The following is a 56,638-nucleotide window of genomic DNA, read 5'->3' on the forward strand; positions in this document are numbered from 1 at the left end:
AGAGGAAATGCTGTATGAGGTAGATGGAGATGTTCCGACTGGCGGCATCCATCCGGACAAGGCAGCCAAAAAGGTCCTGCCGAAGACTGGAGAAGAGAGCCACCTCCCGCTTCAGTTGGCGGGAGCCGGCCTCATTGTTCTTGGAGCGTGGCTCTACAGAAGAACCCGTTCCATGCGCAACATGTAACGGAATTACGCACATTCAAACGGACATCAATAAACCATAAGCCTGCTTGGGGCTGTCTCGCAAGTAGTTGTACTGCTGGCGGGGCAGCCTCTTTTTATTTGCGGGAATGCTACGGCTTGAAGCATATGGATATGGAATCGCGCGGCCAATGCAATAAACAGGGCGACAAAGGAAAACCTATCCTCATGAAGGGGGATGGAATGATGGATGTAACAGAAAAGCTCTGGGCAGAGCTCGAAGAAGTGATCGATCCGGAAGTAGGTGTGAACATTGTCGATCTGGGCCTGGTATACGACATTGCGGTCGATGAGGAAAACAATGTGACTGTCACTATGACGTTGACCATTCCCGAATGCCCGCTTCGCGATATGATCGTCAGCAATGTGGAAGCCAAAGCCAAAAGCATTCCAGGGGTAGGGAACGTTCATGTCAACCTCGTTTTTGAGCCAAGATGGAGTCCGGCCCGAATGAATGACCGTGCGAGGGAAGAGATCAGAAATCGAAGGGCCCATGTGTAAGCGGCCGGGAAAAGTCTGAACAACAAGCTCCAAACAGCATGACAAAAAGCTCAAGCCTGACATACTTGAGCTTTTTGCCGCTTCACCAAAACGGGCGGTCCGATCAGGAGCCAACAGCAGCAGCGGATCAGTGAAACCCTGAAGATTTCTACACGCACCCTTTTTTGCACAGTGATATGCAAGATTGCTGGCCCGCGGAAGCAGCATAGAAAATAAATCGGGAATTCAAAGGAAAGAATAGACTTGTTCTTTCCCGTAAGTTACTCTATAACTTGAGTGCGCCCCGAAAAAACTGCACTCATGTAGAACGATGTTGCTAACCGATAGATGTACATCCTTTATGAATTCCCATTAGGGAGGACCCGATTTTATGTGTTGCATCGCATTCATGCGTACAAGGTAATGTAAGGTACAGAACATGTATAACCTGTCCATTTTTTTAGAAATGGTCCAGGTTTATTTGTGCTGTGCCTTTTTCATTCCCTACTACGAATGAATGAGGTGCTTTTTATGCCCAAAAATAGACGGACATCCAGGGGAAAATCCCGGATCTCCTCAAACTTCTCTGCACAACATTTGTTGATTAATAAACAATTGAGCAAAGACATGATCGACATGGCGAAGATAACGCCGAATGATACGGTAATAGACATCGGCGCCGGCAAAGGGGCGATAACATTCCCGTTGGCAAAAAGAGCGGCAAGAGTCATCGCTGTGGAGAACGATCCGGTTTTTGCCGAGAAGCTGCTCGATAAGATGCAAGGAGTAGCGAATATTCGGATGAACAGGCAAGATTTTTTACAGTTCAACCTTCCCAAAAGTCCGTTCAGTGTCGTGGCCAATATTCCATTCTCCATCACCACGCCGATACTCGGGAAGCTTCTGGACGACCCTGCTGTTCCGTTGCAGAGAGCCGTGCTCATCATGGAAAAAGGGGCGGCCAAACGGTTTACCAGTGTGCGGATTACGAATCCACGAATCCTGAAATGGCGGATGTGGTTTGATCTCAGGCTCGTCCGGACGGTATCGCCAGACCATTTCTCACCGCCCCCAAAGGTCGAGTCAGCAATAGTAACGATCTTCAGAAAGCAAAGTCCATTGGTTCCACTGCAAGCTCATGCAAGGTTTATGGCGTTGGCCACTTATATCCTCCAGCAGCCGCAAGCGCCTGTCTTTGCGGCCTTACAGGGAGTTTTTACCCCTTCCCAAATCAAGCATGTGGTAAAAGCGTTGAGACTGGAGCGGAATCAAGCGGTGTCTTCTCTAAATGAGCAACAGTGGGGGCAGCTCTTTCACTCGATGCTCCGGTATGTTGACCCAAGCCGATGGCCAAAGGTGCCAAAGAAGAAGATGCCGAAGATTCCGAGGGCGAAGGCGCCAAAGATGCCAAAGCCAAAAATGCCAAAGATATCAAAGCCAAGGATGCTAAAAAACCCAAAACAAAAGAAATAATCTTTAAAACAAAGCAAGAAAAACAAGAAAAGCGATAGAGATGAAAAAGGAGAAAACGCGAAAGTCTTTGGGACACCTACCTAGGCGAAATGGAAAAAGCGGAACACTCTTTTAAGAGTCCAACCTTTGAAAAGCACCGGGAACCGGCTGCTTTTGGACGCGGTTCCGCTTTTGGAATGCAGCCGGCCAGTACAACCCTCGAGCAGGTGTCCCACCGTACTTTAAGCGGTTTTCTCCTTTTTCATCTCTCCACCCAAGCTCGAACAAAGTTTTCCTTACAAAACCGAAAGCAAAATGTAAGGTAGATCAATAGCTACTTGTCTGGAAACTGGTTACAGTTAATACAACGAGAAGCAAACCGACTGCCATTTGAGTTTCGGGAATAAGCTTGGGAGGAATAAATGTGAAAGCATCTGTACTTGAAGTCAGAGACGTTCAAAAAATATACGGAAATCGAGGAGAAAGTCAGTCGCATGCGTTGAAAGGAGTATCGCTGACTATCCAGGAAGGCGAATTTGTCGGAATCATGGGTCCTTCCGGCTCCGGAAAAACGACGCTGCTGAATGTCATTTCCACACTGGATCGCCCCACGGACGGATTCATTCAGATCGCCGGAACGGACATCACCCAGATGAAACAGAATCAGCTTGCGGACTTCCGTTCGCAAAAGCTGGGCTTCATTTTTCAGGACTTCAACCTGCTGGAAAACTTGACGGTGTATGAAAATATCGCCCTGCCCCTGTCGCTGCAAGGCGTCTCTTCGAGCGAGATTGCCCCCAAGGTGCACAAGGTGGCGCAAACGCTGGGGATTCAGGAGATATTGCAGAAGTACCCGGTCCAGATTTCCGGCGGGCAGAAGCAGCGGGCTGCGGCCGCACGTGCGCTGGTGCATGATCCGGCCATTCTGCTGGCTGATGAGCCGACCGGTTCGCTTGACTCCAAAAACGCGAAAAGCTTGCTGGAGACGATGACCGATCTGAACGAGAACCACGGCGTGTCGATCATGATGGTCACGCACGACGCTTTCAGTGCAAGCTATTGCAGGCGCATTCTCTTTATTCAGGACGGAAAATTGTATACGGAAATTCACCGGACACAAGACCGTCAGCAATTCTTCAAGCAAATCCTGGATGTACTTGCCGAGCTGGGTGCATCGCATGATGTGCGCTAGGAGGGAATGCACATGCTGTTGAAGCTTTCGCTTTCAAGTATGCGAAAAATGATGAAGGACTATCTGGTTCTCCTGATCGGTCTGGTCATCTCGATTACGATCTTTTACATGTTCCAGACGCTGGCGCTGAATGGTGACTTTACGAAACAAAATTCGGTGATCAGCTCGATCCAGCTCGTTTTTAATGTAGGCTCTGTTTTGCTGGCGTTCATTACCTTCTTCTATATCTTTTACGCCAACTCGTTCTTGCTGTCGCTCAGACGCAAAGAACTCGGGATGTATATGATATTGGGCGCGAAGAAGAGGAAGATCAGCCAAATCCTGTTTTTGGAAACGCTTGTGCTCGGGATCATTTCCCTGGTCATCGGCACCATCGCGGGAGCAGGGCTGGCGAGCGGGGTAGGGAGCCTGCTGATGAAGCAGCTCGATATCTCGCTTGAAGGCTACCAGCCCTTCTATCTCCCTTCCATCATGATGACGTGCGGGTTCTTTTTGGTGCTCTTTCTGCTGACGTCATCGGTCAATGCAATCAAGCTGGCCCGTGCGACAGAGCTGGACCTCATCCGGGCCGAACAGCAAAATGACAGGGTACAGCGAAAGGGCTTCGCTACGGTTCTGCTTGCACTGATCGGCCTTGCCGGACTCGCAGCAGGTTATTATGCGCTTGTCCATATGGAAGAGCTCAGGGAAATCGGACTCTTCATCGCGGCATCAGCTACCACCATTGGAACCTATTTGATTTTCATCACCCTGCTGCCGGTGTTTGTAAATGCGTTGAAAAAGAATCGGGTGTGGAATGAGCGTAAACTAAATGCTTTCACATTCGCGCAGCTTCGCTTTCGCGTAAACAACCTGACAAAGGTGCTCGGAACGGTAGCGATGCTGATCGCGCTCGGCGTTGGGGCAATGGCTGGGGGCATGGCTTTTCAGAAAAACGTGAGCCTGATGGCGGAAATGGGAAAAGTCTATGACGTCATTATTCACAAGCCTGTGCCTGCAGACTATGAAGCCTTGAAAGCAATGACGGTCGAGGAACAAAACACGTACCGATACAAGGTGGATGATGCGGGGATTTACTACCTGAAGGACGATTTGCTGGCGGATCCGCCGCTAATCAACACGATCGGATTGGAGGACTACGATCCGGACAACCGGGTCAAGCGCGTGTCAACGTCTCTCCCGTCCAAGGTGTACAGCGTGTATGATCATCCTGAGGAAAACCTGGGGCCGGACATCGAGTCGATGCCCCCTGACTGGCAGGAAGCGGTCACGGGCGAATTTATCAACAGCTACGAGATGATCAACGGCAAGGCAGTCCGCATCGTCGATCAAACGACGTATAGCGGTATCCAGGGAGAAGAGCGCTCGGTCGTGCTCGCCAGGGTGGATGACTTTTTAAAGTACAAGCAGGAGCTGAAAGAAATCGATGAGCGGCAAACCCGGTTGTATGCTGATGAGACTGGAGCCGAGGGTCCCCAGCTTTATTCGAAATACACCACATATGCCAGCCTCTATGCCTTTACGAGCGGGACGATGTTCATGGGCTTCTTCCTCGGAATTGCCTTTTTGGCGATGATGGCTAGCTGCCTGATGTTTAAAATCCTGTCCGGGGCTACCCGGGACAAAGACCGCTACAGCATGCTTCGCAAAATCGGAGTTCGCCAGGAATGGCTTGTCGGTTCGATTTACAAGGAGCTGTTCGTCGTCTTCGTGTTTCCTGCCCTGATCGGTCTGGTTCACGTTCTCGTAGGGATGAACATGTTCTCGTTTATCCTGGAAGAACCGTATGTGGGCATTTGGGTACCGATCAGCATTTTCCTGGTCATCTACACATTTTACTATTGGATTACGGTACAGCTTTACAAAGGAATTGTCCTGCCGAAAGAAGCATAAGCGAAAATCCCCCGATTTCCCGGGGGTTTTTTTATGGAGGGAAGCGGCCTACTGCCAAAGGCTCATTCCCTCCAACTCCCCGGTTTTATAAGCAATTTCCCTGATCTTTTCGACATCTGCAATGCGAATCGCACCGCGGTTGGAAAGCTCGATCAGCCCTTGCTGCCGCCATTTTTGCAAAATCTTGTTTACGGTAATGCGGGAGGTGTCGATGTAGCGGGCAAATGACGTTTGATCGATCGGGACGTTTTCATTTTCATGAACGGTGTATAGTCTGATCAAATAATGGGCCATCTGCTGTTCGACCGGACAGTCCTGGAATGCGATGATTTCAGCCAGCAGCCGAACCTTGTATATTTGCGAATTGGTAAAAAGGACGGCGGCCTGGGGGTGATCTTTGCATATATTGGACAGCGCTTCATCGGAGAAGAAGTACAAAACGGAGGGGGAGGTGGTGATGGCGGAAGTCACGTAGGGCCCTTTAAAGGCCCCGTGCTCGCCAGACAATCCGCCGGTTGGCACGTAGTCGATGGTGCGCTCGTGTCCGTTCGCGGATAAGAGGATGATTTTTAAACCGCCGCGATCCAGGTAGTAAAAACCGTTTCCCTGTTCGCCCTGGCGATAGACGGTGGCGTTCTTTTTATACTCCAGCTTTTGGCCATACATCAAAAACGGGGCCCATTTGTAGCGCAGATTGGTCATGGCGATCTCCTTTTCTCGTGATCTGCCTTGGACAGCGGAAGCTAGACAGTCAACGCCGTCTGGGTGTATCGATACGGATAGCGGAGCAATTCCGGTTTCTGGATGACAAAGGTCCGGTTTTTGATCTCGATAATTCTGCTTTCTTTCCACTGCTTCAGAATCTTATAGACGGTGATCCGCGTCAGACCGGCACAGTCGGCCAGGTCTTGCTGGGTGAGCGGAACCTCGTAGTTCTTAAAATCGTCGCAAAGATTCAAAAGAAGGGAGGCAATCTGCCCTTCTGAAGTAAGCGCTTTCATGTTGATGGCAAAAAGGAGAATACGCAGTTTCTGGCTGACAGTTTGTGTGAACAGCGAGAGCAATTCAGGTTGAGCCTTGAGCATTTCTTGAAATTGGGCACAGGAGAAGTGGTAGACGACCGAGTTCTTTACGGCAACGGCTGTGGTGAAGTGCGTATGACGATCCATGGATTGGACGCCCATGATCTGGCCGGGAACGACGATGTTTAACAGACGGTCATTCCCTTTTGCCGTTGTGGAAATGATTTTTACGAGACCTTTATGGAGGTAGTAAAAACCTTCTCCCATCGTGCCTTGCTTGTATATGATCGTTTTTCCTTTACAAAATTGCCGGGTCCCGTACTTCAGGAACGATTCCCATTTCACATCGGTTTCAAACGGAGATACCATATCGAACACTCCTTACAATTGGAATTGTGGATGCTCGAAAAACGGGCTCGGTTGGCGGTTTCGACTACCCGGTCGGGGAGCTTGAGTGAATTTTTGACATCTGCTGGAGCAGGGTGGCTTCCTGGTTTACTTCCTGTATGGCCGAAGCCAGCTCTCTTATGCCTTCTGTCTGTCCCTGGGTCAGATTCTTCGAGTCCAGGACCATTTCCGAGATCGAGGCCATTTCTGCTTGGAGTGAAGAGAGGTTCTGAGAAATCTCTTTGGCAAAATCTCCGGACATCGTTGCCAAACGGCGCATTTCTCCGGCGACGATGTTGAAGCCTCTGCCGTGTTCGCCAGCCCGTGCGGCCTCAATCGAGGCATTCAGGCTGAGAATTTCGGACTGCTTGGCAATCTGCGAGATCGATTTCAATACGGTAAAAGTCGTTTTCAACTGCTCCAGCATCCCGGTCGTGACGGTATGCAGTTTTTCGCTGTGCAAGGATAAGACTTCAGAGCCTTTCTGCATTTCGATGGATTGTGCAGAAACCTCTTCGACGATCGACGACAAATGCCCGGCGATCTGTGTCAGCGTATTTTGTCGATCCAGGCCGACTCCAAAGACAAGGACACCGGCAATGATTCCATTTTCCTTGATGGGAAGTCCGCCGGCCAGATAGGCAATCCCGTATACGGAGGAATCCATGACTTTGCTGACGGGCATCCCTTGCTCCAGGATGTGCTTGGCAAGACTGCCCTCCTTGATCGGAGCGTGAGGAGACAAGCCAAACTGCAGGGTTTTTCCAGGAATATAGGTTAAAAATTTTTCCCGATCCGTTACTCCCAGCGTAAAGTCTTCTTCAAAGCATAAGACCATTTTATGCATGAGAGAAGAAACGCGGACGACATTTTCCAACAGGCTCATTGCCTTCAAACCCCTTCACCAAAAACGTTTTCCGTATCGTTTTGCCACACCAATTCTAAATTTTCAGAACCTTCCACGAATATTATAGATGAAGAAAAAGAGTATTTTCAATCTATGGAGCATGGACAAAACAAAAAAACAGAAATCATGTTAAATGGTTTACATTCAGATGCGATATCAAGCCGTTTTTTGTCAAAAAATGTGGTTGAAACGTTAAGCGCTTTACAATACTCCAGCTTCCCATTTAGTAAAATCATAGCACCGTCCTTTTTGCCTGAAACGGAAAGCGGGCACAAAATTATCGAAAGATTCCGATAGTGGTTGGGGGGTAAGGGAACAATCCGGCGAAACGATCCGGCAGGTTAGACGAAAGCAGCTTGTTCAATGATTCATGAAGGGGTCGTACATGAAAAAATGGAGGGGTAGTCAATGAAAAAGGTAAAAAAATGGGGGGCATCCCTTTTGACGGCTTGTCTGATGATTGTCATGACTGCAGGCTGCGGCGGAAATGCGGCGCCAAGCGGTACTTCCAATCAGCCTGCGGCAGCAGGCGGCGACTCCAAGCCGAGCTACAACTTCAAGCTGGCCCATATTACGCCGCCTACACACATGGCATTTGGCGGCGGAAAAGTTTAAAGAAGAGTTGGACAAGCGTTCCGGAGGCCGGATGAAGCTGGAGATATATCCGTCCAGCCAGTTGGGAACGGAAGCTGACATGGTTCAGCAAATCGGTGCCGGTTCGGTCGATTTCGGCTTGATTACAGCGGCCTATCTCAGCTCCAGGTCTCCTTCATTTTCTGCCTGGTTTACGCCTTATGCATTTCCTGATCTGAAGGCGGCAAATGAAGCCAGGCATACGGACGTAGCCAAAAAAATTCTCGCGACACTGGAGCAGCAGGGATTGGTGGGCCTTGATTATTTATTCGCCGGGCAGCGCGTGATGCTGTTTAAAGACAAAGAGGTACTGAAGCCGGAAGACATGGCGGGACTGAAGCTGCGGGTCACCCCGAGCCCTCCGCTGCAGGATTTTTACAAGTTTGCAGGCGCATCGACGGAAGGACTGCCGCTGCCCGAGGTGTATTCGGCCGTTCAAACCGGCGTGATCGACGGAATGGATATGGACCTCGATGCGACCATCACCAACAAATACTACGAAGTCGTGAAGTACGGGGCTGTGACCAATCATATGGTGTGGCCTGCGGTCGCGATGGTCAGCAAAGGGACGTTCGACAAGATGCCGGATGAGGACAAGCAGATTGTTCGCGACGCCATTGCCGCGGCGGCTGATTTTTCCGCAACGACCAGAGCGGGGCAGGAAGAAGAGTTCAAAAAAACGCTCAGTGACAAAGGAATGAAAATCTATGAGATCGATCCGGCTCTGTTTGGTCCCATCATGAAGGAGTTTGACCAAAAATACGGACCGACCAACCCGCTCATCCAAGAGTTTATCGATACATTCCGCAAATAGGCAGCCAAAGGGGAACAGACCATGAAAGCATTGAGCGACCTCATTTCTACGGTGGAAAAGTATTTAGCCATTGTCCTCATGTTTGCGATGGCTGTCATTGTTGCACTCGCAGTCGTGTTTCGCTACGTGCTGAATGCCCCCCTGTCATGGGCGGGGGAGGTGTCGATCTTTTTATTGATCTGGAGCAGTTTTATCGGCGGCAGCCTGGGACTGAAGTACAAGTCTCAGGCCGCCGTTACCATTGTCCTTGAGTACGCGACGGCGAAGGTAAAGAAAATGGCAGGCATTGCCGGGCATATCCTGATGCTCGTATTTCTCGCGGTGATGCTCTATTACAGCTATACATGGGTGCTGTCGCCAGGCGTTGCTTTTCAAAAGTCGACAGCCATCCTCCTCCCGATGTGGATTCCGTTCAGCGCGGTGCCGGTCGGCTTGACGTTTTCCGCCATCCATCTGTTGTCCAATCTGATCGATCTGATCCGAGAGGAGGAATTCCGTTGACCACATTGGTAATCCTGCTGTTTCTGCTCTTTTTATTGATGGGCATCCCGATTTCCCTTGTCCTGGGCATGATCACGATCGTCTATTTCTTACTCATGGGGAACACAACACTGCTCACATCTACACCGATGCGGCTTTACTCCGGTCTGGAGAATTTCGGCTTGCTGGCGATCCCGCTGTTTATGCTTGCCGGGGAGCTGATGAACGGAGGCGGCATCACGACCAGGCTGGTCCAGTTCGCGAAGGTGTTCGTGGGGCATGTTCGCGGCGGGCTGGCTTATGTGACGGTGGTGTCGAACATGTTTCTGGCTTCGATTCTCGGATCGGCCAATGCGCAGGCTGCGATGATGAGCAAGGTGATGGTTCCGGAAATGGAAAAGGAGGGCTATGACCGGGAATTCTCCTCGGCCTTGACGCTGGCGTCGTCCATCGTCGCGCCGATTATCCCGCCGAGCATGATCTTTATTATTTACGGGACGCTGTCAGGGACCTCGATTGGCGGGCTGTTTATGGCGGGGATTGTTCCCGGCATTATTTACGGGATTGGCTTCACGGCTCTGATCGCTTATTTGGGGTATAAGAACAATTTTCCGAAGAGCAAACGCGCCTCGGGAAAAGAGATGCTGAGAAGAACGGTTCAAGTTTTGCCAGCGCTGCTGGTGCCCTTTATCATCATTTTCGGGATTTTGAGCGGGGCGTTCACGGCGACTGAATCGGCGGCGATTGCCTGTGTCGTCGCATTCCTTGTCGGCACGTTTTTGTACAAGGAGCTGCACGTAAAAAAGCTGCCGCAAATTTTGATCAATACCGTCATCAGCACGGCTACGGTCACCTTTTTGATCGCGATGGCCAACATTTTTGGCTGGATGATCGCTTTTGAGCAAATCCCTCAATTGATCGCGGGTACGATGCTTTCCGTGTCCGACAGTCCGTTTGTGTTTCTGCTGCTGGTCAATCTGCTGCTGCTCTTGCTCGGGATGATCCTGGACGGCATTGCCGCGCTGATTATTTTGGTGCCGGTGCTGATGCCGCTCGTCACTGCATTTCAGATCGATCCGATCCATTTTGGCGTGATCATCTGCATCAACCTGACGATCGGTCTGTTGACACCGCCGGTGGGTACGGGACTCTTTATCGTCTCCTCCATTGCGGAGGTCAAATTTGAGCGGCTTGTAAAAGCGACAATGCCGTTTTTGGTGATGGCGATTGCCATTTTGTTTGTGATCACCTATTGGGAAGATGCCGTCCTGTTCGTGCCGAAAATATTGGGCTTGTCCCAATAACCCCCCCTTTGTCAGGCTGATGCCAAGATTTTCATCTGCCCGCCAAAAAACGGTGAAAAACGTTAAATGCGCTACAATATTCGAAAAAATTCGATATTATAATCCGTTTCAAGGTGAAAAAACAACATTGCCAGGGGAGGATTGTTTATGGGAATTCGTTCAGGTGCTGAATACATCAAAGGTTTGCAATCCCGGCAGCCGGAGATTTGGCTGCAGGGGCGCAGAGTGACAAGTGTGTACGATGAGGCGGTTTTCAAGCAGCCTATACTCGAAATCGCCAAGCTGTACGACATGCAGCATGACCCGGAGTATCAGGACAAGATCACGCACATTTGCGAGGAAACCGGTGAGAGAGTAAACAACGCCTTCCTCCCGGTAAAAAGCGCGGAGGATCTGGAAGCAAGGAGAAATCTGTATGAGGCGTACGCCAAGGCAACGTTCGGCCTGATGGGGAGAACGCCGGATTTTCTCAATATCGTTCTGACTTCCTTGTACAGCAATGCTTCGTTTCTGGAAAAGTACAACCCACAATGGGCGGAAAATGTAAAGAGCTACTACCGGTACATTCGCGACAATGACCTGTTCCTTACACATGCGATCATCAACCCGCAAAATGACCGGAGCAAGACCTCGCATGAACAGCAGGACATGTTTACGCATTTGGGTGCAGTCAGAGAGACACCGGAAGGGCTGATCGTCAGAGGGGCGAAAATGCTGGCCACGCTGGCGCCGATCACGGATGAAGTGATCATCTACTCGTTCCCCGGCTTCAAGCCTGGCGACGAGCGTTACGCGCTTGCGTTTGCCATCCCGATCGATACGCCGGGACTGCGCATCCTGTGCCGCGAGCCGATGCAGGACGGAAAGCGCTCCGTCTACGATCATCCGCTGGCGTCGCGGTTCGAGGAAAGCGATGCGGTGCTCGTCTTCCACGATGTGCTGGTTCCATGGGATCGCGTCTTTTTGTACAACAACGTGGAAGCGGCGAACGGGCTCTATCCGAAAACGGGAATCGCCCAGCAGCCGGCGCACCAGACCGGAGTGAGAGGGCTGATCAAGCTGCAGTTTGCCACGGAGGTGGCGGTCCGCCTGGCTGACTCCATCGGGGTAGACGTGTATCTGAACGTCCAAAATGACCTGGGAGAGCTGATTCAGTCCGTCGAGTGCATCCGGGCGCTGCTGCGGACAGCCGAGCGGGAGTGCGATGTGCTGCCTTCGGGTGAAATGATGCCAGGCTGGGTGCCGCTCGAGACGATTCGCGGACTGCTCCCGAAAATGTACCCGCGGGCGATCGAAGTGCTGCAAATCATCGGCGCAGGCGGATTGCTCATGTCTCCGACGGATGCCGATATGGTTCACCCGGAACTGGCCGAGGACATGGAGAAGTACTACGCCGGACGGGCGGGCATCTCCGGATCGGAGCGCGTCCGACTGTTCAAGCTGGCCTGGGATTTGTGCGGCGAAGCGTTCGGGCAGCGGCTGCTCCAGTACGAGCGCTATTACACGGGCGACCCGATCCGAAAAAGGGCGATTTTCTACAACAACTACAAACGCGAACGTTCTTTTTCCCTTGTGGATGACGCTCTCAGTGTGTTTGAGGGGAAAAAGACAGCGGAGTCGGTGCTTCCGGTCAAGCGGGCAAGCGGAGCTGACTAAGCGGCGAAAGCGGTAAAAGCGGTAAAAGCGGCAAAAGCCGCAAAAGCCGCAAAAGCCGCAAAAGCCGCAAAAGCCGCAAAAGCCGCAAACGTAGTGTAAGTCTACCGAAAGAATCTGCCTGAAGGGAGGGTTTCCGGTGAAAGTGCTGGGTATATCCGGAACCATTATCGGAGCAAAGACGAGCATCCTCGTGCATAAAGTCTTGGAAGAAGTGAAAAAGGAAGCCCCTGAGCTTGAGACAGAGCTGCTGGACCTGAGGGACTTCAAAATGTCGCTGTGTGATGGGCGAGATCCGTCCACCTATCCCGATGACACGAAAAAGGTAATTGATCTCGTAACGTCGGCTGATTGCTACATCATTGGAACGCCGATTTTCCAAGGGTCGCTGACCGGCGCCCTGAAAAACTTGTTTGACCACATTCCGCCGCAGGCGCTGCGCAACAAGGTGATGGGATTTGTCGCCAATGGCGGGACGTACCAGCATTACCTGGTGGTGGAGAACCAACTGAAGCCTATCGCAGGATATTTCCGGGCCTATGTGGCCCCGGGCTTCGTCTACGCCCACCCGGACCATTTCAATCAGCAAAACGAGATTGTGGACGAGGATGTTCTGAGCCGCATCAGCCATCTGGCAAAAGAAGTCGTACTGCTGCAAAAAGCGCTGAAGGGCGCGGCCGATCTGTCAGCGCAGCGGTAATCCGCTGAAAAGCAACCATCAAAAGCGAACGGGAGTGATTTGCATGAGCATCCTGGCACCGATAAATTTGGCGAAGTTCATTGAGGAGAACAAAGACCAGCTCAAGCCGCCGGTCAACAACAAGGTGATCTGGAAAGACGCCGAGCTGATGGTCATGCTGCTCGGCGGCCCCAACAAACGGCGCGACTTCCACGTGGACCCCTCGGAGGAGATTTTCTATCAGATCAAGGGCGACTGCTATGTGGAGATCATCAACTACGAGGGAAAACGCGAAGTAATTACGGTCAAGGAGGGAGAGATGTTCCTGCTTCCTCCCAACGTTCCGCATTCGCCGCACCGGGTAGCCGATACGATCGGGCTGGTCATCGAGCGAAACCGGGCGGAAGGAGAGCTGGAGGACTTCGTCTGGTTCTGCGACGAGTGCGACAGCGAAATGCATCGCGCCACCGTGCAGCTGACCAATATCGAGGTTCAGGTGAAAGAAGCGATTCACGGCTTCAACAGCAATCTGGAGCTGCGGACATGCAAAAATTGCGGGCACGTCATGCCTCCGGAAGCGAGTGAGTGGAAATGCGAGTAGACTTCCACACGCACATCATTCCGGAAGACCTCCCCAATCTGGCTGAGAAATTTCAAGGCGAGCGCTGGCCCGTCCTGCAGCGGACCTGCGCGTGCGGCGCCAACATCATGGTCGCGGGCAAAGTGTTCCGGGAAGTGACCGATCAGGTGTGGGACCCTGCCAAGCGGATTTCTGACATGGAGCGGGAAAAGGTCGACATGCAGGTCATCTCGCCGATTCCGGTCACGTTCTCCTACTGGGCCCCTGCTGAAGAAGCGGAGCTGATGGCCCGCATCCAAAACGATTTTATCGCGGACACGGTCAGGCAGCATCCCGAGCGCTTTCTCGGGCTTGGGACCGTGCCCCTGCAAAATGCGGAGGTTGCGATTCGTGAAATGGACCGCTGCATGCATGAGCTCGGCCTCAAGGGGATCGAGATCGGTACGAATGTGAATGGCAACAACCTGGACGATCCGTCTCTGATTCCCTTCTTTGAAATGTGCGAGAAGTGGGAGGTGCCGCTGTTTGTCCACCCGTGGGAGACACTCGGCCGAGAGCGGATGCCCCGGCACAACCTGATGTATACGGTGGGGATGCCGAGCGAGACGGCCTTGGCTGCTGCCAGCCTGATTCTCGGCGGCGTGATGGAAAAATTCCCTCGGCTGAAGATTTGCTTTGCCCACGGCGGAGGGTCATTTCCTTACATTCTTCCCCGCCTGGACCAGGGCTGGAAGGTATGGCCGCATCTGAGGCTGACCGAGCAGCCGCCAAGCCACTACGCCAAGAGCTTTTATTTCGATTCGCTGAACTACGATCCGCTGAACATTCAATACATGGTGGACCGCTTTGGCGCCGACCGCATTTTGATGGGGTCGGACTACCCGTTCTTGCTGCGGGAAATTCCTCCGGGCGAGGTCATAGACAATGCGCTTTCGCTCACCGAGGAGCAGAAGCGGGCGATGCTGGGCGAAAACGCGCTGCGCTTCCTGAATATGAGCGAGGGCAGGTGAGAGGGAGATGACTACACATGCGGCTACACCGGAACAAAGATTGCAGGAATTGGGGCTATCGCTTCCGGCCCCACGGCAGGCAGCAGGAAACTACGTAGGCTGTGTCCGCGCAGGCAGCCTGTTGTTTACCGCCGGACAAGGGACAGATGAATACCGCGGCAAGCTCGGCGATGATGTGTCGGTGGAAACAGGCTACATGGCAGCCAGGCAATGCATGCTCAACCTGCTGGCTGTCGTCAAGGCGGAGATCGGCGAGCTGAGCCGCGTAAAGCGGGTGGTGAAAATCCTCGGGTTTGTCAACAGCGCCCCCGATTTTACGGATCAGCCCAAGGTCATGAACGGAGCGTCCGATCTGCTGGTGCAGATTTTCGGGGAGAAGGGGAGGCACGGGCGTTCCGCCGTCGGGATGGCCCAGCTTCCGCACAATAATGCGGTGGAAGTCGAAATGATTCTGGAAATCGAAGAGTAGGAGGCTTTCACATGAGTCAGACTACACAGGCAAATCAGCGAAAGTTGAAGGACGCAAAGCTGTTTATCGACGGAGCATACGTGGACGCGATCTCCGGGGAGACATTTGACACGCTCGATCCCGCGACCAATCTCAAGCTGGCCTCGGTGGCAAATGCGGGCGAAGAGGATGTGAGAAAGGCGATCGAGGTAGCCCAGCGCACGTTTGAAAGCGGCGTCTGGAGCAGGATGCCCGTCGAAGAAAGAGCGAAGATTCTCTGCAAAATGTCCGATCTCGTCATGGAGCGGGTGGAGGAATTGGCGCTGGTGGAGACGCTTGACGTCGGCAAGCCGATCAAGGAGAGCCGCGGCTTTGACATCCCCAGAGCCGCCTGGAATTTGCGCTTTTTCGCCGAAATGGCCAAGTATCTCGTACATGAACATTACGAAATGAACGGCTTCATGTCCTACGCCAAATACGCTCCCGCAGGCGTGACCAGCCTGATCATTCCGTGGAATCTGCCGTTTATGCAGATGACGTGGAAAGCGTCGGCTGCACTGGCGGCGGGCAATACGGTCATCGTCAAGCCCGCCTCCTATACGCCGCTGAGCGCGGTCATGATGGGCGAAATCGCCAACGAGGCAGGCTTGCCGCCGGGCGTTTTGAACATCCTGACGGGGCCGGGCGGAACAGTCGGCACCGCGATGACCACACACCCGCATGTCCGCCGGATATCGTTCGTCGGGGAGACCACGACAGGCAAAACCGTAATGCGGAACGCTGCTAGCCAGCTCATTCCCGTTTCGCTCGAATTGGGCGGAAAATCAGCCAACATCGTCTTTGCGGACGCAGATCTGGATGAGGCGGTGAAAGGGTCGATCGAGGCGATTTTCCGCAACCAGGGCGAAATTTGCCTGGCCGGATCGCGCCTCTTGGTCCAAAAGAGCATCTACGATCAATTCCTGGACAAATTTGTGCAGGCGGTGAAAAAAATCAAGGTTGGCAATCCGCTCGACCCGGATACCGACATGGGGGCGCTTGTCTCCCGCAGCCACCTGGCCACGGTGGATGAATACGTCCGGATCGGACTGTCAGAGGGAGCCAAGCTCGCTTTTGGCGGCAAGCGCATCACCAGTCTGGGGGACGGCAATTTTTACGAGCCGACCGTGCTCTACGATGTGGACAACAAAATGAGGGTAGCCCAAGAGGAGATTTTCGGTCCGGTCATCGTCATCATTCCGTTTGAAACAGAAGAAGAAGCCATCCAGATCGCCAATGACTCCATCTACGGGCTGGCCGGCGTCGTCTGGACGAACGACCTCAGACGCGCTCACCGCGTGGCGGATCAGGTGCAGTCCGGGCTGCTGTGGATCAACTGCTGGTATGTGCGCGATTTGCGAACGCCTTTTGGTGGAGCAAAAGCGAGCGGAATCGGCCGGGAAGGCGGACGGCACAGCTTCGAATTTTATACGGAAGCCAAGACGATCACGATGAAAAGATAGCGGTCGGAAACAACGTGCGGGAGGGATACGGCAATGGACGAGGAAAAAATCAAGCGGCTCGCCGACCATCTGGCGGAGGCGGAGAGAAGCGGCCTGGCTGTCGAGCCGATTACGAAAATAGAGCCGGAGATTTCGGTCGAAGACGCGTATCGCGTGCAGCTTTTGACCGTCGGGCGGAAAGTGAATGCGGGCGATGTGATTACGGGTAAAAAAATCGGTCTAACCTCGCTGGCGATGCAAACCCTGCTCGGGGTAGACCAGCCGGACTACGGTCATCTGCTTGACAGCATGGCTGTGGAAAATCACGGTCACATCTCCTGCAAAAAAGTGCTGCAGCCGAAGGTAGAGGCGGAAATCGCCTTCTTTCTGAAGCGCGACTTGAAAGGCCCGCGCGTGACGGCTCTCGATGTCATGCTGGCGACCGAATATGTGGTCCCAGCACTCGAAGTCGTGGACAGCCGCATCGCCGACTGGAAGATCAAGCTGGAGGACACCGTTGCGGACAATGCGTCCTCCGGCTTCTACGTATTGGGCGGGCGTCCGGTGAAGCCAGACCAGATCGACCTCGTCATGGCCGGCATGGTGCTGTACAAAAACGGCGAGGTTATGAATACGGGTGTGGGCGCGGCGGCATTGGGCAATCCGGCTGTATGCGTCGCCTGGCTCGCCAACAAACTGGCCGAATTCGATATTCCGCTCAAAGCGGGGGAAGTGATTCTATCCGGTGCTTTGTCTGCGGCCATCGCGGCGGAGCCGGGCGATTCGTTCCGCGCCAGGATTGCCCATCTGGGCGAAGTCGGTGTCCGGTTTACAAGCTAAGTGTCAAGGGAGGGAGAGCCATGTCCAGGAAAAAGGTTGCGATCCTCGGATCGGGAAACATCGGCACGGACTTGCTGATGAAGCTGGAGCGTTCCAAATATTTGGAGGTCACGGCGATGATCGGGATCGATCCCGACTCAGACGGGCTGTTGCGGGCGAAAAAAGCGGGGTACGAGGTGTTTGACGGAGGGCTGAAGCAGTTTTTGGACAATGCCCCGGAGCTTGCCGACATCGTTTTTGACGCGACCTCAGCGAAAGCGCATATCCGTCACGCCAAGGCGCTCAGGGAGGCCGGAAAGCTTGCCATCGACCTGACTCCGGCAGCAATCGGCCCGTATGTCGTTCCCAGCGTCAACCTGGGAGAGCATTTGCATGAATGCAACATCAATCTGATCACCTGCGGGGGGCAGGCCACGATCCCGATCGTCCATGCGGTTCACCGGGTTTGCCCTGTCAGCTATGCGGAGATCGTAGCGGCCATCTCCAGCAAAAGCGCAGGTCCGGGCACCCGTGCCAATATCGACGAATTTACCGAAACGACCGCCCGCGGTCTGGAAGTGATTGGCGGGGCCAAGCAGGGCAAGGCGATCATCATTCTCAATCCGGCCGAGCCGCCGATCATGATGCGGGACACGGTGTACGCGCTGGTGGAGGGCGAGGTGGACGAACAGGCAATAACCGCTTCCATCGAGCAGACCGTTGCCTTTATTCAGTCATACGTGCCCGGCTATCGCCTCCGTACAGAGCCGCTGTTTGACGGCAACCGCGTAACGGTGGTGCTGGAGCTGGAAGGTGCAGGTGATTACCTGCCCAAATACGCCGGGAATCTGGACATCATGACTGCGACTGCGGTCAAAGTGGCGGAGGAATTCGCCAAGCCTCACGTCGGGGCGGCGTCCGTCTGAAAAGGGAGGGAAAGAAATGACTGATAAACGGGAGATTCTCGTCACCGAAGTAGCGCTTCGCGACGGAAGTCACGCGATCAAGCACCAGTTTACCGTCGAGCAGGTCGTCCGTGTGGCCCGCGCCCTCGACGAAGCAAACGTGCCCTTTATCGAGGTCTCTCACGGAGACGGGCTGGCCGGTTCTTCTCTGCAATACGGCTTGTCGCGTACAAATGAGATGGAATTGATCGAAGCGGCCGTCTCCGTCTGCAAGCAGGCGACCATCGGCGTTTTGCTGCTGCCGGGGATCGGCACGATCAAGGATTTGAATGCCGCCGCGAAGCTTGGTGTAGGCATGGCACGGATTGCCACCCATTCCACCGAAGCGGACATTTCGGCACAGCACATCGCCCGTTCCAAGGAGCTGGGGCTTTTAACGGTCGGCTTTCTGATGATGGCCCATATGGCCCCGCCCGCCAAGCTGGCGGAACAGGCAAAATTGATGGAAAGCTACGGAGCAGATGTCGTCTATATCGTCGATTCCGCAGGAGCGCTGCTCCCCGACCAGGTCGCGGAGCGAGTCCGGGCGCTCAAGGAAAGCCTGGAAGTCCCGGTCGGCTTTCACGCGCACAACAACCTGTCTCTGGCGATGGCCAATACGCTGGCCGCGATCAAGGAAGGCGCTACCCGCATCGACGGCAGTGTCCGCTGCCTCGGGGCCGGGGCAGGCAACACGCAGACAGAGGTGTTCGTTGCCGTGATGGAGCGGATGGGCATCCATACCGGAATCGATCTGTACAAAATGATGGACCTGGCGGAAGACATCGTGGCGCCTCTGATCCAGGTGCCCCAGGAGATTACGAGAAACTCGCTCGTGCTCGGCTATGCCGGCGTCTACTCCAGCTTCCGCCTGCATGCGGAACGGGCGGCAAAGCGCTTCGGGATCGATTCCCGCGACATTTTGATCGAGCTTGGAGCGCGAAAGGCTGTCGGCGGGCAGGAAGACATGATCATCGATGTCGCCGCCGAGATCGCGAAGCGACAGGCAGCGGTTGAAAGCAGATAGGAGGGAAGCGGCATGCTCGCGGAACAAGTATGCAGAGCGCTCGCGCAAAAGCTGGTCGACGCCGAGCTTGGCAAGCAGGAGATCGTGAAATTGACGGCAGAGTATCCCGAGCTGTCCGTTGAGGACGGCTACCTGATTCAGGAAGAGCTGATCAAGCTCAAGAACGAGCAGGGACACAGTGTACTGGCGCTGAAAATGGGCCTGACCAGCCAGGCCAAAATGAAGCAGATGAACGTGCATGAGCCGATCTGCGGCGTCATTTTCGATTATATGGCGATCGACAACGGCATTCTCCCATTGGGCGAGCTGATTCATCCAAAGGTGGAGGCGGAAATCGCGTTTGTTCTGGGCAAAGACATCGCGGGACCGGGCGTCACCGGAGCGCAGGTGCTGGCCGCGACGGAGTATGTGCTGCCGGCGCTGGAGATCATCGACAGCCGGTACAAAAACTTCGAGTTCACGCTTCCCGATGTCATCGCTGACAACACGTCGTCATCCCGGGTCTTTTTTGGCTCCCGCCTGAAAAGGCCGGACGAACTGGAGCTGGACCTCGTCGGAGTGACTCTCTCGATTAATGGACAGATGAAGGACTTGGGGGCGGGAGCCGCTGTACTTGGGCACCCGGCCCACTCTGTCGCGATGCTGGCCAATATGCTGGCAAGAAAAGGGGAGAAGCTCCGGGCGGGGCAGGTCATTTTATCCGGCGGCATTACAGGCGCACATCAGCTGTTTGCAGGTAACGTCGTATCCGCACACTGGGACGGACTGGGCGGTATTGATTTTGTGGTGAAAGAGTAAGCGCTTTGCCTGCTGCGGCGAAGCGGAATGGACACGAGTTTGCGCTGGTTTGGGCGGGCTCGTGTTTTTTGTTTTTTTCTGCGACTAGCCAGTGGCCCGTTCCGGCTCATCTGTATTTTCGTCTGCTTCTTTGCTGTCATTTATACTATAATAAAATGAAATTAGGAATAATGTACTAGGAGAGACAGATCGTGGCTTATATGGTACCGGAAACAATCCCAAGGGGAGCGACGGCTGGAGAGAGAATGTTATTTGAGTGCCTGAAAAACCATTTACCAAGTGATTATATCGTTTACTACGAACCGGAGATACGGGGAAGAAGGCCGGATTTTGTCATAATAGGGCCTGACCTTGGTCTTGTAGTTTTAGAAGTGAAAGATTACAAGAGCAACACCATCTATCAAATAAATCACGATGACTGGATACTGCACAAAGAGGGCGGTGGGATGGTCACAACGAAAAGTCCCTTAAAGCAAGCGAGGGACAATGCCCGTTTGCTTACTGATCACTTGAAAAAAGATCGGAATTTGCTACAGGACAACAGCTCATATTTAAAATTTTCCTACGGCTATGGTACGGTTTTTACCCGCTTAAAACAGGAGTATTTTTTGAAGCATAATCTTTATCATGTGATTGAACCACAGTTTGTTCTTTGCCAAGACGAGGTTGACCCTGATGAGGACGGATTTTCTCCTGAAATACTATTGGAGAAAATACGCGGGATGTTCACTGTTCGCAACACGAAGAGATATATATTGACCAATGAAGACATTCAGGCAATTCGTTTCCACCTGTTTCCCGAGGTTCGAATTGGTGCCGAGTTTACATCACCGGTTCGCCATCAGGACCAACTGCTTTTATCTCTGCACAATATCAAAACAATGGATTTGCATCAAGAGAACCTAGCAAAGCAGTTGGGAGATAAGCATCGTTTAATCCGCGGGGTCGCTGGCAGCGGCAAGACACTTGTCTTGGCTAGTCGAGCCAGGCTGCTTGCGAAAGCACATCCTGATTGGCGAATTCTCGTTCTCTGCTACGGGATTACATTGTCAAAAAGTTTAAAGCAAATGATTGAAAAAATGCTGAATGAACCGGAAGATCTGTATGAGATGATGAATGCCCCAGGAACTCCTTCCGCTGCCAATATAGAGGTTTACAATTTTCATGAATGGCTCACCCAGCATCTGAAGATGAGCGACACTGATATTCCCATCCTTTTGGAAAAGGCGCAGCGTAAAGAAGCGGTCCTTCCGATGTACGACGCAATATTAATCGACGAGGGGCAAGATTTTGAGCCTGATTGGCTGAAATTGTTGTGCCAATGTTTGAACCCGACCACACAGTCTTTGTTGCTGGTAGAGGATCGCGCCCAATCTATTTTCAGGAGAAAAACGAGTTTGGCTCAAGATGTTGGCCTTGATTTTCGTGGGCGGTCAAAAATACTGACGATTAATTATCGAAATACGGCTCAAATCGTGCAATTTGCTTGGAACTTCTTTCAGGCACACTCTCATCTTCAAAATAAAGTCAAAAGCGGGACGACAGAAGGTGTGGAGATCATTCCTCCGCAGTCAACCAAAAGGAAAGGTCCCGAACCGATCATCCAACGATTTCAAAACATTCAAGAAGAGATGAACTTTGTTTCCAAGTCCATTAACTTTCTAACACGAGAGAAAAAAATACCGTATAGTGAAATTGCTATATTATACCGTGTAAAAAATACCCATCGAGTCTCCTATATAGATGAGATCAAAAACAGTTTAGAACAACACGGGCTGCCGTACACATGGGTTACAGAAAATGCCGAAACGAAAAGAAACTTCTCGCGTGAAGAAAACAAAGTGAAAATATCTACAATAGATAGTGCAAAAGGTCTCGATTTCCGAGCGGTTTTTATCGTGGCAGTCGAAAATATGCCATTCCCGCTGGAAGAAATAGAAGAACGAGAGGTTTCGCTGCTTTATATAGCCATGACCCGAGCTTTGGAATGGTTATTTTTAACATACAGTGGTCATTCAACCTTTACGCAATTTTTGGATGAAGTGGCGGCGAAAAAGAAGCTGTCAAACCCGAAGGTAAAAGAGCTAGGATAACGAAATGACTAGCCTCGGAGGTTCCTTTAATGAAAACGATCAAATCAACCAAACGAGCGGTCCGGCGTTTTCTGCTGGAGACGCAAATGCTGCTCGGCAGCCCGGAAGCGGAGAAGGGCACCTCATTTGACTCGGCACAAGTCCTGCAAGACCGCGTGCGAGACGCAATCCGGCGGCTCGAATGCGTGCAGATCGATCCGGTGAATGCCGTCCGCCCCAATCAACATCTGGTCTTGGCAGCGCGGATTCCCGGCTACCAACCAGAGGTCCTGGATGAGCTGCTTCGGGCCGGAGCTTTTTTCGAGTACCTGGCGAATGCCGCCTGCATCATTCCGATGGAGGATTACCCGATCTTTGAACCGACTCGCCAGCGGCTGCGCGAGCGCGTGCAGCCTCAGCTCGACCAGTTCAAAGCGATTGCGGACGGCGTCCTGCAAAAGCTGGGCGAGGAAGGCCCGCTGCCGTCCAAAGCATTTGAATCCGATCAGCGAGTTCATGGCTATTGGGACAATGTCAGCGCCAAAACAAAGGCGACGTCCCATGTCCTGAATCTGCTTTTGGATGCGGCGCATATAGCGGTCGTGGGGAGAGAAGGGAACCAGCGCCTGTTTGATCTGTCCAGCCGGATCGTTCCTGGCGAGCTTCAGGGCCGGAAGATGGAAAAAGGAGAGGCCCTAAGCGCGCTCCTGGACAAGTATTTCCGGGCGTACCGGGTATTCGAACCGAGCGATCCGCGGCTGGGCTGGCAGCGGCTGAGTGCAAGCGAACGGCGGGAGGCGATTGATCGGCGTATTCATGCGGGTGACGTGGTGCGAGTAGAGGTGGAGGGACTTGCCAAGCCGTATTTTATCCTCGCGTCTGACAGCAACCGCCTCTGTTCTCACATCGAAGCAGAGCGGGACGGGATTTCCGATAATGAGAAGGACATTCCTGTTTACTTTCTGCCGCCACTGGACAATTTGTTATGGAGCCGCAAGCGGCTGGAAGACCTGTTTGCATTTGAGTATCGCTGGGAAATTTATACGCCGGCCGCAAAGCGCAAGTACGGTTATTACGCGATGCCGATACTGGCGGGAGACAGGCTGATCGGCCGCATGGACCCCCGGCTGGATAAAAAAAGCCGCCATTTGACGGTTCAATTGCTGCAAATCGAACCTCATGTAAAATTCACCGGACCACTGAAAAAACAGGTATTGAACGCTTTGCAGACTTTCGCCGTCAGCCATGGCGCAGATACCTTCTCCATTGAACAGACAAGGCTGAAATAGACAAGCGTCTCTTCGTCATGCATGCTTTCTCGCTCAAAAATAAAAAGGAACGGCTCTGCTCAAAACCGCAAACCAGCAATTAATTCCACAACAGGAAATAAAATCTGAAAAACCATGACAAATGTCATATCCTCAAGTTGACGTTTATGACTACAGTGAACAGGATGCGCTTTCTATAATGAAAGTAAGAAAAATTTGCGCCCTACGTTCCTGAACGTTTTCTAAGCGTCAAATCGAGGAGGCAATACGCAATGCACGAATCCAACATAGCTACTCTGAAAAAGAATGTCGCCCCCTATGAGAAGAACGATACGAAGTCGAGTATCAGACAGCTTTTCAACACCCTGGTTCCTTTTTTGTTGTTATGGTTCGCAGCGTATCAAAGCCTGGCCGTTTCGTATTGGCTGACGCTTCCTCTTTTGATTATCGCTGCCGGATTTGTAATTCGGACGTTCATTATCTTTCATGACTGTTGTCACCAGTCGTTCTTCAAGAATCGCCTGGCGAACGATATACTTGGCACCATTACAGGTGTGATCACGCTCTGTCCGTATGAGCAGTGGAAGCATAGTCATTCGATCCACCATGCGACGAGCAGCAACCTCGACAAACGGGGTGTCGGCGACATCTGGATTCTCACCGTCGAAGAATACCTGTCGTCCCCGCTGTGGCTCCGGATCGCTTATCGGATCTACCGCAATCCGTTTGTCATGTTTGGGCTCGGTCCGATCTACGTCTTCGTGCTCCAGTACCGTTTTAACCGCAAAGGAGCGAGAGCCAAGGAACGGATGAACACGTATTTGACCAATGTTGCCATCATCGCTTTGTATGCACTGATGATTTGGGCGGTGGGCTGGCAAGCGTTTCTGCTCATCCAAGGCCCGATCTTCTTCATCTCCGGCCTGCTCGGCATCTGGCTGTTTTACGTGCAGCATCAATTCGAGGATTCCTACTTTGAAAACGAGGAAGAGTGGAGCTACGTGAAAGCGGCCGTGGAGGGGAGCTCCTATTACAAGCTGCCCAAGCCATTGCAATGGATCACGGGAAACATCGGGTTTCACCACGTCCATCATTTAAGTCCGAAAGTTCCGAACTACAATCTGGAGAAGGCGCATAATGCCACGCCTCCGCTGCAAAAGGCCACAACGATTACACTTGCCACCAGCTTGAAATCGCTTCAGTTCCGGCTGTGGGATGAGCGCAACAAGGCGTTTGTCAGCTTTAAGGAGATCAAGGACTTGCTGGATAAAACAGGATCTGCTCCAGAGCCGTTGCCAAGAAGAAGTCCCAGTCTGGAAGGAAAATAAACCTGCGAAAACCTTTCTCTTCATATACACTTAATGTAGACAGTGTAGTGGAAAAGGTGGGCGATCATGCAGAAGTGGTATCAAATTCTTCACAAAAACACCGGTCTTAGCCCTTATGTGTGGGTCGTCTTTTATATCCTTCCGTTCTATTTCATCTTCCGCTCCTCCTCTACACTTGAGGTTGTGAGCGGAATTGTGATGATTCTCGTGTTCTTTGTCTGCTACGTGTTTTCGTTTCTCTCCAAGGGATGGCTGATCTACTTCTGGACGAGTGTGCAAATCATCATTTCCATCACGATGACGCTGCTGTTCGGCTATGTATATTTCTCGCTGTTCCTGGCGTTTTTTATCGGGAATATTCAGAACAAGGTCGGTTTTTATACGCTGTACTCGATTCATCTCGTCAGTACCGTGGTCACGATCAATCTCGGGTTTATCATGAAAAACGCGCAGATGATCAACCAGCTGCCGTTTGTGCTTGTCAGCATGATCGCCGTGATCCTCCTTCCCGTCACCACCTACAACCGGAACAAGCGGGAAAAGCTGGAGGGACAGCTGGAGGACGCCAATAAGCGGATATCGGAGCTGGTCAAGCTGGAGGAACGCCGGAGGATCGCACGCGATCTGCACGATACGCTTGGACAGAAGCTCTCTTTGATCGGGTTGAAATGCGATCTGGCGGGCAAGCTGATCAGCAAGGACCCGGACCGGGCGAAAGTTGAAATCAATGAAGTTCGCCAGACGGCGCGGATCGCATTGAAGGAAGTCAGGGAAATGGTAACCCAGATGCGCGGTACGCGGCTTGAGGAAGAGATGTTTCGCATCAAGCAGATTCTCGAAGCGGCCCAAATTGATTTTCAGCTAGAGGGCGACCCCAACTTGACGAAAACCTCCCTGATGACCGAGACGGTGCTCTCGATGTGCATAAAGGAGGCAGCGACGAATGTGGTAAAGCACAGCAGTGCGTCAGCCTGTTCGGTCGTAATCGAGCCATCGCGGACCGATCTGGTGGTCAAAGTGAAGGACGACGGGATCGGCATCGCCGACGAGTCGGCTTGCTACCGCGGAAACGGTCTGCGGGGCATGCGGGAGCGGCTCGAATTCGTAAACGGGAGCATGGAAATTGTTTCAGACGGCGGGACGACGATCGTCCTGCGTGTGCCAAACGTCTTCAAACAACCGGAAAAGGAGGCGGGGATATGATACGGATCGTCATTGCCGAGGACCAGCGGATGCTGTTGGGTGCTCTTGCGTCCCTGCTCGATTTGGAAGAGGATATGAAGGTCGTTGGCAGAGCCAGCAATGGCGAGGACGCTGTGAAGCTCGTCCATCAGCATCAGCCGGATATTTGCATCATGGATATTGAGATGCCGGTGAAGAGCGGGCTGGATGCGGCGGAGGAGCTGAAGACATCCGGCTGCAAGGTCATGATCCTCACCACGTTTGCCAGAGCCGGATATTTTGAGCGTGCATTAAAAGCGGGAGCGGACGGCTATCTGCTGAAAGACAGTCCCAGCGAGGAGCTGGCCAGCTCGATCCGCAGCATCATGGCGGGCAGACGCATCTACGCGCCGGAGCTGATGGATGAGGCGTACGGTCAGGAAAATCCGTTGACCGAGCGTGAAAAGGAAGTCCTGCTGCTGATCGCCGACGGCAAAAATACGAAGCAAATCGCGAGCCAGTTGTACCTGACAACAGGGACGGTCCGCAATTACATCTCCGTCATCCTGGATAAGCTGGGGGTCAGCAACCGGATCGAAGCGATTATGCATTTCAAGGAGAAGGGCTGGTTTAAATAACCGGCCAAAGCGGATATTTCATGAATACGGTATGGACCAGACACCGGAGCGGGAGCCGGTGTCTTCTTTTTTTGGCAAGGCGTCCATTGACAAAGAAAAAACGGTGGTTTACTATATCGTTAATGGATATATCCTGAATGGATGCATTGAAAATGGATATACGATAGGAGGTGCTTTCTTGTCGCGGAATAATACGTTTGCCACAGAGCAGCTTACCGACTCTGCTTACTATATCCTGTTGTCCCTGCTCACTCCCAGGCATGGTTACGGCATTATGAAATACGTGGAGGAGCTGACAGAGGGAGAGGTTACGATCGGACCGGCGACCCTGTATACGCTGATAAAAAAAATGCAGGAAGCAGGCTACATCGTTCTCGGCGAAGGCGAGGACGAACGGCGAAAAACCTACACTGCCACAGAAAAGGGAAGGACCATCATCGAAGGCGAGATCAACCGGCGTTCCAGGATGGTGGATCACGGGAAAGCAGCATGGAAATCAGCGACGGAGGGGATCAATCATGAATAGGACAGGCAAAACGCGCTACATGAGTTCGATGGGCCTCGCATTTGCCGAGGAAAAGGAAATGAAAAAGCTTGGCGAAATGGCTGAGCAGGGGTGGCTGCTTGAATCATTTGCCTTCTTGGGGTACAGGCTCCGGAAGGGTGAAGCGCAAAAACTGCAATACAGCCTGGACGTCCATGAACTCAAGCCGTCAGAACAGAACGAGTACTTTGAGCTGTTCGAAGCGGGCGGCTGGTCCCACGTTTGCACGCAAGGGAAACTTCATATCTTTTCAGCGCCTCCCGGAACAGTGCCGATTTACTCGGATAAAAACACGATGTATGAAAAGTACAATCGGGTAATCGGTGTCTGGAGGATGCTCGCTGCGGTTTTCGTCATTTTCAGTATCGTTTTCCACCTGATCTACCGTCAGATTGTCGAAGCGCAGGGGATTACACTGTTGTCAAATGTGTTTCTCGTTCTGGCGACACTGTGCTTTGCTTTGGCTGTCCCTTCCCTGATGACATTTACGGCGTTTCTTGTCAGGCGCAGGAGATTCCGATAAAGCAGGCATTAAAGACACCAGACCGGTACGGTTTTTCTCCATACATGCTGATCGTGGTATTTTCATGGTAAGGCGGGGTATCCTACCAAATAATGTGTTTTTTCGGCAGACAGCAATGGCCACAATCTGGACGGAATATCAACCGCAGCCATCAGATCAGTCAAAGGAGCAAAAACATGAATCTGACACCTGAGCAGCGCGTTACTTTGCATGGCTTCAACAATCTCACCAAGTCGTTGAGCTTCAACATGTACGATATTTGCTATACAGAAACGAAAGAAGAGCGCGAAGCCTATCTGGCGTATATCGATGAGCAGTACAATGCCGACCGGCTAACGACGATTTTGAACAACGTAGCAGAGATTATCGGGGCCCACGTTTTGAATATCGCAAAACAGGATTATGTTCCCCAGGGAGCGAGTGTGACTTTTCTTGTATCGGAAGGCCCTGTCGTAGAAGTCCCTGAGGAGTCATTCGAGGAATCGCCGGGCCCCCTCCCTGAATCTGTCGTCATGTCGCTGGACAAGAGCCATATTACCGTTCATACGTACCCGGAGTACCACCCGGATGAGGGGATCAGCACATTTCGCGCCGATATTGACGTATCTACCTGTGGGGAAATCTCGCCGTTGAAGGCGCTCAACTATCTGATCCACTCGTTTGATACGGACATCATGACGATTGATTACCGCGTAAGAGGCTTTACGAGAGATATTTGCGGCCACAAGCTGTTTATTGATCACGACATCAGCTCGATCCAAAATTACATACCGGATGAAGTAAAAAGCTTGTACCACATGATCGACGTCAACGTGTACCAGGAGAATATTTTTCATACAAAATGCAAGCTGAAAAATTTTGACCTGAACAACTACCTGTTCGGACGGACAAAGGAGCAGTTGAGCGAGCGGCAACAGGAGGAAATAACCAATCGTTTGACAATCGAGATGGATGAGATTTTTTACGGAAAAAACATCCCGGCCAATGGAATATAAACTCATAAGTTAATCAGAAGAATGGATGAAAAACTCCCAGTCTGTTTTCAATCCGGTGATGGAGCAGGTTGGGAGTTTTCAGCGACGGCTGTACTTTTTCATGTTGCGTTGAGCCAGCACGATGTATTTGTCCAACTTCTGACTCAGTTCAATGACGGCTTCATCCTGAAGTCCCTTGTTTTTGACCAAATGAAGCAGTTGTTTTTTTAAGTCCTCAATGATTTTACTAATCTTTACTTCATCTGTTGTATCCATATCGTCACTCTTTACAGTTTTAGATTTGGAGGTTTTGCCTGTTTTCATCTCGCTAATTTGGTTAAACTTGCAACAAAATGAGACGTTTCTTTTCTGCGTGGCGAAATGAGGAATGTCTCTTTCATTTTTTCATTGATACATCGAGCGGTCATAGGATCATCCCCTTTACAGAAATAAATGCATCTTCTTTGCCAGTATACAAGCCGTCGCACATTTATTTACAAAAATTGGAGATGGGTGATTGTTTACAATATTCGACGAGAATCTACAAGGGAGTAAATCAAAAAGGAACGCATTGACAAGCGTTCCGTAAAAAGATAGTTGAATGAATAACCTAGGTGCCGCCCAACAATCGGTACTACATTAGCAGGAAGAGGGACAACAATTCTCGTCTACTTTCCCGGTTTCTACCCTATATATAAAAATAAAGTAAAACTCCCTCAGTTATTGGTACACCGAGGGAGTTTTACCTACATTCTACGGAACGTTCGACAATCGTTTCGTCTAAAAACTGTTTCGCATTAATAACCTGGGTCTGCTACATTTTTAACAATCGGTGCAGAATTGGCAGGAGGGGAAACGACAATTTTCCCCGCGGTGAACGAGCCTACCGTTACCATCAGGGCTAGAGATAAGAACATAGTCATCAGTGCTTTTTTCATTTCACTTTCCTCCCTACTTCCTAATTTTACCTGTAATACTATTATACACATTGCTTAGTTCCGTGACATATTGAATGTCAATAGATATGGAATTTTTCGAGAAAAAGGAGAAGATGTCATTTATGCATTTCATGATCTCCTCAAGCGCATGAATCTCTCCGTATGCTCGTAGGCTTTTGATGAAGCTTTCCATTCCTTCGGGAATCAATCCGGTTTGTACCTGGTAGGAGCCTTTTCTCTGGTAATATATCCCTAGTGACAAATGTTTGTAGGGTGTCTCTACTTTTCTTGGCAGTAGGTCCTTCTCTTTTTTTATTAACTCGGTGATTTTATCCAAGTTTCCGGTCTCTAAATAAATATCAAGCAACTCGTTCGCCATATGGATTCTGTTTTCTTGTGCCAGCTCCCACAAGTACGTTTTCAACATTGGGATCGCTTCGTCATACTCTTTCTTTCTTACCTTGGTAGCGGCACGATTGATCTTGGTCGAGTCGCTAACAAAGTCGTACTCAAATTTTTCAAATACATCCAGATGTTTTTCTACGGCATCAAATTGATCCAGGAAGTAGTAGGAGTTGATCATAGCCAGATAAGCTCTAGCTTTGAGCTCAGTATCATTCGTTTCCAGTGCAAGACCCGATTCGCATAATTTGATACATTGCTTGTATTTTTTGATTGCAAAGGCTTGGAGCGCCATTCTGAAGTAATAATTAATTTTTTGTTCTTTGGAAAGAAACTCAATATAATGTAATATCTCTTCTCCATCTTTATAGGATTCGTCCATGCGCTTCAGATCAAGGCGCTCGATCATATAGGTTTGCAGCAATCCCTTTGCAATAAATAGAGGGATTCCTCGTTCGCGAGAGTATCTCACAATCAATTTAAACAGCGCTAATTTCGAGTCAGTATCGGTAAGGGTATCAGCTAGATCGTACAGTTGCTCAATTGCAGTATTAGTATCTTCTAGAGGCGATTCGAGGAGTTTCAGAGCCACCTTTGAAATCAATGTCTGGTTCGAAAAACGAATGACCTCCAATAAAAGCTCACGTAGCACATCGACCCGCCGCTCTACTTCGATGTATTGCTCGACTATTTCCGGAAAGGGGATTCCCAGAACATTTGCAATGGGTTTGATCGTTCTGAGTTCAGGGCGTTTCGTGTCGCCCAATTCTATTTTTGAAATTACACCTTTGTGAACTCCGGATAGATTGGCAAGTTGTGTGATAGTCAGTTGTTCCCGTTCACGGTATCTCTTTATCATATCACCGATGGTCGTATAGTGAAGTACGCCTACACTGTCCCCCATGATACTTTCACCTTCCGATTATACCTTTTGATTTCCTGATTTTTCCCATTTATGAAAATAGCACATTTCTCATAATTTGTAAAATTTTATAAAGTTCTTTTATCCTATGCAAAGCCACAACTCCCTCAACGCTTGATCCACAATTTCGAAAAGTCTACCCAGCTGAACGACTCAATGGACAATCCTTTCAGTGCAGGGTGATAGCGTGCTTCTTTCTGCTTGTGAAAGCCGTACAGGAGCCAGTTTTCATCCCGGATCAGCTGCTCGATTCGGTCGATGATCCGTGCTCGCTCCGCTTCCTCAAGCAGCGCTTTGGCTTTTGCCAAGGAGGTTTCCGGGTAACGGGCCTGTTTGCTTTTTTCCGGCAAGAAGCTGTCGGCCGGTGCTGCATGGCGATAGTCGAACCACAATCACAAATAGCAAATGCATCTCCTCCCTTGTAAATCAATGGGGGAGTTTTTCCTTTAAGGAGTTCAATAAAGGTGAAAACAAAAGAAAACGTGAGAAATCACGAGAATGATAGAACTAAAACAGCAAAAAGAAGATATTTTAGTATATTATCGAATTAGCAATTTACCGTAATAAAGTATACACTCTTAAACGTGAAGCACTTAAAAATGTTTATAACTACTAAACACGGTCCATTATTCAGGGGGTATACAAGATGAAGAAAATAGGAGCACTGTGGCTGGCATGCGGGATCATCCTCTCGCTGATCACCGGATGTTCCGGCGCCAATTCCGCCAATGGGGACGACAAGACGTTGGTGATCGGGATTGACGACAAGTTTGCGCCGATGGGTTTCCGCGATGAGAAAAACGAGATTGTCGGCTTTGATATTGATTACGCGCGGGCGGCAGCAGAAAAGATGGGCTACAAGGCGACCTTCCAGCCGATTGATTGGAATGCGAAGGAATCGGAGCTGAACAGCGGACGCATTGATCTGATCTGGAATGGATATACAATTACGGACGAGCGAAAACAAAAGGTGCTGTTCACCAAGCCTTATCTGAAAAATGCGCAGGTGGTAGCGGTTCTGGCGAAATCCGATATCAGCAGGCTGGACGACCTGACAGGGAAAAAGGTCGGCCTGCAGGCCCAGTCTTCTGCCGCCGATGCGCTGAATGCAAGCGCGATTAAGGACAAGCTGAACAGCGTCACGGAATTCAAAGACAATGTACTGGCGCTGAGCGATTTGAAGATCGGCCGCGTCGATGCGGTCGTCATCGACGAAGTGGTGGCGCGCTATTACATGTCCAAGGAAAAAGACACCTTCAAACTGCTGGATGAAAGCCTGGCGCCTGAAGAGTACGGAGTCGGCGTGAAAAAAGGAAACGAACAGCTGCTGGAGCAGCTTCAAAAAGCGCTCGATGCCATGAACCAGGACGGTACGGCGGCAAAGATTTCCGAGAAGTGGTTTGGCGAGGACAAGGTTTTAAAATAATAGGGAAACCGGATTGTTTTTCAAATCCGGTTTTGCCATTTGTACGAACGGAAGATTTCGCGCAGTCATGTTTCTTCAAGGGAAAAAGAAGGCGGGCTGCGTATCGCAAGGAGCCAATCAAAGATGAACATCGATTATCTAATCAATATTACGGTGCCGATGCTGGAAGGGGCACAGATGACGGTTTTGCTGTTCTTCATCGCGATCATCGCGTCTTTGCCGCTCGGCTTTGTACTGACGCTCATGGCAAACAGCAAGAGCAAGCCGCTTGCCTGGTTTGCCCACACGTATATATACGTGGTCAGAGGAACGCCGCTGCTGTTGCAACTGTTGTTCATCTGCTTCGGGCTACCGATCATTCCCGTCATCGGCGACTACCTCGTCATGGATCGCTTCGTCGCCGCTTGTCTCGGCTTCATCCTGAACTACGCGGCCTATTTTGCCGAGATTTTCAGAGGCGGGCTGCTGGCGATTGACAAGGGGCAGTATGAGGCTGCCCAGGTGCTCGGCTTGAACAGATGGCAAACCACTACCAAGATTATTGTTCCGCAGATGGTTCGCGTCGCACTGCCGGCGATCGCCAACGAGTCGATTACGCTGGTCAAGGATACGGCGCTTTTGTATGCCGTGGCTGTGCCCGAGCTGCTCTATTTCGCGCAGACCGCCGTCAACCGCGACTTTACCATCGCTCCCTTTTTCATAGCCGGCATTATCTATTTGCTCATGGCTTTCGTATTGACACTGTTTTTCAAATCGCTGGAGCGACGGTTCAAATTTGAGTAAGGGACTGGAGACGAATGGGGATCATCGAAGTAACCAATTTGAAAAAATCATTCGGTACGCTGGATGTGCTGAAGGATGTTACCTTTGAGGTCGGCAAAGGCGAGGTCGTCGCTGTGATCGGTCCGTCCGGCTCGGGCAAGAGCACCATGCTCAGAAGCCTTGTGAACCTGGAGCAGGTGAACGGCGGGAGCATCGCTGTGGAAGGCGAGTACCTCGTAAAGGACGGCGTTTATGCAAATCCTCAGGGGATCAAGCGCATCACATCGAAAATGGGGATGGTATTTCAGCACTTTCACCTCTTTCCCCATCTGACGGTACAGGAGAATCTCGAGCTGGCTCCCCGGCTTGTGAGGGGAGAGCCGGCAGAAGAGAGTCGCCGCAAAAGGGATGAGCTCCTGCGGAAGGTAGGCCTGACCGACAAGAAAGAGGCGTATCCGGCCAAGCTGTCAGGCGGCCAAAAGCAGCGGGTGGCGATCGCCCGGGCGCTGATGATGAATCCGGCCATCATGTTGTTTGATGAGCCGACTTCCGCCCTCGATCCCGAGCTGACAGGCGAGGTGCTGCAGGTGATCAAGCAGTTGGCCGAGGAACATATGACGATGGTCGTGGTCACGCACGAAATGGGCTTTGCCAAAGAGGTGGCGGACAAAATCGTCTTCATGGACAACGGCGAGATCGTCGAATCGGGCTCGCCGGACGAGCTGTTCCACAATGCCAAACACGAGCGGACAAAATCGTTCCTGCACCGGTCATTAAAGTAGCGGCTATTGTAAAATCCGCTCAATCTCAGGGCAACATGGCTGGAACTTTTACCCCGGAGATGGTAAAATTTCAGACATATGGCACAAGAACCTTGAGGTGAAAAGTAGATGGAGCAAAACGACAAATCGAGCGTTGCCGGAGCAGGAGAAGAAGTGAAAAAGGTAAGTCTGGCCGAAGCCGCAAAGCGCATGCTGGAGCAGAAGAAGCAAGCGCAGCAAGGTGCGAAAGGCCAACAGAAGCATCAAGCGGCGGGCAATCAAATGATGAAGAGCCAGCAAACAAAGAAAATCAGCAATCAGCGCAGAAAAATGGGCGTATAAGGAACAAAATAAAGTTTGACAAGGTCAGTTGGGAAACCAACTGGCTTTTTTTATGCACAATTTCGGATTGCGAAACAAAAAAACGAGAAGAATTGAAAGGACTGGAAGGATTCACTAATGTGATAGAGAAGAATAGAAAATTGTCAAAACCTTTACACATTTCGAGGAAGAGAGGAACCTTCCATGAAATATAAAACGAAGCTGCTGATTGGCTTTGGCTTCTTGCTAGTGCTCATGCTGGTGCTTTTGGGCACCATTTCCAATGCGCTGACACACCTGACTCAAAACATCAATGAGATAGTCGATGACAGGTACATGAAGCTGAAAGCAGCCAATAATATGCAAAATCATGTCAACAACATGAGCAGACTGGTAGCCGGGATCGTCATCGATGAAACGCCGCAGAGCATTAATAAAGACAAGCGGGCTTTGGAAGAATCGATTAGCAAAGCGTCCGCCGCATTCGATGTCCTCACGCAAAAAACGGAACATGACCGTACAAAGGTATTGCTGAGCCAAATTGCTTCCGAATATCAAATCTATACGCAATTGTCCAGAAGGATCAGCGAACTGGCAGAAGCCGGACAGAAAACAGAGGCGATCGCCCTGATCAACGCTGATATGAAAGGTCAGAAGGACGAGCTATTCCATATGATCGACAACGTAAAGGCCCTGCAGGAATCGCTCCTGGACGACGCTTACGACCGCTCCATGGAACAGTACGAGTTTATCAAAAAGCTATCCTTTTACCTGATGATCTTCGGACTGCTGTCGGGGAGCGCTGTAACGGCCTGGGTCATACGAGGGATCAGCAAAAATCTGACGGGAATCACTTCCATTATTTCGTCAGTCGGGTACAGGTCAACGGACAAGTTCCCGCGCATTCCCGTCACGAGTCGGGATGAGATCGGAGACATAGCCAGAGCTTTTAATGAAATGGCCCAGACGCTGGAAGAGCATGCCGAGCAGGAAAAAGAATTCACGTTGGCCATGCAGGAGCACAGCTGGCTGAAGACACAGCTCGCCGATATCACAGCCACCTATCAAGGCGTGCACGACATCAATAAGCTGGCGGAGCTGTTGATTCGGAAGCTTACCCCCTTGGTCGGAGCGAGTTACGGCGTATTTTACATCAGGGAAGGACAGTCCGATCATTGGCGTTTTGTAAAGGCGGGCACTTTCGCGAGGGATTCACAAGAAATCGGGAGCCTTGCTTTTGAGGAAGGCGAAGGGCTGGTAGGGCAGTGCGCAGTAGAGAATAAGGTCATCCAGATCTCCAAGCTGCCGGAGCATTACGTGAAGATTTCATCCGGACTGGGCAGCTCGGCCCCCAGTTCGCTCATCCTGGTGCCGGTCTCACACGAAGGACAAGTGCTGGCTGTTCTCGAGCTCGCTTCGTTTCTCCCGTTTACGGAGCTGCAAAGAAATCTGCTGGAGGAAGTCGCCGGTACGATGGGAACCGCCATCAACAGTATTTTTGTTCACATGCAGGTCCGCAAGCTGCTGAAGGAGTCACAGACGTTGACAGAAGAGTTGCAAAGCCAGTCCGAGGAGCTGCAGCTGCAGCAGGAAGAGCTGCGCAGCATCAACGAAAAGCTGGAGGAACAGTACAAAAATTCCGAGTTGAAAGCCAGAGAGCTGGAGAAGGTGAAGGAAGAGCTGGAGAAGCAGGCCGAGCAGGTACAAAAGGCATCACGGTACAAGTCCGAATTCCTCGCCAACATGTCCCATGAGCTGCGAACGCCTTTAAACAGCCTGCTGATCCTGTCGCAAATCCTGTCCGAGAACAAGGAGAAAAACTTGACAGACAAGCAGGTGGAATATGCCACCACCATTTTTACCTCAGGGAAAAACCTGCTTACCTTGATCAACGAAATTCTGGACCTGACCAAGGTCGAATCGGGAAAAATGGAGATCAACAGAGGCGAGGTGTCGATCAAGTCGATTGCCATTTATGCCGAACGCGGTTTTCGGCCGCTCGCCATTCAAAAAGGACTCGGGTTTTCCGTAGAGATTGCTGACGATGTGCCAGACAAACTATGGGCCGATGAGCAGCGCCTGCAGCAAATCATCACCAACCTGCTGTCCAATGCGTTTAAATTTACGTCTCAAGGCGAGATTCGCCTCAAGCTATCGCGGGAGGAAATCGACGACATTGCGTACGTCTCCATCGCGGTACAAGACACGGGAATCGGCATACCTGCGGAAAAACAGGAAATTATTTTTGAAGCGTTTCAACAAGCTGACGGTACCACCAGCCGCAAGTATGGAGGGACGGGGTTGGGACTTTCGATCAGCCGGGAGATGGCCAAGCTGTTGGGCGGCTTCATCCAGGTGGAGAGCGTCGAAGGGATGGGAAGCACGTTTACCCTGTATCTGCCGATTGAGGAGCAAATCAGTACCGGCTCCGACCCCTATTCCCTGCCGCCAGTCGCGGCGGGGATGACCGCGGCGGAGGATCAGCCGCCTGTCAGTATTGATGGCGAAGGGCTGATCGGGAAAAAGGCACTGGTGGTCGACGATGACATGCGAAATATATTTGCGTTGACCGCCGCTTTGGAAGAGCGCAAAATGACGGTCATCTATGCGGAAAATGGAAGGGAAGGCATCCAGGCTCTGGAGGACAATCCCGACGTCGACATCGTGCTGATGGATATCATGATGCCGGAAATGGACGGGTATGAAGCTATCGAAGCGATCCGCAGAATGCCTTCGATGGAGAAGCTCCCGATCATCGCCCTGACAGCCAAGGCGATGAAGCACGACAGGGAAAGATGCATCGAAGCAGGGGCTTCCGACTACATCAGCAAGCCAGTTGAAATGGAACAGCTGATCTCGCTTATGCGAGTATGGCTGTACAGTCCAATGGAAGGAAAGGAGTGAGTATCCATTCTTGGCGAAAGTCATCCGGATCTGAAACCAGACGAATTTGAAGAATTGGAGAAGATCGAGATCAACCTGCTGCTGGAGGGAATATACCGTCAGTATGGATACGATTTCCGAAATTACAACTACTCATCGATCCGGCGCCGGATTTGGCACCGGATACGGATCGAACAAGTCCCCACGATCTCAGCCCTGCAAGAAAAGGTGCTGCATGACCCGAAGATGATGGATAAGCTGTTATCGGACTTTTCGATTAACGTCACGGAGATGTTTCGCGATCCGCTCTTTTTTCTCGCATTTCGGCAAAAAATTGTGCCTGAGCTGCGGAGACTTCCGTTTATTCGAATATGGCATGCTGGCTGCTCTACCGGACAAGAGGTTTTTTCGATGGCCATTCTGCTGCATGAAGAAGGACTGTTGCCGAAAACGAGGCTGTATGGAACCGACATCAATGAAAAGGTGCTGCAAAAAGCGAAAAAAGGCATCTTTCCGATACAAAAAATGCAGCAGTACACAAAAAACTATATGCGTGCCGGGGGGAAGCGGGCTTTTTCCGAATACTACAACGTGATCAATGGTTCCGTCCAGTTTAAGCCCTTTTTGATGGATAACATGGTATTTGCCCAGCACAATTTGGTTACGGACCGTTCCTTCAATGAGTTCCACGTCATTATTTGCCGCAATGTCATGATCTATTTCAATGAGACTCTTCAGAACCACGTTCACAAGTTATTTTATGAAAGCCTTTGCGCCAATGGTTTTCTCGGTCTTGGGGATAAGGAAGGAGTTGTATTTACAACCCATGCGAACTGCTACGAGGAAGTTTTCGGAACGGAAAAGCTTTATCGCAAATTGCCATGACCCTTTTGCAAGCATGCTTGTCAAGCAAAGTGAGGGAGCGGGGGAGCCGGAAGACAAGGTGAATATCCTGCTCGTGGATGATCGGAGAGAGAACTTGCTGTCGCTGGAGGCCGTGCTTGATTCTCCCAGGTATCATCTCATCTCTGTCCAGTCCGGAGAAGAGGCGCTTCGCTGGGTACTGAAGGAGGACTTTGCCTGCATCCTTCTCGATGTGCAGATGCCGGGGATAAACGGCTTTGAGACAGCGAAGCTGATCAAGCAGCGGGAGCTGTCGAGGCATATTCCCATCTTGTTCATCACGGCGATCAGCAAGGCGACCGAGCACGTCGTCCAAGGATACGAAGCAGGAGCGATTGACTACATTTTCAAGCCGTTTCACCCGGACACTTTGCGCATGAAGGTAGAAGGATTTATCCAATTGTACCGGAAGCAGAAGCAGATCGAGTACCAGCGGGAAATGCTCCGCATTCGCACGCTGGAGCTGCAGGAAGCGAACAAGAGCCACCAGCACACCATGCTGGAGCTGCAAAAAAGCGAAGCGCTTTCCCGGACGATCGTCGAAACGTCTGCCGACACCATTCTTACCTTTGATCAGGAGAGGATTGTTTTATCTGCAAACCCGATCATCAAGAGCATGTTTGGCTATCGGGTGGAGGAGGTTGTCGGAAAGCCGATCGGCCTTTTGCTATCCGCTCTCGGAGGGGCCGATGAGATTCCGGTAGACAATATCGTGGAAACTGTTGCCGGCAGGAAGGATAAAAGTGTCTTTCCGGTTGATGTGCAGATCAGGAAGGCGACGATTCAGCAGAAGCACGTCTACGTTTGTTCGATTCGGGATATTACGGAGAGAAAGCAGCTGGAGATTGAGCGGAAACAGCATTACCAGCACCTGGAGGCACTGGTGAGCGAACGGACACAGGAACTGGTGCTCTCGCAGGAGCTGTTTCAGAAGATTTTCCAGTCGAGCCCCTGTCTGATCGCGATCCGGTCATGCGAGGACCGCAGATATATCGATGTCAACAAGAGCTGGCTGGCTTACACCGGCTATGATTATCAGGAAGTAAAGAATGTCTCTGAAGACCGGCTCGTTTTGGCGGGGGACTTGCGCAAACGGGAGCGGGCCATCGATCTGGAGGACGCGATCCGAAACGAAAAAATTACGTACATGACAAGAACGGGTGACATCCGGGAAGGATTGTTGTCTACCGAGACGATCAAAATTCAGGGTGAACGGTGCATCCTTAGCGTGGTCACCGATATTACCGAGAGAGTCTATTTGGAAAAAGAGATCGCTCGCCTGGATCGCTTGCATCTGATCGGCGAGATGGCAGCCGGGATTGCCCACGAGATCCGCAATCCGATGACGACTGTCCGGGGATTTTTGCAGTTGGAAAAAGGAAATCAGGAGAAAGGGTCGCTCCAATACGTCGATATTATGATTACCGAGCTGGATCGTGCCAATACGATCATTACCGAATTTCTTACTCTCGCCAAAAACAAGACAAGCGATCTGAAAAAGCAGCATTTGTTCCATACGATTGAACCGCTGCTGCCGCTCGTTCAGGCGGAAGCGGCTCTGAGCGGAAAAAACATGCAGACGATGCTGGAGGATTGTCCCGAGCTTTATTTGGATGGCAAAGAAATTCGCCAGCTTTTCCTCAATCTGGCATTGAACGGGCTCGAAGCGATGGAGCGTGGCGGCACCTTGACCATCAAGACATATGTGCAGGGCAGAGAAGCTGTTTTGGAAGTCGCGGATCAAGGACCTGGAATCCCGGAAGACCTTTTGGACAAAATCTGGACTCCGTTCTTTACGACAAAGGCGGAAGGCACCGGCTTGGGGCTGGCTGTTTGCTACAGCATCGCAAACCGGCATCAGGCGCGAATTGATGTGGAGACAAGCAAAGAAGGCAGTACGTTTTATGTCCATTTTCCGCTACCTGATTAATATACAGGCAAGGCCGGAAGAGACCGCTCCATTTGGCCCGACTGCCGCCATGGAGCGCTGCAATGCGGGCCGGGAGAGGCACACGTCCGAATATGGTTTGCTTGCCATAGTGAAAAACCGTCCCACTCTAAAGTCTGGGACGGTTTTTTCGTCAGGTGGAACGTACTGGCATTTCGGACAGGGCTTGCTCCCGCAACACATGCTTCATGACTTTTCCCAGTCCGTTTTTAGGGAGGTCAGCGACAAACACCACCTCGGGGATTTTGTATTCCGCCAGCTTTTCCTTGCAAGCGCGAACGATGTCCGACTCCGTCAGCGGACTGTTTCCGCTTTTGATTACGTACGCCCGGGGCGCCTCGCCCATCGTCTCATGCGGGACTCCGATGACGGCCACTTCCATCACGCCCTCGATCTGGTGAATCACTTCTTCGATTTCAGCCGGGTATACATTGTCTCCCCCGTAGAGAATCATCTCCTTGTACCGTCCGGAGATGTACAAAAACCCGTTTTCGTCGAGTCTGCCGGCATCGCCCATACGTACCCAGCCGTCGATTAAAACCTTTTGTGTAGCTTCCGGATTGTTGAGATAGCCCTTGAAAATATAGGGGCTTTTCACCATCAGTTCTCCTGTTTGTCCCGGTGGCAGCTCTTCGCCTGTGTCGGGATGGACGATCTTCAGCTGGACGCCGGGAAAGAGCTTGCCCACGGATTCTGCCGTATCCAGCCCCATTTGCAAATTCCAGTGACTGACGAAGGATGCCTCCGTGCTTCCGTATCCTTGCCCCATCGGGATCCCCAGTTCGGCATAGCTCCGGATGAGCGAGGCAGGAACACGCGTGCCTCCCGATGCCACGTGGACAAGAGAGGAGAGGTCCCACGTATTTTGCCTGATCTCCTCCAGCAGATAGGTGTATACGGAAGGAAAGGCAAACATCGCGTTGATCTTTTCCTTTTCGATTGTCTTCAGGATCGAAACCGGAGCGTTGTCGTCGAGAAACACCATCGTATTTCCCAGGTAGACGTTGAACAGGATCATGGACGTACTGCTCATGTGAAAGAGCGGATGAACGGCCAGAAAGCGGAAGCCGGAACGCAGATCGGGATCAATGCACCGCAAATAAGCGTCGTAGCATCCGTGGGAAATCATGCAGCCCTTGGAAATCCCGGTCGTTCCCGAGGTGAACAGAATCAAAGCGAGATCTTCATCCGAAACGGGAACGGCAGGGGGCTCGGGAGGAGGAGAATTTTCAAAAATAGAAGCGAAAGCATCGGTCAGCTCGCCGCCTGCCTCGACAGCGATCGCAAACTCGATCATTCCTTTGACATGAGACAGAGAATGGGCAAATTCCTCGTCGTAAAATAAAACCTTGGGAGCTCCTGTCTGAATGATTCCTTCCATTTCGTAGGCGGTAAGTCGCCAGTTGATCGGCATCGCCACCGCTCCTGCCTGCAAGACGGCGAACAGAATCGTCGGGAAGGGGTGATTGTTTTTGCACAGGATTCCGACACGGTCTCCTTTTTGCACTCCAATCGATTGCAAATACATCGAAAGCTGGTTTACACGCTCAAAAAAAGCTTGATAAGTAAAACGTTTGTCGCCGGAAACGACTGCCTCCGCATCAGGCGTTCGCTCGGCACGATCGCGCAAATAAACGTGCAGGCCCCCCATTACGTAAACCTCCTGGCAGGAAAAATAGTGTGAGACTCTCTCCCCCAAGTATTTGCTTGAGTCAGCCTCGTTATAAATTCTTTCTATTTTATGATGGAATAACTTTATTAGAATGCGCATTGACGCCGAAAAATGGCGCATGTATAGTTACAATCATAATTCCTATATAACCTATATGAATTTATGGTTATAATTGCGACAGCTTCCAAGCGAAGACTCCTTTTTCGCGGGTCTCAGGCAAAGCATGGACGAAAAGAGGAAGGGTGGGTGTGACAGATGGGCGGTTCAAGTCCAATTCGTGTTCGCGTCGCCGCTCCCGGGGACCGGGAAGCAATTCAGAAGCTCTTGGTGGAAGCGTATGAAGAGTATGAGCACCTGTTGCCGGAAGGAAGATGGGAGGAGTATCGGGAAGAGCTGCGCGAGTCGGCGGCAGATGACCGTCCGCTCGCGCGCATCGTAGCCGAATACGATGGAGAGATCGTTGGCGCCGTGCAGTTGTACATGTCAGCCAAAGAGGCATATGGCTTGCCGGAGCTGCAGATCGACACCCCGATTATTCGCTATTTATCGGTTCTGCCAAAAGCGAGAGGAAAAGGGGTAGCCACTGAATTGATCAAGGAGAGCGTCAGGCGTTCGCGCAAGCTGGGTGCATCCGCACTGCATCTGCACACGACAGACATCATGGCATCTGCCATCAGCCTGTATGAACGCCTCGGTTTTGAGCGCGCTCCCGAAAAGGATATTCAAAGCGGTCCGACCTTGGTAAAAAGCTACCGGCTGCCCATAAAAGAGGCGAGTATTCTGTGATTCTGCAGGCATTCTGTAATTCCGAAGGCATTTGGTGATTCTGCAAGCTTTCTTTGCTTGTGCAGGCATACCTTGCATGATCACGTCAAACAAGCCTTTTTTTCCTTTGTGCATTACACAGCTTGCTCGCGCTGCTGCTTTTTTTCTTTTCGATCGCGCAAGAGCTGCCGAACGATCATGAAAATGGCAAACGGCGCGTAGAGAAAGCAGTTCAAAAGCCAATGCGAGTAGACAGCGAACGAAAAACCATCCGGCACTGACACACTGACGAGAGTCCAGAGAAGGCCGACAGTCAAACCGCCAAAGAGCACCAGCATGTCAACTAACGGGTCGAACCACCGGCTCGACTGCGTGAAGAACCTGATCACAAGCAATCCGATCAAAGTGAGAAACAAGACCAGGGTATCATCCGCTTTATCGCTAAAGACAGATTCGTCTACAACGCGCCAATCGATAAACCAATAACGGACCATCAACATTTGCAAAATCCCCAAGCCGATGAGAAAGCCGCGCATTCTCTTCCGGTTTTTTTTCTTTTTCTCCGCCTGCTGTTTCTGCTGCTCTTCTGTCAGGAACACGTTGTCGAGCTCTTTTGCTTCCGAGCCGATCCGAAACGGGAGGGTACCCTGGTATGGAGCTTTCGGTACCGCATCGATCCCTTCTTTTGTATAAGGAACAGCGCTCAATGCTTTATCTGTAACAAGGACCGGGACTTGATTGGCTTGAAACACGTTCACCCATTCGTCAAGCGTAGGCTGATCACCGATGGGAAAGCTGACCACTTCATGCTTCCTATCTGAACTGATGCCGCTTATCATGAGTTTGACGACCCGGTAAAAAACAACTTTGCCGCCGGGGCCAGTAGAGCGGGGGGTTGCCTTCACCGCATACTGATAATCCATCCCCAGCAAAACGTACTCCATTCCGGCAAACGGGAGAAAGATGGTCTGCTTCTCGTTCGTTTTTTGGTTGGAAAAAGACGTAAAGTACCCGTCCTCCCGCAGCTCCACGATCAACCGCTGCTGCGTATATTGAAGCAAATTTTTGTAGCAAAAACGCCCGAACCAGAAAACCCCCCCGCCGATAATGCCCAAGAACAGAAAAATAGACAGGTCGTCCTCGGTAAACAAGGCGATCAGGCTGAGTACGCAGAGGGGGACGGCAATAAGAAAGAGAAGGGTAATCATCACCTTATGTACGATGAGGGCCCATTTCGGAAGTTCATTGGTAAACAGGCGGTTTGTTTTTCGCTGCATTTCGATCAAGGAAATCACCTCTTTGTGACGACTTGCGAAAAAAAATCGGAAGTTCATGATAGGAGCCTGCAGCCCGCATTACCATGAAGTATACGGGTTTCTTCCAGCGAAAATCATCAATTTTTTCCTGAATCTGATGAAAATTGGGAAATAAGTAGCATGTTTGGTTCCATGTTGACACCCTTCGCGTTTTCTATCCATTTTTTTCAGCCATTTCAAGCAACAAAATCTTCCTTGGTGCGTCTACTAGATTGATAGATAAAACAGACAAGCTCGTATAGTACATATCGGGGAATTTTTTTGGCTGTTAGGAGGATTAGAAATTGAAGAAACAAGGCTTTCTCATGGGTTTGTTCGTACTGCTGTTAGGGCTTACGCCAGTCGTTGCAGCAGCTCAGCCGCAAACGGCGGCAGGCGCTTCCATCGCCGCGTCTGCAGCAGGCAATGTACAGCTGGGTCTGTCTGCAGCACCGCCTGACATCGTGAGCAATGGTTCTGTAGTAGCTCCAGCTCCTGCGATCAATGCTGGTTCTGGCGCTTCGGCGAACGGAACAAACACCGCACCAATCAACACAATAGGTCAGCAGCAAGAAATGCGTGCAGCATGGGTAAGCACGGTGTTCAACATCGATTGGCCGTCAAAAGCCGGCCTCCCTGTAGAGCAGCAAAAAGCGGAGTACATCCGCATGCTGGACGAGCTGAAGGCGACCGGTATGAACGCCATTATCGTCCAGGTAAGACCGGAGTCAGACGCGATCTACCCGTCCAAGCTCGTTCCATGGTCCAAGTGGCTGACTGGCACACAGGGGAAAGACCCCGGCTACGATCCGCTCGCGTTCATGATCGAAGAAACGCACAAGCGCGGCATGAAGTTCCACGCCTGGTTCAACCCGTTTCGGGCCAGCACTACGGTAGCAAAGGAAACCCTTGCGCCACAGCATCCAGCCAGGCTCCATCCGAACTGGGTCGTCGCTCACAACAACTTGCTGATTTACAACCCGGGCATGCCGGAGGTTCGGCAGCATATCATCGACACCATTATGGAGGTCGTAAACAACTATAATATTGACGGCGTGCATCTGGACGATTATTTCTATCCGTACGGAAAAGAAGATTTCAAGGACGCCGCCACCTTTGCCGCCTACAACCAGGGGCGCTTTGCCACCAAAGGAGATTGGCGCCGCGATAACGTCAACGCTTTTGTCAGAGACCTGTATGCGTCGATCAAAAGCGTGAAGCCGCAGGTGGAGTTCGGAATCAGTCCGTTTGGCATTTGGCGCAATGCAAAAGATGATCCAACCGGCTCGGATACAAACGGTCAAAGCTCCTACGACAACCTGTATGCCGACGTCCGTACATGGATTCGCAGCGGCTGGCTTGATTACGTGGCTCCGCAGCTCTATTGGAGCATCGGCTACAAGCCGGCAGCCTATGACAAGCTGGTTCAATGGTGGTCTATGGAGACGAACGGTACGCCGGTCAAGCTCTACATCGGGCAAGGCGCGTACAAGGTCGGCACCAACACGACAGATTGGGCGTCGAGCAACGCCATCATCCAGCAGCTCCAGTTCAACAAGGCCTTCCCACAGGTACAGGGCAGCATATTCTTCAGTGCAAAAACACTGATGAAGGATACCGCCGGGATACGCTCCAGCCTGAAACAATACTATTCGGCGGAGAATCAATAACAATCCGGGCTCGGATGCCGTAATCCAGGCCGGTCATACGGAAAAATGCAGAATAAATGCTTCTTGGCCGCAAACAGCGAATCGTACCGCTGCGCCAAGAAGCATTTTTCTATATAAGAAAGGGTACGTTGTTAAATCACGTTAACAAGAAAAGCGGATGAGGGGGAGCTGCTTAAATGAAAATAAGCAAACACAGTGCCGAACACTATATTTGGGGCGACAATTGCGATGGCTGGCATTTAGTGAAAGGCCAGGATCTAAGCGTTATCCACGAACGGATGCCGGCAAATACTTCCGAAGTGAAGCATTATCATGAAAAGTCCCACCAATTTTTCTTTGTCCTGTCAGGCACAGCAACGATGATCGTTGGCGACAAGGAGTTTGTTCTCCATCAACAAGAGGGAATCGATATTGCACCCCTGATTTCGCATCAAATGGCTGTCATGAACGTTGCCAGATTGGAAAAAACGAAGAAAGCGGCATGGATTGTATGGGGGCTGTATGCAGCAATCATGATCCTGTATACGACGGCGATCAAATTTGGCAGCCACCTCTGGTTTGGCCGCCCGATCAGTATCGACGGGCCGTATCAGTTTGGGCTTCTCGTCGCGGATTACGCGCCTCCCATCCTCCTGATGATCGTGCCTCTGATGTTTTGGAAGGCAGCCAATCTGGCGGAGAAATGCGAGGTGAAAGAGTGAAATGAAAAGCAAAAACATATGGATTGTGATGCTTTTCCTCGTAGGGGCCATTTCGCTGACAATGGTGGAAGGCTACCTGAAGCCTGAAGCAGAAGCAAAGGAAGAGCAGTACAGAATGGAGCAGCGGAACCCCCTGACCCATGATTTTGAAAATGTCCTGCCCTATAAACATAAATATATGGGGGACGCGGGCAATCTGGGCAACTTGAACTACCATCTCCCGCTTTCCGACATTCCCAAGACCTTCAGCTTTTTCCTGTGGCCTATGCCCTTTCCCGAGCGGCCGTTGAAAAATGGTACGGAGTTTCCTTTGCCGATCTGCAGGAGAAGGAAAAGTGGAACCAAATCGTACGAGATCCTTTGGCAGATGCAAGCTATGTGGAGCGCTTCTTTACGCAGGTTGTAAAGAAAGTGGAGTGAACGGATTGAGGGGCCAGGGGGGGGTTCGATCCGCTAGTAGTCGACTTTTGACTGTTTGACTGCCGTCCTTCTCTCGCTTCCCTTCAATATATGTTGTTGCGTTTCCGTTAGGAGGTTTCTTGCTTTGGATGGATACCAAATACGGCAACCACAAGGAGAGAAGAGACTGTGAAAAAAGTGTACGGAGTATTAATCTTGTTTGTACTTATTGTTGCTGCTTTTTATGTGGATCAAAGGACAAATACTGCTGTTGCCATTCCTGCTTCAGTCAAAGCCGCAGTTTCCGACGATGTAAGTGATGAAATAACGCAAAGAATAATCCTGAGACATATTGATGAAGTGGATTCCATATTCGCTGAAATCCACGACGTGTTGCCAGCAGTCAAGCTTGCCGATAAAAAGAATGCTGAACAAGTGAATCTAGCAAAAGAATGGCTGCGAAAAAACGGTGAGGTTGTGAAAGACAATCAAATCGTCTTGAGTATTTCGGATAATGGTGAAGGCAGCGACCACAGTTTTATAGTAGGAGCAATGCTTTATACAAAACAACAAAAGAGTCAGCTATCGATCAATGATGTTGGCATGGAAAGAATAAGCTACGGACAAATTATTTTAGCAAAAGAACAAGAAAAATGGGTAGTGAAAGAGTTCAAGAGGAAGTTTTGATAAAGTATCCCAAGCCGCCGATTTTGGACATTGCAAGTGGAACGCACGAACCGCATCATTCAACTATGGTGCCGACTTTACATGGAGATGGGCATGATAATCAAGTCATCATGCCCATCTCTCCACGTAAAGCCCCATCAATTGTAGCCGCGCTCACCGTACGGCTGAAGCTCTTCCAGCCATTTCTGCTCCAGCTTTTTCAACTCGTCGGCTTCATCAAAATAGCCCGTTTCTTTCTTTTTCAACACTTCCAGCACTTCAAAGACAAAGGCGTCCTCGCCGTACTCATTCCAATCCTTCTGGAGCTGTTTGTTAAAATGGCTGCCCGCTTTCAGTTGAAACTTTTTGCCGTTTATCGTTTTTAAGTTTTTCGTGCTCTCGATCAAAATTTTGTTGTTTTTAATGTTCTTGATCTGATAAACGCCTGCTTCCGTCTTGATTTCTTTAAATTGCTGCTTCAATTCCTCTTTGCGGTTCATGGGAAATACCTTCCTTTCTTTCTGTCGACTACTGCCATGCAGCGCCACAACGTGCACAGGGAGATCGTCATTTCTTCAGCCAATACTGGCTGCCATCTGCTTTTCGGTCCAAAAAACCGTAATCAACCAAATAACGTCGGACGGTTACATAATCGTCATAAACAGCCTTCAAAATTTCATTGACTTCCTTCTCGGTATAGGTGCGATCCGCCTCAAATCTGGTGGCGATTTGCCGGAGAACGACTGCCCGCTGCTTTTCCCTCAGTCTGAACGTCTTGAGAGGTCCGTCCGTGCCTTCGGGAAAGTATTTTTTCAAAATGGCCTGGCTTTCTTCCGCGGTTACGTTGTACCGATCATCCACCATGGTGGCGGTCTGATGCACGTCGATAAAAGCAGGAGCGTGCTTGTCCTTTTCCTTCAGCAGCTCCATCAATGCGAGGAATACCTTGGCCTGCCGCTCTTTCTCCTTCAGGACAAAACGGTGGTTGCGGATTGTGGAGGCGCTGCCGATGCCCAGCTCCTTTTGCACCTCGGCGTCGCTTTTACCCTGGTAAAACAGGTGAAGCAGGCTGTTTTGGTGCTCGGTCAGACCGGTCAGTTTTTTATCGAGCTTGATCAGGTAGTCAAACACCGATTGATGCGTTTTCCCAATATGATGGCGCACGTATCTTTCTGTTTCATACAAGACACCATCTTCCGGATAAATAATTCCCTTCTCAAAAGCCTTTCCGCAGAGCAGGCAAACAAAGCGATCCTCCTCTTGAACATATCCGCGCTTCAGCTCATCCAGTGACGCATTCCAAAAGCGTTCGGAAACAGTCATTAAATAAACACATCCTATTTTTGTTTGTATTAATATAAACATTTTACTAAATCGTCTATTGTTTGTCGAGTGTCGGAAGTTGATTCCACCGGTTGCGCTGGTACCACAAGAATTTGGTACTGCTTTATTTTTGTTTGAGGAGATAAAATTTGTGAAGATACATCTGATGCGGAAATGGGTGGTGCTGGGATGAAGCTGTTGCTGCTGTTGTGCGGACCTGCTGTCATGATCTTGATTGGACTGCAGGGAGTGGGGAGCGTGCCGGTTACGTTTGTCCTTTTCTATAGCTGGCTCCTGCTGGTTCCTCTCGTGGACATGCTGCTGAGGAAGGAAAAGAAGCTTTCGCAAGCGATGAGAGACTGCGGGCTCGTGTTTAGACGGAAAAATATGTATAGTGGAATGAGTACGGGAATCTTCTTTTTTTTTGGCTATTCTTTTGGGAGGTTATTTCTTTCACTCGCATGTTTTCCATCGGGAGAAGCTGCAAAGCCTGCTGATCGAGTGGAATTTTTCAGGCGATCATCTCATATGGCTCATTTTGATTCTTTTATCGGTGAATCCCTTTCTGGAAGAGCTGTACTGGAGAGGGTACATATTTCATAGATTAGCAAATACATACAAACAGCATACAGCGATTTTCTTTACGGCATCGTTTTACACCTTGTATCACTTCCTGTCCGTCATTCCTTTGTTTGCCTGGCCGTATAACGTGTTTATGGTCGTTCCGGTATTTGTGGCGGGCTTGATCTGGGGATACATGCGGGCGAGAAGCGATGCTGTGGCAGGAGGGATCGTCAGCCATATTCTGGCCGATGGCGGCATTATGGCTGTTTATCTATTGTTTTTAACTTAGTTTTGCTGAAGCAAAAAGGAAGGAAAGAAGAGTAATGGACATTCGAAAGCCAACCGGGAACGAGCTTGCAGCGATTCTGGAGTTATCTGTGCAAGCGCTGTTCGATGGAACCATCGGGAGAGCGAGACCGACAGAAGAGAAGGTCAGACAGCTGGTTGAGCCGCTGCTGGCCAAAGGAGGCTACTACCTCATCGCGACAGAGGAAGATCGGCTGATGGGCTGGGTTTTGCTCGGGACGAGCAGGGATCAGTTCACCGACATTCCGTTCGGATTTATCTACGAGCTGTATGTGATCGAGGAGTACCGGGGAAGGGGAATCTCCAAGCAGTTGATGGAGCGGGCGATCGAGCAGTTGAAAGAGGCGGGGTTGCCGGAGGTTCGCTTGAGCGTTTTTGTGGAAAACCACGCTGTCGGGCTTTATCGGAAGCTGGGCTTCACGGAGAGAAGCGTCACGATGAGCATGCCGCTAAAATAGGCGGCGAAGTGGTCGGCGTACCACTCTTCGTGGCTGCGTTACAGCTCAAGATGTACTTGTCTGCATTGCCCGCAGGTAAAGAAAAACAGGCATGCAATTTCGCGCACGCCTGTTTTTTGTTGCCTGTTTGTAAGAAGGATCGCCAGCCGGGAGCAATATTGCCCGGAAAATGTGAGCCAATACCTGAGAGCCGATACCCGGGGGTCAATCAACAAAGGGTAAATCGCAAGCTGACAATCACAGAAGGCGCTGAATGTCCTCCAGGGCAAGGTCAGCCGACAAGATGCCGTTCCGGTAGTTGCCCGCCGAGGCTTCGCCGAGATGATATTCGTGCAGAGCATCGGTATCCTTGAGCATGTTGCCGGTCAGGATGCATACTGCTGTCTCGTCCTTGTCGATGATTTGCTGTGCGACCAGCTTGCGCAGTCCGGCTACAGTCGCAGCAGAGGCTGGCTCGCAGCCGATTCCGCTCTGGTCTACCTTCGCTTTGGCGTCGAGGATTTCCGCGTCGGTCACGGAGCAGGTCACGCCGTTTGTTTGCTCCAGCGTGCGGAGCGCTTTTTTCCAGCTTGGCGGATTTCCGATGTTGAGGGCGGAAGCGCGTGTATACGGGCTTGGCTCGGGAGTCAGCTCCTGCTTTCCGGCAGCCGCCATCTTGTGGAACGGGCTTGCCCCCTCAGCCTGGATCAGGGCTACTCTTGGCACCTTGTCGATCAAGCCGAGCGTTTTCAGATCGTGCAGCCCTTTGCCGAGTGCCGTTACATTGCTCAGCGCACCGCCGGGGATAACGACCCAGTCGGGCAGGCTCCACTTCAGATATTGCGAGATTTCGTAAATGATGCTCTTTTGCCCCTCGATGCGGAACGGGTTGATCGAGTTGCAAATGTACAGCTCCAGCTCCTTGCTGTACTGTTCATAAAAGCGGATGCCGTCGTCGTAGGTGCCGCTAAAGCTGATCACCTTTGCCCCATAGGCCAGTGTCTGCAGCACTTTGTTCAGCGAGATGTTCTTGTTCGGAACAAACACGTAGGATGAGCCCTGCGCAAGCGCGGCGTACATCGCCAGAGAGGAAGACGTGTTGCCTGTCGAAGTGCAAGTAAAGCGCTTATAGCCGAGCGAGCGCCCGTGCGAGACAGCCACGGTCATGCCGTTGTCTTTAAAGGAGCCGCTTGGATTCTCGCTCTGGGCCTTCAGCCAAATTTTGCGAATCCCTGTATAGGCTTGCAGCAGCTCGGAGGAATACAGCCCGGTATTTCCCTCGTATTTCGTCGTGATAAACTCTTCGGGAAGCTCGGGGAAAATCAGCTCCTTGTAGCGCCATACTCCGCTTGCGTAAGGGGTCATGCGTTCTGAAAGGCGTTCGTCAAAAACGCGCTTCAGTCGGTCGGCATCCAAGTCTTTCATATCGTGGACGATGTCGAACAAACCGCCGCATCCGCACTGATAATCGAACGCATCCAAAGCCACTTCCCGGCTACAATTCACGCATACCAGTTTCATTTGTTGCGAGATCCCTGACCAGACGCAGCAGGGCTCTCTCCACCTCTTTTCGGAATATATCTACAACTCTGTCTTATCAATTACTATACGTCAAAGGGTCAAGTCCAGCAAACCCAGGAGATGGGCCATCAGGTAAAAAACGGATGAGCGATATGTTACAATAAGTGGAAGACTGCGCTTGCGAGGCTCATCGTCCTCATCATGAAAAAACGGAGGCAAAGCAAAAACGTGAAATTTCCTTCCAAGGTAGATATGTGGCTGGCTGTACTGATCGTGGGAACGATGCTGTTAGTCATTTTAGAGGGACTGCGGACCATGTTTGCAGGAGGCTTGATGAGCACGGGTGAAAGAGCAGTGCTCTTCATCGTTCATTTTGCCGTTCCCTGCTTTATCCTGTGGCTGTTCTCCTCCACGTACTACGTCATCGGGGACAAGGAGCTGCTCATCCGCTATGGCCCGTTTCGCCGAGCAGTTCCGCTGGACAGCATAAAAACAGTGCGAAAAACCTCCAATCCCGCTTCAAGTCCGGCTTTGTCCCTGAAACGGCTGGAAATCTCATACGGGAACGGCAGCATAGTCCTGATTTCACCGAAGGACCGGGATGCGTTTTTGACGGAGCTGCGCCGAAAATGCCCCGGGGCTTTCATTGAGTAAAGGGAGGAAAGAATGATGTTTTTCTATGACAAAACATTGCCGCTCAGTTGGGAAGAACATTCTGTTGCGGAAAAAGAAGGGTACAGCGTACGGGATATTTCCTACGACAGCCCCCACGGAGGGAAGGTTCCTGCATATTTGGTGACACCGGACGGAAGAGGGCAAACACCGCTCCCGGCTGTACTGTTTCTGCATCCGGGACAAGGGAACCGCTCTTCGTTTTTGCCGGAAGCGGAAAGACTTGCGGCCCAAGGGATCGTTTCTTTGTTGATTGACGCTCCGTTTTTACGGCAGGAGCTTTCCTCGGAGCTGTCTCAGGCGGAAAGAGCTGTGCAGCTCGTCGAGATGATGGTAAAAAAAGAGTTGTATATCCAAACCGTGGTCGATTTGCAGCGAGCGGTAGACCTTTTGACCAGCCTGGACATCGTCGATGCGGATCGGATCGGCTATGTCGGCCACAGCTATGGAGCGACCTGGGGCGGTGTCTTTGCAGGTGTGGAAAAGCGGGTCAAGGCCTTTGTTCTCATGGCTGGCTACTCCCGGTCCACAGTCTGGCACAGGACGAGCGGGCACCCGGTAGCCGATCTGGTCCGGCAAATTTTGCCCAAGGAGCGGTTTGAGCAGGTTTTTGCCGAGCTGGAAGCGCTGGATGCGGTCCATTACATAAAGAATGCGGCACCAGCTTCTGTCTTGTTTCAATTTGTGCACAATGATGAATTTATCGACAAGGAGCAGGCGGATCAGTATAGCGCTGCCGCCAGCACTCCCCGAGAGGTCAAATGGTATGAGAGCGACCATCTTTTCACAGGCTGCGGGGAGGCCGAGGCCGATCGGAGAGACTGGCTGCTCAAACAGCTGGGGTAGACGCGACGAGACGCGACGAGAGTGCGTGCAGATAGAGGAGCCCAGTCCTGCTTCTTATCTGAAAGACCTGAACAACCAGACAGCAAAAGGAGGAGTGTTTTTCACACTCCCCCTTTTTAAGAAGTCCGCAAATCAACCGAGTAGGCCCGCGCCGTCTTCTCCATATACGCATCCAATTGTTCAACTGCATTCATGACGGGCCCACCGTGGCATACTTCCAGACGGCGAGGGGCCAATTCCCTGACGATCGCGCTGCTTTGAATGGCCTCGCCCATATCAGCCGTGAACATCGGCATTGGTCTGTGAAGCTTTCCTTTCTTCGAGGTAAACAAATCGCCAGCCAACAGCACCTGGTCTTCTTCGTGAAAGTAGACGACGTGTCCGGGCGAATGCCCCGGGGTGAGATACGGCCGCAGACCGGCTACGGTCATTAACTGTCCATGCTCGTTCTCGCCGAGCGCTTGCGCGAGGCCGGGGGTTACATTTTTCTCCGCTTTCTTGCGGCGCGGATACGGAAGCTGGCCTTCCATGTACGGAATCTCCGTACGGTGAGCGTAGACAGGAATGGATCGGCGCTCCACGAGTGCCTTGACGGAACCGGTATGGTCGGAATGACCGTGAGTCAGGAGAATTCGCCGGAGAGGTCCCGCCCCCAACTGATCCACGACGTTTTCAATCCCTTTTGCCATAAACGGCATCCCCGCATCCACCAGCGTTACCCCTTCTTCATCCGCTACGGCCCATACGTGTACGGGAATCAGCATCCAGGAACGGATGCTCCAGATGTGCTCCGAGATTCTCTCCACTTTCATTTCGCAGCAGCCTCCTCATGTGCAATTTGCTTGCAGCCAGCCAGAGCGACCCGCAGAGCCAGCTCAAAGGTGGGAGCGAGTCTTTCCATCAGCATGTCAAACGTTTCGTCCGACTGGGAATACGTGCCGATCACGCCGTGCAGCGTGAAAAAATAGACGCGGGCATAGGCCCATGACTGCTCTTCTGTAAGGTGGGGCGGAAGGCAAGCGATCACGGCGTCTTTCAGCAGTCCAAACAATTGGTTTCGCAAATGCTGGAGTTCAAGCGAAGGCTCTTTTTCGTCCACGCGGGAGGACTTCGCCATGAAAAAAAGCGGATACATGCTTCGATTCAGCAAACAAAAACGAACGAAGCTGGTACTGACAGCCAAAAGTCTTTCGTCTGCTGAAAGCAAGTGATTTTGCACGCACGCCTCCATTTCCGCAAACAAGGCTTGCAGAGGCTCCATAGCGAGGTGGTGGAGCAGTGCTTCTTTATCCTTGAAGTAAATATAGATCGTCGTATGTGAGCATCCCGCCGCTTTGGCGATTTCCCGCATGGTCACCGCGTCGTAGCCCCGCTCCGCGAAAAGCCTGCCCGCCGCTGTCAGTATCGATCGCTTGGTCTCCTCCGAACGCTGCTCCTGTTTGTTTGTCATATGATCACAATCCCTTTCGAAGTCCATTTCATAAGAGAAAGACAAAAATCATAACCAACGGTTACTAACCGATGGTTATAATGTAACCGATGGTTATATTTTTTGTCAAGCAGCTTTTGCCCAAAATATGGTTGGAGGATTTTTGTTCATATAAACGTGAGGATTCCCAAGAAAGACAAAGCTCGTGTGTGAAGTGTACAATATCGTATAGATAAGTATAGATAAGATACATAAGGCAGATAAGGCTGATAAGGACAGTGAACGAACCGCTGTAGTCGTTCTCGAAAAAATGGACAGGAGATTGGATATGACCCAACAAGCACCCCGGATCGGCGTCGGCGCCGTCATCCTCGATTCAGACAACAGGCTTTTGCTCGTCTACAGAAACCGCGAACCGGAAAAAGGGACCTGGAGCATTCCGGGAGGGAAGGTAGATCCCTACGAACCGTTGGAGCAGACAGTGGTGCGGGAAATCAGAGAGGAAGTAGATTTGGACGTGCAGGTAGAGAGGCTGCTCTGCATGGCGGAAACGATTCGACCGGAGCGAGGCGAGCATTGGATTTCCGCTATCTATGTGACCCGCATCGTATCAGGAGAGGCGCGGAACAGGGAAGAGGGCGGAGCCATCGGGGCGATCGGCTGGTTTGCACTGGACGAGCTGCCGGAAAACCTGGCTTGCTTCACAGTGCCCGCGGTCGAGAAGCTGCTCGGGGAAGCGCGGTCTCAAGCTTAGCTGCAAATGGCGGCCCCCTTCTTGGCATCCTGCCGAATTGCACCTGGAGCAAAGCTGTCCGCTCGTATATGATAGGAATATAGTACTACTGGCAGTATGTGAAAATAATAGAAAAGGGAGCGGCAGAAATGACGGCAGGGACGATTGATGCAAATAAAGAGATTCTGCAGAAAATCTTTTCAGAGGATTTTTGGTTTGTCATTCCCGAGTACCAACGGTCTTACGTATGGCAAACAGACAATCTGACCGAACTGGTCGATGACCTCGTGTTTGCGTTTGAAAACAAACCGGACAATGATTACTTCCTGGGGTCGCTCGTACTGAAGCGGATCAAGGCGAGTTCCTATCCGGAGTACGAGGTGCTGGACGGGCAGCAGCGGCTGACCACTTTCTTTATCATGATGGCCGTACTGCGCGATTTGATCGGGAGTGATCAATTCAAGCAGACGCTGCAAAAGAAGATTTATCAGGAAGAGAACCTGCTGGAGAACGTTCCGGCTAGGATGAGAATTACATACAAAATCCGCGACAAGGTAGAAGACTTCATTCAATCGCATCTGATCGCCCACGGCGGAACAGCGAAGGAAGAAGAGCTGCAGGCCTTGCGGGAGAGCGAAAACGTCTCTTTGGAAAACATGGCGAATGCCACGCTCGTGCTTCGTGCCGAACTGCAGGACAAAATTACGGCGGGGGACTTGCCCCAGTTCGTACGCTTCATTTTTAACAAGGCGTTGTTTATCTACGTCTCCACGGACAATACGGAAGATGCGTTTCGGATGTTTACAATCCTGAACAACCGGGGCATTCCCCTGACCAACGCGGACATTCTCAAATCGCAAAACATCGGGGCTCTCGCATCGGAAAAGGAAGTAAACAAATACGCCAAGGTCTGGGAAGAGATCGAAGGAAAGCACGGAGAAAATTTTGACCGCTTTCTCCAGTTCATCCGGACGATTCTGGTGCAGGAAAAAGCGCGCGCGAATCTGCTGGAAGAGTTCCACGACCACATTTATCACCCAAAAGCGCCGAAGCAGCCAAGCCTGAGGATGGGGAAAGACACGTTTGAACTGATTGAGCGATACAATGCGATTTACGAAGAGATCATCGAGCTGCAAGGCTCAAACCTGAGCAATGGCTACAAGAACCTCATCACTGTCATGCGGATCGGCCTTCGCTCGGAGGATTGGATACCGCCGCTCATGCACTACTATTCCAAATTCGGTGCCGCCGATCTGGAACGATTCCTGAAAAAGCTGGAGCATAAATTTACGGGCGACTGGGTGTGCGGAATCACACCGACGCTGCGTCTGGAAGCAATGAACAGCATTTTGAAGGCCATTGACAGCACCCCTGCGAATCAGGTGGAAGAGTTGTTCAAGAAAAAAGAGCTCTTCGAGATTGATGAGGATGAATTTGTCCGGAACATTGAAGGACATGTGTACAAAAAGCAGTTCGCCCGTCATCTGCTGCTGAAGCTCGAATACCTTTTGAGTGACAACACCGTGCATCTCTCCGGACACAGCTACATAACAGTGGAGCACGTGCTGCCGCAAAACCCGGCTGATTCGAGTCAGTGGAAACGGGATTTCACGGATGAAGAGAGAGAATATTGGACCAATCGCCTGGCCAATCTCGTA

58 protein-coding genes and 1 pseudogene (2 of these 59 cut by a window edge) are annotated in these 56,638 nt (G+C 51.2%); 45 read left to right on the forward strand and 14 right to left on the reverse strand.

Annotated elements, in window-relative coordinates; all coding sequences use genetic code 11:
• The 5 genes from EDM54_RS00775 to EDM54_RS00795 form a co-directional block, all read left to right on the forward strand.
• Positions 1–187, forward strand: partial view of a collagen binding domain-containing protein gene (locus EDM54_RS00775; RefSeq protein ID WP_122957597.1) — the final stretch only. 4,577 nt of this gene lie to the left of the window's left edge; only the last 187 of its 4,764 coding nucleotides appear in the window; its start codon lies off the left edge, out of view; its stop codon occupies positions 185–187.
• A gap of 203 nt (positions 188–390) precedes the next feature.
• Positions 391–705 carry a metal-sulfur cluster assembly factor gene (locus tag EDM54_RS00780; RefSeq protein WP_003389334.1) on the forward strand — a complete coding sequence of 105 codons (315 nt, stop codon included), beginning with the start codon at positions 391–393 and terminating at the stop codon, positions 703–705.
• Between the two features lie 510 nt (positions 706–1,215).
• Entirely contained in the window at positions 1,216–2,157 is a 942-nt protein-coding gene (gene erm / locus EDM54_RS00785) for a 23S ribosomal RNA methyltransferase Erm (RefSeq protein ID WP_024984247.1), read from the forward strand.
• Positions 2,158–2,560: 403 nt separating this feature from the next.
• Positions 2,561–3,328, forward strand: coding sequence for an ABC transporter ATP-binding protein (locus tag EDM54_RS00790; protein ID WP_003389331.1), 768 nt, complete (start codon positions 2,561–2,563; stop codon positions 3,326–3,328).
• A gap of 12 nt (positions 3,329–3,340) precedes the next feature.
• Entirely contained in the window at positions 3,341–5,221 is a 1,881-nt protein-coding gene (locus EDM54_RS00795) for an ABC transporter permease (RefSeq protein ID WP_122957598.1), read from the forward strand.
• Positions 5,222–5,269: 48 nt separating this feature from the next.
• On the opposite strand, the gene EDM54_RS00800 is transcribed toward EDM54_RS00795, so the two are convergent.
• From EDM54_RS00800 to EDM54_RS00810, 3 genes are all read right to left on the reverse strand, one after another.
• Positions 5,270–5,923 carry a Crp/Fnr family transcriptional regulator gene (locus tag EDM54_RS00800; protein WP_003389329.1) on the reverse strand — a complete coding sequence of 218 codons (654 nt, stop codon included), beginning with the start codon at positions 5,921–5,923 and terminating at the stop codon, positions 5,270–5,272.
• A gap of 41 nt (positions 5,924–5,964) precedes the next feature.
• Positions 5,965–6,612, reverse strand: a complete 648-nt coding sequence (locus EDM54_RS00805; RefSeq protein ID WP_122957599.1) for a Crp/Fnr family transcriptional regulator — start codon at positions 6,610–6,612, stop codon at positions 5,965–5,967.
• Between the two features lie 64 nt (positions 6,613–6,676).
• Entirely contained in the window at positions 6,677–7,516 is an 840-nt protein-coding gene (locus EDM54_RS00810; protein WP_039070021.1) for a methyl-accepting chemotaxis protein, read from the reverse strand.
• Positions 7,517–7,945: 429 nt separating this feature from the next.
• On the opposite strand from EDM54_RS00810, the gene EDM54_RS26825 reads away from it, so the two are divergent.
• The 22 genes from EDM54_RS26825 (at position 7,946) to speD (ending at position 28,736) form a co-directional block, all read left to right on the forward strand.
• Positions 7,946–8,152 carry a hypothetical protein gene (locus EDM54_RS26825; RefSeq protein ID WP_255320293.1) on the forward strand — a complete coding sequence of 69 codons (207 nt, stop codon included), beginning with the start codon at positions 7,946–7,948 and terminating at the stop codon, positions 8,150–8,152.
• A 7-nt stretch (positions 8,153–8,159) separates the two neighbouring features.
• On the forward strand, positions 8,160–8,984 hold the full coding sequence (locus EDM54_RS00815) for a TRAP transporter substrate-binding protein (RefSeq protein ID WP_259676333.1): 825 nt from the start codon (positions 8,160–8,162) through the stop codon (positions 8,982–8,984).
• A gap of 21 nt (positions 8,985–9,005) precedes the next feature.
• Entirely contained in the window at positions 9,006–9,485 is a 480-nt protein-coding gene (locus EDM54_RS00820) for a TRAP transporter small permease (RefSeq protein WP_031932076.1), read from the forward strand.
• Positions 9,482–10,768 carry a TRAP transporter large permease gene (locus EDM54_RS00825; RefSeq protein ID WP_031932077.1) on the forward strand — a complete coding sequence of 429 codons (1,287 nt, stop codon included), beginning with the start codon at positions 9,482–9,484 and terminating at the stop codon, positions 10,766–10,768. Before EDM54_RS00820 ends, EDM54_RS00825 begins: the two co-directional genes overlap by 4 nt.
• 147 nt (positions 10,769–10,915) lie before the next feature.
• Positions 10,916–12,424 carry a 4-hydroxyphenylacetate 3-hydroxylase family protein gene (locus tag EDM54_RS00830; RefSeq protein WP_039070020.1) on the forward strand — a complete coding sequence of 503 codons (1,509 nt, stop codon included), beginning with the start codon at positions 10,916–10,918 and terminating at the stop codon, positions 12,422–12,424.
• A 136-nt stretch (positions 12,425–12,560) separates the two neighbouring features.
• Entirely contained in the window at positions 12,561–13,121 is a 561-nt protein-coding gene (locus EDM54_RS00835; protein WP_003389321.1) for an NADPH-dependent FMN reductase, read from the forward strand.
• 43 nt (positions 13,122–13,164) lie between these two features.
• Complete coding sequence (locus tag EDM54_RS00840; protein WP_003389320.1) at positions 13,165–13,701, forward strand: 3-hydroxyanthranilate 3,4-dioxygenase; 537 nt, start codon at positions 13,165–13,167, stop codon at positions 13,699–13,701.
• Positions 13,692–14,690 (forward strand): amidohydrolase family protein, encoded by a 999-nt coding sequence (locus EDM54_RS00845; protein WP_122957624.1) that lies wholly within the window; start codon positions 13,692–13,694, stop codon positions 14,688–14,690. The genes EDM54_RS00840 and EDM54_RS00845 overlap by 10 nt, the downstream gene beginning before the upstream one ends.
• A 7-nt stretch (positions 14,691–14,697) precedes the next feature.
• The gene (locus EDM54_RS00850) at positions 14,698–15,159 is read left to right on the forward strand and encodes a RidA family protein (RefSeq protein WP_031932080.1); all 462 of its coding nucleotides are present in this window, start codon (positions 14,698–14,700) and stop codon (positions 15,157–15,159) included.
• Between the two features lie 11 nt (positions 15,160–15,170).
• Positions 15,171–16,640, forward strand: coding sequence for an aldehyde dehydrogenase (locus EDM54_RS00855; RefSeq protein WP_003389317.1), 1,470 nt, complete (start codon positions 15,171–15,173; stop codon positions 16,638–16,640).
• A gap of 33 nt (positions 16,641–16,673) precedes the next feature.
• Positions 16,674–17,459 (forward strand): 2-keto-4-pentenoate hydratase, encoded by a 786-nt coding sequence (locus EDM54_RS00860; RefSeq protein ID WP_003389316.1) that lies wholly within the window; start codon positions 16,674–16,676, stop codon positions 17,457–17,459.
• Positions 17,460–17,479: 20 nt separating this feature from the next.
• Positions 17,480–18,364: an acetaldehyde dehydrogenase (acetylating) gene (locus tag EDM54_RS00865; RefSeq protein WP_122957600.1), complete on the forward strand. Its 885-nt coding sequence runs from the start codon at positions 17,480–17,482 to the stop codon at positions 18,362–18,364.
• Between the two features lie 16 nt (positions 18,365–18,380).
• Positions 18,381–19,409, forward strand: coding sequence for a 4-hydroxy-2-oxovalerate aldolase (gene dmpG, locus EDM54_RS00870; RefSeq protein WP_122957601.1), 1,029 nt, complete (start codon positions 18,381–18,383; stop codon positions 19,407–19,409).
• A 12-nt stretch (positions 19,410–19,421) separates the two neighbouring features.
• On the forward strand, positions 19,422–20,207 hold the full coding sequence (locus EDM54_RS00875) for a 2-keto-4-pentenoate hydratase (RefSeq protein WP_122957602.1): 786 nt from the start codon (positions 19,422–19,424) through the stop codon (positions 20,205–20,207).
• Positions 20,208–20,398: 191 nt separating this feature from the next.
• Complete coding sequence (locus EDM54_RS00880; protein ID WP_122957603.1) at positions 20,399–22,300, forward strand: DEAD/DEAH box helicase; 1,902 nt, start codon at positions 20,399–20,401, stop codon at positions 22,298–22,300.
• Between the two features lie 29 nt (positions 22,301–22,329).
• Positions 22,330–23,568, forward strand: a complete 1,239-nt coding sequence (locus EDM54_RS00885; RefSeq protein ID WP_122957604.1) for a winged helix-turn-helix domain-containing protein — start codon at positions 22,330–22,332, stop codon at positions 23,566–23,568.
• A 251-nt stretch (positions 23,569–23,819) separates the two neighbouring features.
• Complete coding sequence (desA, locus tag EDM54_RS00890; protein ID WP_003389310.1) at positions 23,820–24,875, forward strand: Delta(5) desaturase DesA; 1,056 nt, start codon at positions 23,820–23,822, stop codon at positions 24,873–24,875.
• Between the two features lie 66 nt (positions 24,876–24,941).
• Positions 24,942–26,078, forward strand: coding sequence for a sensor histidine kinase (locus EDM54_RS00895; protein WP_122957605.1), 1,137 nt, complete (start codon positions 24,942–24,944; stop codon positions 26,076–26,078).
• The gene (locus EDM54_RS00900; RefSeq protein ID WP_003389308.1) at positions 26,075–26,674 is read left to right on the forward strand and encodes a response regulator transcription factor; all 600 of its coding nucleotides are present in this window, start codon (positions 26,075–26,077) and stop codon (positions 26,672–26,674) included. The genes EDM54_RS00895 and EDM54_RS00900 overlap by 4 nt, the downstream gene beginning before the upstream one ends.
• 178 nt (positions 26,675–26,852) lie before the next feature.
• Positions 26,853–27,200, forward strand: a complete 348-nt coding sequence (locus tag EDM54_RS00905) for a PadR family transcriptional regulator (protein WP_024984255.1) — start codon at positions 26,853–26,855, stop codon at positions 27,198–27,200.
• Positions 27,193–27,741, forward strand: a complete 549-nt coding sequence (locus tag EDM54_RS00910) for a DUF2812 domain-containing protein (RefSeq protein WP_122957606.1) — start codon at positions 27,193–27,195, stop codon at positions 27,739–27,741. Before EDM54_RS00905 ends, EDM54_RS00910 begins: the two co-directional genes overlap by 8 nt.
• A 176-nt stretch (positions 27,742–27,917) precedes the next feature.
• The gene (gene speD, locus EDM54_RS00915; protein ID WP_024984257.1) at positions 27,918–28,736 is read left to right on the forward strand and encodes an adenosylmethionine decarboxylase; all 819 of its coding nucleotides are present in this window, start codon (positions 27,918–27,920) and stop codon (positions 28,734–28,736) included.
• Positions 28,737–28,814: 78 nt separating this feature from the next.
• Here speD and EDM54_RS00920 read toward each other — a convergent pair whose 3' ends face one another.
• The 4 genes from EDM54_RS00920 to EDM54_RS00930 form a co-directional block, all read right to left on the reverse strand.
• Positions 28,815–28,991, reverse strand: a complete 177-nt coding sequence (locus EDM54_RS00920) for an aspartyl-phosphate phosphatase Spo0E family protein (RefSeq protein ID WP_122957607.1) — start codon at positions 28,989–28,991, stop codon at positions 28,815–28,817.
• A 521-nt stretch (positions 28,992–29,512) separates the two neighbouring features.
• The gene (locus EDM54_RS26290) at positions 29,513–29,653 is read right to left on the reverse strand and encodes a hypothetical protein (protein ID WP_155807985.1); all 141 of its coding nucleotides are present in this window, start codon (positions 29,651–29,653) and stop codon (positions 29,513–29,515) included.
• Between the two features lie 13 nt (positions 29,654–29,666).
• Entirely contained in the window at positions 29,667–30,959 is a 1,293-nt protein-coding gene (locus EDM54_RS00925) for a helix-turn-helix domain-containing protein (RefSeq protein WP_024984258.1), read from the reverse strand.
• Between the two features lie 125 nt (positions 30,960–31,084).
• Positions 31,085–31,285: a hypothetical protein gene (locus EDM54_RS00930; protein WP_141334151.1), complete on the reverse strand. Its 201-nt coding sequence runs from the start codon at positions 31,283–31,285 to the stop codon at positions 31,085–31,087.
• Positions 31,286–31,623: 338 nt separating this feature from the next.
• Between EDM54_RS00930 and EDM54_RS00935 the strand changes: the two genes are divergently transcribed.
• The 7 genes from EDM54_RS00935 (at position 31,624) to EDM54_RS00965 (ending at position 39,963) form a co-directional block, all read left to right on the forward strand.
• Positions 31,624–32,403 carry an amino acid ABC transporter substrate-binding protein gene (locus tag EDM54_RS00935; protein ID WP_003389301.1) on the forward strand — a complete coding sequence of 260 codons (780 nt, stop codon included), beginning with the start codon at positions 31,624–31,626 and terminating at the stop codon, positions 32,401–32,403.
• Between the two features lie 123 nt (positions 32,404–32,526).
• Complete coding sequence (locus EDM54_RS00940) at positions 32,527–33,186, forward strand: amino acid ABC transporter permease (RefSeq protein ID WP_003389300.1); 660 nt, start codon at positions 32,527–32,529, stop codon at positions 33,184–33,186.
• Positions 33,187–33,200: 14 nt separating this feature from the next.
• Positions 33,201–33,947, forward strand: a complete 747-nt coding sequence (locus EDM54_RS00945) for an amino acid ABC transporter ATP-binding protein (RefSeq protein WP_003389298.1) — start codon at positions 33,201–33,203, stop codon at positions 33,945–33,947.
• A gap of 108 nt (positions 33,948–34,055) precedes the next feature.
• Positions 34,056–34,268 carry a hypothetical protein gene (locus tag EDM54_RS00950; RefSeq protein ID WP_003389297.1) on the forward strand — a complete coding sequence of 71 codons (213 nt, stop codon included), beginning with the start codon at positions 34,056–34,058 and terminating at the stop codon, positions 34,266–34,268.
• Positions 34,269–34,451: 183 nt separating this feature from the next.
• Positions 34,452–37,151, forward strand: coding sequence for an ATP-binding protein (locus EDM54_RS00955; RefSeq protein WP_122957608.1), 2,700 nt, complete (start codon positions 34,452–34,454; stop codon positions 37,149–37,151).
• Positions 37,152–37,205: 54 nt separating this feature from the next.
• The gene (locus tag EDM54_RS00960) at positions 37,206–38,015 is read left to right on the forward strand and encodes a CheR family methyltransferase (protein ID WP_003389295.1); all 810 of its coding nucleotides are present in this window, start codon (positions 37,206–37,208) and stop codon (positions 38,013–38,015) included.
• 13 nt (positions 38,016–38,028) lie between these two features.
• Positions 38,029–39,963, forward strand: coding sequence for a PAS domain S-box protein (locus EDM54_RS00965; protein WP_259676334.1), 1,935 nt, complete (start codon positions 38,029–38,031; stop codon positions 39,961–39,963).
• Between the two features lie 151 nt (positions 39,964–40,114).
• On the opposite strand, the gene EDM54_RS00970 is transcribed toward EDM54_RS00965, so the two are convergent.
• Complete coding sequence (locus EDM54_RS00970) at positions 40,115–41,632, reverse strand: class I adenylate-forming enzyme family protein (protein WP_122957610.1); 1,518 nt, start codon at positions 41,630–41,632, stop codon at positions 40,115–40,117.
• 276 nt (positions 41,633–41,908) lie between these two features.
• Here EDM54_RS00970 and EDM54_RS00975 point away from each other — a divergent pair, with 276 nt between their 5' ends.
• Positions 41,909–42,439 (forward strand): GNAT family N-acetyltransferase, encoded by a 531-nt coding sequence (locus EDM54_RS00975; protein WP_122957611.1) that lies wholly within the window; start codon positions 41,909–41,911, stop codon positions 42,437–42,439.
• A gap of 113 nt (positions 42,440–42,552) precedes the next feature.
• On the opposite strand, the gene EDM54_RS00980 is transcribed toward EDM54_RS00975, so the two are convergent.
• The gene (locus EDM54_RS00980) at positions 42,553–43,752 is read right to left on the reverse strand and encodes a hypothetical protein (protein WP_122957612.1); all 1,200 of its coding nucleotides are present in this window, start codon (positions 43,750–43,752) and stop codon (positions 42,553–42,555) included.
• 266 nt (positions 43,753–44,018) lie between these two features.
• Between EDM54_RS00980 and EDM54_RS00985 the strand changes: the two genes are divergently transcribed.
• From EDM54_RS00985 to EDM54_RS01000, 4 genes and pseudogenes are all read left to right on the forward strand, one after another.
• The gene (locus EDM54_RS00985) at positions 44,019–45,383 is read left to right on the forward strand and encodes a glycoside hydrolase family 10-like protein (RefSeq protein ID WP_003389288.1); all 1,365 of its coding nucleotides are present in this window, start codon (positions 44,019–44,021) and stop codon (positions 45,381–45,383) included.
• A 176-nt stretch (positions 45,384–45,559) separates the two neighbouring features.
• Positions 45,560–45,820 (forward strand): annotated as a pseudogene (locus EDM54_RS27300) (cupin domain-containing protein); the annotation flags it as partial.
• A gap of 265 nt (positions 45,821–46,085) precedes the next feature.
• On the forward strand, positions 46,086–46,490 hold the full coding sequence (locus EDM54_RS00995) for a hypothetical protein (protein WP_024984265.1): 405 nt from the start codon (positions 46,086–46,088) through the stop codon (positions 46,488–46,490).
• A 182-nt stretch (positions 46,491–46,672) separates the two neighbouring features.
• Positions 46,673–47,170, forward strand: a complete 498-nt coding sequence (locus EDM54_RS01000) for a hypothetical protein (protein WP_122957614.1) — start codon at positions 46,673–46,675, stop codon at positions 47,168–47,170.
• A gap of 137 nt (positions 47,171–47,307) precedes the next feature.
• On the opposite strand, the gene EDM54_RS01005 is transcribed toward EDM54_RS01000, so the two are convergent.
• Positions 47,308–47,649: a GIY-YIG nuclease family protein gene (locus EDM54_RS01005; RefSeq protein ID WP_003389284.1), complete on the reverse strand. Its 342-nt coding sequence runs from the start codon at positions 47,647–47,649 to the stop codon at positions 47,308–47,310.
• A gap of 67 nt (positions 47,650–47,716) precedes the next feature.
• On the reverse strand, positions 47,717–48,472 hold the full coding sequence (locus tag EDM54_RS01010) for a DUF2087 domain-containing protein (protein ID WP_003389283.1): 756 nt from the start codon (positions 48,470–48,472) through the stop codon (positions 47,717–47,719).
• Positions 48,473–48,896: 424 nt separating this feature from the next.
• Here EDM54_RS01010 and EDM54_RS26835 point away from each other — a divergent pair, with 424 nt between their 5' ends.
• Together EDM54_RS26835 and EDM54_RS01020 are read left to right on the forward strand one after the other, a co-directional pair.
• On the forward strand, positions 48,897–49,325 hold the full coding sequence (locus EDM54_RS26835; RefSeq protein WP_003389282.1) for a CPBP family intramembrane glutamic endopeptidase: 429 nt from the start codon (positions 48,897–48,899) through the stop codon (positions 49,323–49,325).
• Positions 49,326–49,359: 34 nt separating this feature from the next.
• Positions 49,360–49,800: a GNAT family N-acetyltransferase gene (locus EDM54_RS01020; RefSeq protein ID WP_031932096.1), complete on the forward strand. Its 441-nt coding sequence runs from the start codon at positions 49,360–49,362 to the stop codon at positions 49,798–49,800.
• A 237-nt stretch (positions 49,801–50,037) separates the two neighbouring features.
• Here the strand turns inward: EDM54_RS01020 and thrC are convergent, their stop codons facing one another.
• The gene (gene thrC / locus EDM54_RS01025) at positions 50,038–51,300 is read right to left on the reverse strand and encodes a threonine synthase (protein WP_031932097.1); all 1,263 of its coding nucleotides are present in this window, start codon (positions 51,298–51,300) and stop codon (positions 50,038–50,040) included.
• 228 nt (positions 51,301–51,528) lie between these two features.
• On the opposite strand from thrC, the gene EDM54_RS01030 reads away from it, so the two are divergent.
• Both EDM54_RS01030 and EDM54_RS01035 read left to right on the forward strand, forming a co-directional pair.
• Positions 51,529–51,954: a PH domain-containing protein gene (locus EDM54_RS01030; RefSeq protein ID WP_157211829.1), complete on the forward strand. Its 426-nt coding sequence runs from the start codon at positions 51,529–51,531 to the stop codon at positions 51,952–51,954.
• A gap of 12 nt (positions 51,955–51,966) precedes the next feature.
• On the forward strand, positions 51,967–52,818 hold the full coding sequence (locus EDM54_RS01035; RefSeq protein ID WP_259676335.1) for an alpha/beta hydrolase family protein: 852 nt from the start codon (positions 51,967–51,969) through the stop codon (positions 52,816–52,818).
• A gap of 116 nt (positions 52,819–52,934) precedes the next feature.
• Here EDM54_RS01035 and EDM54_RS01040 read toward each other — a convergent pair whose 3' ends face one another.
• Both EDM54_RS01040 and EDM54_RS01045 read right to left on the reverse strand, forming a co-directional pair.
• Positions 52,935–53,630 carry an MBL fold metallo-hydrolase gene (locus EDM54_RS01040; RefSeq protein WP_003389276.1) on the reverse strand — a complete coding sequence of 232 codons (696 nt, stop codon included), beginning with the start codon at positions 53,628–53,630 and terminating at the stop codon, positions 52,935–52,937.
• Positions 53,627–54,268, reverse strand: a complete 642-nt coding sequence (locus EDM54_RS01045) for a TetR/AcrR family transcriptional regulator (protein ID WP_122957615.1) — start codon at positions 54,266–54,268, stop codon at positions 53,627–53,629. The genes EDM54_RS01040 and EDM54_RS01045 overlap by 4 nt, the downstream gene beginning before the upstream one ends.
• A gap of 307 nt (positions 54,269–54,575) precedes the next feature.
• Here EDM54_RS01045 and EDM54_RS01050 point away from each other — a divergent pair, with 307 nt between their 5' ends.
• Positions 54,576–55,001, forward strand: coding sequence for an NUDIX domain-containing protein (locus EDM54_RS01050; RefSeq protein ID WP_003389273.1), 426 nt, complete (start codon positions 54,576–54,578; stop codon positions 54,999–55,001).
• Positions 55,002–55,129: 128 nt separating this feature from the next.
• A protein-coding gene (locus EDM54_RS01055) for a DUF262 domain-containing protein (RefSeq protein ID WP_122957616.1) crosses the window boundary here: on the forward strand, positions 55,130–56,638 show its 5' portion. Its footprint extends 192 nt past the window's final position; 1,509 of the gene's 1,701 nt are visible here — the first part of the coding sequence; it begins with the start codon at positions 55,130–55,132; its stop codon lies beyond the right edge, outside the window.

The sequence above is a fragment of the Brevibacillus borstelensis genome, assembly GCF_003710865.1.
In the GTDB taxonomy this organism is placed as follows: domain Bacteria; phylum Bacillota; class Bacilli; order Brevibacillales; family Brevibacillaceae; genus Brevibacillus; species Brevibacillus borstelensis.

Bases quoted from the DNA above. Each gene is read 5' to 3' on its own strand.
- EDM54_RS00855 (WP_003389317.1), top strand. From the start codon at position 15,171: ATGAGTCAGACTACACAGGCAAATCAGCGAAAGTTGAAGGACGCAAAG.
- erm (WP_024984247.1), top strand. From the start codon at position 1,216: ATGCCCAAAAATAGACGGACATCCAGGGGAAAATCCCGGATCTCCTCA.
- EDM54_RS00830 (WP_039070020.1), top strand. From the start codon at position 10,916: ATGGGAATTCGTTCAGGTGCTGAATACATCAAAGGTTTGCAATCCCGG.
- EDM54_RS00980 (WP_122957612.1), bottom strand. From the start codon at position 43,752: ATGAACTTCCGATTTTTTTTCGCAAGTCGTCACAAAGAGGTGATTTCC.
- EDM54_RS26825 (WP_255320293.1), top strand. From the start codon at position 7,946: ATGAAAAAGGTAAAAAAATGGGGGGCATCCCTTTTGACGGCTTGTCTG.
- EDM54_RS00940 (WP_003389300.1), top strand. From the start codon at position 32,527: ATGAACATCGATTATCTAATCAATATTACGGTGCCGATGCTGGAAGGG.
- EDM54_RS26290 (WP_155807985.1), bottom strand. From the start codon at position 29,653: ATGAAAAAAGCACTGATGACTATGTTCTTATCTCTAGCCCTGATGGTA.
- EDM54_RS00865 (WP_122957600.1), top strand. From the start codon at position 17,480: ATGTCCAGGAAAAAGGTTGCGATCCTCGGATCGGGAAACATCGGCACG.
- EDM54_RS00925 (WP_024984258.1), bottom strand. From the start codon at position 30,959: ATGGGGGACAGTGTAGGCGTACTTCACTATACGACCATCGGTGATATG.
- EDM54_RS00955 (WP_122957608.1), top strand. From the start codon at position 34,452: ATGAAATATAAAACGAAGCTGCTGATTGGCTTTGGCTTCTTGCTAGTG.
- EDM54_RS01020 (WP_031932096.1), top strand. From the start codon at position 49,360: ATGGACATTCGAAAGCCAACCGGGAACGAGCTTGCAGCGATTCTGGAG.
- EDM54_RS00795 (WP_122957598.1), top strand. From the start codon at position 3,341: ATGCTGTTGAAGCTTTCGCTTTCAAGTATGCGAAAAATGATGAAGGAC.
- dmpG (WP_122957601.1), top strand. From the start codon at position 18,381: ATGACTGATAAACGGGAGATTCTCGTCACCGAAGTAGCGCTTCGCGAC.
- EDM54_RS00900 (WP_003389308.1), top strand. From the start codon at position 26,075: ATGATACGGATCGTCATTGCCGAGGACCAGCGGATGCTGTTGGGTGCT.
- EDM54_RS00875 (WP_122957602.1), top strand. From the start codon at position 19,422: ATGCTCGCGGAACAAGTATGCAGAGCGCTCGCGCAAAAGCTGGTCGAC.
- EDM54_RS00920 (WP_122957607.1), bottom strand. From the start codon at position 28,991: ATGGATACAACAGATGAAGTAAAGATTAGTAAAATCATTGAGGACTTA.
- EDM54_RS00805 (WP_122957599.1), bottom strand. From the start codon at position 6,612: ATGGTATCTCCGTTTGAAACCGATGTGAAATGGGAATCGTTCCTGAAG.
- EDM54_RS00895 (WP_122957605.1), top strand. From the start codon at position 24,942: ATGCAGAAGTGGTATCAAATTCTTCACAAAAACACCGGTCTTAGCCCT.
- EDM54_RS00810 (WP_039070021.1), bottom strand. From the start codon at position 7,516: ATGAGCCTGTTGGAAAATGTCGTCCGCGTTTCTTCTCTCATGCATAAA.
- EDM54_RS00935 (WP_003389301.1), top strand. From the start codon at position 31,624: ATGAAGAAAATAGGAGCACTGTGGCTGGCATGCGGGATCATCCTCTCG.
- EDM54_RS01010 (WP_003389283.1), bottom strand. From the start codon at position 48,472: ATGACTGTTTCCGAACGCTTTTGGAATGCGTCACTGGATGAGCTGAAG.
- EDM54_RS00995 (WP_024984265.1), top strand. From the start codon at position 46,086: ATGAAAAGCAAAAACATATGGATTGTGATGCTTTTCCTCGTAGGGGCC.
- EDM54_RS00950 (WP_003389297.1), top strand. From the start codon at position 34,056: ATGGAGCAAAACGACAAATCGAGCGTTGCCGGAGCAGGAGAAGAAGTG.
- EDM54_RS00970 (WP_122957610.1), bottom strand. From the start codon at position 41,632: ATGGGGGGCCTGCACGTTTATTTGCGCGATCGTGCCGAGCGAACGCCT.
- EDM54_RS00910 (WP_122957606.1), top strand. From the start codon at position 27,193: ATGAATAGGACAGGCAAAACGCGCTACATGAGTTCGATGGGCCTCGCA.
- EDM54_RS00965 (WP_259676334.1), top strand. From the start codon at position 38,029: ATGCTTGTCAAGCAAAGTGAGGGAGCGGGGGAGCCGGAAGACAAGGTG.
- EDM54_RS01040 (WP_003389276.1), bottom strand. From the start codon at position 53,630: ATGAAAGTGGAGAGAATCTCGGAGCACATCTGGAGCATCCGTTCCTGG.
- EDM54_RS00845 (WP_122957624.1), top strand. From the start codon at position 13,692: ATGCGAGTAGACTTCCACACGCACATCATTCCGGAAGACCTCCCCAAT.
- EDM54_RS00800 (WP_003389329.1), bottom strand. From the start codon at position 5,923: ATGACCAATCTGCGCTACAAATGGGCCCCGTTTTTGATGTATGGCCAA.
- EDM54_RS00945 (WP_003389298.1), top strand. From the start codon at position 33,201: ATGGGGATCATCGAAGTAACCAATTTGAAAAAATCATTCGGTACGCTG.
- EDM54_RS01005 (WP_003389284.1), bottom strand. From the start codon at position 47,649: ATGAACCGCAAAGAGGAATTGAAGCAGCAATTTAAAGAAATCAAGACG.
- desA (WP_003389310.1), top strand. From the start codon at position 23,820: ATGCACGAATCCAACATAGCTACTCTGAAAAAGAATGTCGCCCCCTAT.
- EDM54_RS00820 (WP_031932076.1), top strand. From the start codon at position 9,006: ATGAAAGCATTGAGCGACCTCATTTCTACGGTGGAAAAGTATTTAGCC.
- thrC (WP_031932097.1), bottom strand. From the start codon at position 51,300: ATGAAACTGGTATGCGTGAATTGTAGCCGGGAAGTGGCTTTGGATGCG.
- EDM54_RS00840 (WP_003389320.1), top strand. From the start codon at position 13,165: ATGAGCATCCTGGCACCGATAAATTTGGCGAAGTTCATTGAGGAGAAC.
- EDM54_RS01035 (WP_259676335.1), top strand. From the start codon at position 51,967: ATGATGTTTTTCTATGACAAAACATTGCCGCTCAGTTGGGAAGAACAT.
- EDM54_RS00850 (WP_031932080.1), top strand. From the start codon at position 14,698: ATGACTACACATGCGGCTACACCGGAACAAAGATTGCAGGAATTGGGG.
- EDM54_RS01050 (WP_003389273.1), top strand. From the start codon at position 54,576: ATGACCCAACAAGCACCCCGGATCGGCGTCGGCGCCGTCATCCTCGAT.
- EDM54_RS00975 (WP_122957611.1), top strand. From the start codon at position 41,909: ATGGGCGGTTCAAGTCCAATTCGTGTTCGCGTCGCCGCTCCCGGGGAC.
- speD (WP_024984257.1), top strand. From the start codon at position 27,918: ATGAATCTGACACCTGAGCAGCGCGTTACTTTGCATGGCTTCAACAAT.
- EDM54_RS01045 (WP_122957615.1), bottom strand. From the start codon at position 54,268: ATGACAAACAAACAGGAGCAGCGTTCGGAGGAGACCAAGCGATCGATA.
- EDM54_RS00885 (WP_122957604.1), top strand. From the start codon at position 22,330: ATGAAAACGATCAAATCAACCAAACGAGCGGTCCGGCGTTTTCTGCTG.
- EDM54_RS00860 (WP_003389316.1), top strand. From the start codon at position 16,674: ATGGACGAGGAAAAAATCAAGCGGCTCGCCGACCATCTGGCGGAGGCG.
- EDM54_RS00780 (WP_003389334.1), top strand. From the start codon at position 391: ATGGATGTAACAGAAAAGCTCTGGGCAGAGCTCGAAGAAGTGATCGAT.